Annotated in this window: 48 protein-coding genes; 19 read left to right on the top strand and 29 right to left on the bottom strand. The window is 72.0% G+C overall.

What is annotated here, in order from left to right:
- Together E1264_RS05995 and E1264_RS06000 are read left to right on the top strand one after the other, a co-directional pair.
- Window positions 1–915, top strand: a 915-nt coding sequence (locus E1264_RS05995; protein WP_165964030.1) for an ATP-binding domain-containing protein, incomplete at its 5' end; no start/stop codon positions are given.
- A gap of 59 nt (window positions 916–974) precedes the next feature.
- The gene (locus E1264_RS06000; RefSeq protein WP_132170400.1) at window positions 975–1,613 is read left to right on the top strand and encodes a TetR/AcrR family transcriptional regulator; all 639 of its coding nucleotides are present in this window, start codon (window positions 975–977) and stop codon (window positions 1,611–1,613) included.
- On the opposite strand, the gene E1264_RS06005 is transcribed toward E1264_RS06000, so the two are convergent.
- The 6 genes from E1264_RS06005 to E1264_RS46205 are packed head-to-tail and all read right to left on the bottom strand — an operon-like array spanning window position 1,610 to window position 6,496.
- Complete coding sequence (locus E1264_RS06005; RefSeq protein ID WP_132170486.1) at window positions 1,610–2,464, bottom strand: glycosyltransferase family 2 protein; 855 nt, start codon at window positions 2,462–2,464, stop codon at window positions 1,610–1,612. The two genes, E1264_RS06000 and E1264_RS06005, sit on opposite strands and share 4 nt — an antisense overlap.
- A gap of 23 nt (window positions 2,465–2,487) precedes the next feature.
- Window positions 2,488–3,390 (bottom strand): CDP-alcohol phosphatidyltransferase family protein, encoded by a 903-nt coding sequence (locus tag E1264_RS06010; RefSeq protein ID WP_165964031.1) that lies wholly within the window; start codon window positions 3,388–3,390, stop codon window positions 2,488–2,490.
- Entirely contained in the window at window positions 3,380–4,435 is a 1,056-nt protein-coding gene (locus tag E1264_RS06015; protein WP_165964034.1) for an iron-containing alcohol dehydrogenase family protein, read from the bottom strand. The genes E1264_RS06010 and E1264_RS06015 overlap by 11 nt, the downstream gene beginning before the upstream one ends.
- Window positions 4,436–4,482: 47 nt before the next feature.
- The gene (locus E1264_RS06020; RefSeq protein WP_132170406.1) at window positions 4,483–5,226 is read right to left on the bottom strand and encodes a phosphocholine cytidylyltransferase family protein; all 744 of its coding nucleotides are present in this window, start codon (window positions 5,224–5,226) and stop codon (window positions 4,483–4,485) included.
- A complete protein-coding gene (locus tag E1264_RS46200) occupies window positions 5,223–5,882 on the bottom strand; it encodes a DUF5941 domain-containing protein (RefSeq protein WP_207935743.1) in 660 nt (219 codons plus the stop codon). Before E1264_RS46200 ends, E1264_RS06020 begins: the two co-directional genes overlap by 4 nt.
- Entirely contained in the window at window positions 5,879–6,496 is a 618-nt protein-coding gene (locus E1264_RS46205) for a DUF5941 domain-containing protein (RefSeq protein WP_132170408.1), read from the bottom strand. The genes E1264_RS46200 and E1264_RS46205 overlap by 4 nt, the downstream gene beginning before the upstream one ends.
- Window positions 6,497–6,582: 86 nt before the next feature.
- On the opposite strand from E1264_RS46205, the gene ispD reads away from it, so the two are divergent.
- Window positions 6,583–7,287 (top strand): 2-C-methyl-D-erythritol 4-phosphate cytidylyltransferase, encoded by a 705-nt coding sequence (ispD, locus tag E1264_RS06035; RefSeq protein WP_132170410.1) that lies wholly within the window; start codon window positions 6,583–6,585, stop codon window positions 7,285–7,287.
- Window positions 7,284–8,033: a glycerophosphodiester phosphodiesterase gene (locus tag E1264_RS06040; protein ID WP_132170412.1), complete on the top strand. Its 750-nt coding sequence runs from the start codon at window positions 7,284–7,286 to the stop codon at window positions 8,031–8,033. Before ispD ends, E1264_RS06040 begins: the two co-directional genes overlap by 4 nt.
- Window positions 8,034–8,036: 3 nt before the next feature.
- Here the strand turns inward: E1264_RS06040 and E1264_RS06045 are convergent, their stop codons facing one another.
- A complete protein-coding gene (locus E1264_RS06045; RefSeq protein ID WP_132170414.1) occupies window positions 8,037–8,777 on the bottom strand; it encodes a hypothetical protein in 741 nt (246 codons plus the stop codon).
- 102 nt (window positions 8,778–8,879) lie between these two features.
- Complete coding sequence (locus E1264_RS06050; protein ID WP_279489919.1) at window positions 8,880–9,908, bottom strand: glycosyltransferase family 2 protein; 1,029 nt, start codon at window positions 9,906–9,908, stop codon at window positions 8,880–8,882.
- A gap of 211 nt (window positions 9,909–10,119) precedes the next feature.
- Between E1264_RS06050 and E1264_RS06055 the strand changes: the two genes are divergently transcribed.
- The 5 genes from E1264_RS06055 to E1264_RS06075 all read left to right on the top strand — a co-directional run bounded on the left by E1264_RS06055 (window position 10,120) and on the right by E1264_RS06075 (window position 15,426).
- On the top strand, window positions 10,120–11,802 hold the full coding sequence (locus tag E1264_RS06055; protein WP_132170418.1) for an LCP family protein: 1,683 nt from the start codon (window positions 10,120–10,122) through the stop codon (window positions 11,800–11,802).
- 40 nt (window positions 11,803–11,842) lie between these two features.
- Window positions 11,843–12,649 carry a thioesterase family protein gene (locus E1264_RS06060; protein ID WP_132170420.1) on the top strand — a complete coding sequence of 269 codons (807 nt, stop codon included), beginning with the start codon at window positions 11,843–11,845 and terminating at the stop codon, window positions 12,647–12,649.
- Between the two features lie 102 nt (window positions 12,650–12,751).
- Window positions 12,752–13,420: a hypothetical protein gene (locus E1264_RS06065; RefSeq protein ID WP_132170422.1), complete on the top strand. Its 669-nt coding sequence runs from the start codon at window positions 12,752–12,754 to the stop codon at window positions 13,418–13,420.
- A gap of 203 nt (window positions 13,421–13,623) precedes the next feature.
- Window positions 13,624–14,958 carry a UDP-glucose/GDP-mannose dehydrogenase family protein gene (locus tag E1264_RS06070; protein ID WP_132170424.1) on the top strand — a complete coding sequence of 445 codons (1,335 nt, stop codon included), beginning with the start codon at window positions 13,624–13,626 and terminating at the stop codon, window positions 14,956–14,958.
- Between the two features lie 48 nt (window positions 14,959–15,006).
- Entirely contained in the window at window positions 15,007–15,426 is a 420-nt protein-coding gene (locus E1264_RS06075) for a CoA-binding protein (protein WP_132170488.1), read from the top strand.
- A gap of 73 nt (window positions 15,427–15,499) precedes the next feature.
- Here the strand turns inward: E1264_RS06075 and purE are convergent, their stop codons facing one another.
- The gene (purE, locus tag E1264_RS06080) at window positions 15,500–16,000 is read right to left on the bottom strand and encodes a 5-(carboxyamino)imidazole ribonucleotide mutase (RefSeq protein WP_132170426.1); all 501 of its coding nucleotides are present in this window, start codon (window positions 15,998–16,000) and stop codon (window positions 15,500–15,502) included.
- The gene (locus E1264_RS06085) at window positions 15,997–17,196 is read right to left on the bottom strand and encodes a 5-(carboxyamino)imidazole ribonucleotide synthase (RefSeq protein ID WP_279489922.1); all 1,200 of its coding nucleotides are present in this window, start codon (window positions 17,194–17,196) and stop codon (window positions 15,997–15,999) included. The genes purE and E1264_RS06085 overlap by 4 nt, the downstream gene beginning before the upstream one ends.
- A 225-nt stretch (window positions 17,197–17,421) precedes the next feature.
- On the opposite strand from E1264_RS06085, the gene E1264_RS06090 reads away from it, so the two are divergent.
- A complete protein-coding gene (locus E1264_RS06090) occupies window positions 17,422–18,015 on the top strand; it encodes a GtrA family protein (RefSeq protein WP_243710777.1) in 594 nt (197 codons plus the stop codon).
- A gap of 26 nt (window positions 18,016–18,041) precedes the next feature.
- On the opposite strand, the gene E1264_RS06095 is transcribed toward E1264_RS06090, so the two are convergent.
- From E1264_RS06095 to glgX, 5 genes are all read right to left on the bottom strand, one after another.
- On the bottom strand, window positions 18,042–19,313 hold the full coding sequence (locus E1264_RS06095; RefSeq protein ID WP_132170430.1) for an ATP-binding protein: 1,272 nt from the start codon (window positions 19,311–19,313) through the stop codon (window positions 18,042–18,044).
- A gap of 101 nt (window positions 19,314–19,414) precedes the next feature.
- On the bottom strand, window positions 19,415–20,086 hold the full coding sequence (locus tag E1264_RS06100) for a response regulator transcription factor (protein WP_019629095.1): 672 nt from the start codon (window positions 20,084–20,086) through the stop codon (window positions 19,415–19,417).
- 86 nt (window positions 20,087–20,172) lie between these two features.
- Window positions 20,173–22,038, bottom strand: a complete 1,866-nt coding sequence (gene treZ, locus E1264_RS06105; protein ID WP_132170432.1) for a malto-oligosyltrehalose trehalohydrolase — start codon at window positions 22,036–22,038, stop codon at window positions 20,173–20,175.
- Complete coding sequence (treY, locus tag E1264_RS45170; protein ID WP_243710778.1) at window positions 22,035–24,416, bottom strand: malto-oligosyltrehalose synthase; 2,382 nt, start codon at window positions 24,414–24,416, stop codon at window positions 22,035–22,037. Before treY ends, treZ begins: the two co-directional genes overlap by 4 nt.
- A gap of 13 nt (window positions 24,417–24,429) precedes the next feature.
- On the bottom strand, window positions 24,430–26,607 hold the full coding sequence (gene glgX / locus E1264_RS06115; RefSeq protein ID WP_132170434.1) for a glycogen debranching protein GlgX: 2,178 nt from the start codon (window positions 26,605–26,607) through the stop codon (window positions 24,430–24,432).
- Between the two features lie 238 nt (window positions 26,608–26,845).
- Here glgX and E1264_RS06120 point away from each other — a divergent pair, with 238 nt between their 5' ends.
- Together E1264_RS06120 and bfr are read left to right on the top strand one after the other, a co-directional pair.
- Complete coding sequence (locus E1264_RS06120; protein ID WP_132170436.1) at window positions 26,846–27,142, top strand: (2Fe-2S)-binding protein; 297 nt, start codon at window positions 26,846–26,848, stop codon at window positions 27,140–27,142.
- Window positions 27,143–27,243: 101 nt separating this feature from the next.
- On the top strand, window positions 27,244–27,741 hold the full coding sequence (gene bfr / locus E1264_RS06125) for a bacterioferritin (protein ID WP_132170494.1): 498 nt from the start codon (window positions 27,244–27,246) through the stop codon (window positions 27,739–27,741).
- A 17-nt stretch (window positions 27,742–27,758) separates the two neighbouring features.
- Here the strand turns inward: bfr and E1264_RS06130 are convergent, their stop codons facing one another.
- Both E1264_RS06130 and E1264_RS06135 read right to left on the bottom strand, forming a co-directional pair.
- A complete protein-coding gene (locus E1264_RS06130) occupies window positions 27,759–28,772 on the bottom strand; it encodes an adenylate/guanylate cyclase domain-containing protein (protein WP_132170438.1) in 1,014 nt (337 codons plus the stop codon).
- A 135-nt stretch (window positions 28,773–28,907) separates the two neighbouring features.
- Window positions 28,908–29,783 (bottom strand): biotin--[acetyl-CoA-carboxylase] ligase, encoded by an 876-nt coding sequence (locus E1264_RS06135; protein WP_207935744.1) that lies wholly within the window; start codon window positions 29,781–29,783, stop codon window positions 28,908–28,910.
- A 47-nt stretch (window positions 29,784–29,830) separates the two neighbouring features.
- Here E1264_RS06135 and E1264_RS06140 point away from each other — a divergent pair, with 47 nt between their 5' ends.
- Window positions 29,831–30,604 (top strand): enoyl-CoA hydratase-related protein, encoded by a 774-nt coding sequence (locus tag E1264_RS06140; protein WP_132170442.1) that lies wholly within the window; start codon window positions 29,831–29,833, stop codon window positions 30,602–30,604.
- Here E1264_RS06140 and E1264_RS06145 read toward each other — a convergent pair.
- The 8 genes from E1264_RS06145 to E1264_RS06185 all read right to left on the bottom strand — a co-directional run bounded on the left by E1264_RS06145 (window position 30,601) and on the right by E1264_RS06185 (window position 36,409).
- Window positions 30,601–32,043, bottom strand: coding sequence for an MFS transporter (locus E1264_RS06145; RefSeq protein ID WP_132170444.1), 1,443 nt, complete (start codon window positions 32,041–32,043; stop codon window positions 30,601–30,603). The two genes, E1264_RS06140 and E1264_RS06145, sit on opposite strands and share 4 nt — an antisense overlap.
- Complete coding sequence (locus E1264_RS06150; protein WP_132170446.1) at window positions 32,040–32,780, bottom strand: DUF899 family protein; 741 nt, start codon at window positions 32,778–32,780, stop codon at window positions 32,040–32,042. The genes E1264_RS06145 and E1264_RS06150 overlap by 4 nt, the downstream gene beginning before the upstream one ends.
- Window positions 32,781–32,865: 85 nt before the next feature.
- Window positions 32,866–34,077: an RNA polymerase sigma factor gene (locus tag E1264_RS06155; protein ID WP_132170448.1), complete on the bottom strand. Its 1,212-nt coding sequence runs from the start codon at window positions 34,075–34,077 to the stop codon at window positions 32,866–32,868.
- Window positions 34,074–34,409, bottom strand: coding sequence for a YciI family protein (locus tag E1264_RS06160; protein WP_132170450.1), 336 nt, complete (start codon window positions 34,407–34,409; stop codon window positions 34,074–34,076). Before E1264_RS06160 ends, E1264_RS06155 begins: the two co-directional genes overlap by 4 nt.
- 260 nt (window positions 34,410–34,669) lie before the next feature.
- A complete protein-coding gene (locus tag E1264_RS06170) occupies window positions 34,670–34,987 on the bottom strand; it encodes a type II toxin-antitoxin system PemK/MazF family toxin (protein ID WP_132170452.1) in 318 nt (105 codons plus the stop codon).
- Window positions 34,977–35,207, bottom strand: coding sequence for a ribbon-helix-helix protein, CopG family (locus E1264_RS06175; RefSeq protein WP_132170454.1), 231 nt, complete (start codon window positions 35,205–35,207; stop codon window positions 34,977–34,979). The genes E1264_RS06170 and E1264_RS06175 overlap by 11 nt, the downstream gene beginning before the upstream one ends.
- Before the next feature lie 149 nt (window positions 35,208–35,356).
- Window positions 35,357–35,560 carry a DUF397 domain-containing protein gene (locus E1264_RS06180; RefSeq protein WP_132170456.1) on the bottom strand — a complete coding sequence of 68 codons (204 nt, stop codon included), beginning with the start codon at window positions 35,558–35,560 and terminating at the stop codon, window positions 35,357–35,359.
- 24 nt (window positions 35,561–35,584) lie between these two features.
- Window positions 35,585–36,409 (bottom strand): helix-turn-helix transcriptional regulator, encoded by an 825-nt coding sequence (locus E1264_RS06185; RefSeq protein WP_132170458.1) that lies wholly within the window; start codon window positions 36,407–36,409, stop codon window positions 35,585–35,587.
- A gap of 375 nt (window positions 36,410–36,784) precedes the next feature.
- Between E1264_RS06185 and E1264_RS06190 the strand changes: the two genes are divergently transcribed.
- On the top strand, window positions 36,785–37,237 hold the full coding sequence (locus tag E1264_RS06190; protein WP_165964033.1) for an ATP-binding protein: 453 nt from the start codon (window positions 36,785–36,787) through the stop codon (window positions 37,235–37,237).
- 39 nt (window positions 37,238–37,276) lie between these two features.
- The gene (locus E1264_RS06195; RefSeq protein WP_132170462.1) at window positions 37,277–37,654 is read left to right on the top strand and encodes a hypothetical protein; all 378 of its coding nucleotides are present in this window, start codon (window positions 37,277–37,279) and stop codon (window positions 37,652–37,654) included.
- 137 nt (window positions 37,655–37,791) lie between these two features.
- Here E1264_RS06195 and E1264_RS06200 read toward each other — a convergent pair whose 3' ends face one another.
- The 3 genes from E1264_RS06200 to E1264_RS06210 form a co-directional block, all read right to left on the bottom strand.
- Entirely contained in the window at window positions 37,792–38,619 is an 828-nt protein-coding gene (locus E1264_RS06200) for an alpha/beta hydrolase (protein ID WP_132170464.1), read from the bottom strand.
- Window positions 38,620–38,723: 104 nt separating this feature from the next.
- Window positions 38,724–39,161: a GNAT family N-acetyltransferase gene (locus tag E1264_RS06205; protein WP_132170466.1), complete on the bottom strand. Its 438-nt coding sequence runs from the start codon at window positions 39,159–39,161 to the stop codon at window positions 38,724–38,726.
- A gap of 2 nt (window positions 39,162–39,163) precedes the next feature.
- The gene (locus tag E1264_RS06210; RefSeq protein WP_243710781.1) at window positions 39,164–41,743 is read right to left on the bottom strand and encodes a phosphoenolpyruvate carboxylase; all 2,580 of its coding nucleotides are present in this window, start codon (window positions 41,741–41,743) and stop codon (window positions 39,164–39,166) included.
- 100 nt (window positions 41,744–41,843) lie between these two features.
- Here E1264_RS06210 and E1264_RS06215 point away from each other — a divergent pair, with 100 nt between their 5' ends.
- From E1264_RS06215 to E1264_RS06230, 4 genes are all read left to right on the top strand, one after another.
- The gene (locus E1264_RS06215) at window positions 41,844–43,436 is read left to right on the top strand and encodes an acyl-CoA carboxylase subunit beta (RefSeq protein ID WP_132170478.1); all 1,593 of its coding nucleotides are present in this window, start codon (window positions 41,844–41,846) and stop codon (window positions 43,434–43,436) included.
- An 85-nt stretch (window positions 43,437–43,521) separates the two neighbouring features.
- Entirely contained in the window at window positions 43,522–43,764 is a 243-nt protein-coding gene (locus E1264_RS06220) for an acyl-CoA carboxylase epsilon subunit (RefSeq protein WP_132170480.1), read from the top strand.
- A gap of 77 nt (window positions 43,765–43,841) precedes the next feature.
- Window positions 43,842–44,921, top strand: a complete 1,080-nt coding sequence (locus tag E1264_RS06225; RefSeq protein ID WP_132170482.1) for an NYN domain-containing protein — start codon at window positions 43,842–43,844, stop codon at window positions 44,919–44,921.
- A 104-nt stretch (window positions 44,922–45,025) separates the two neighbouring features.
- Window positions 45,026–46,246: a YncE family protein gene (locus E1264_RS06230; protein ID WP_132170484.1), complete on the top strand. Its 1,221-nt coding sequence runs from the start codon at window positions 45,026–45,028 to the stop codon at window positions 46,244–46,246.
- Window positions 46,247–46,271: 25 nt separating this feature from the next.
- Here the strand turns inward: E1264_RS06230 and E1264_RS06235 are convergent, their stop codons facing one another.
- Entirely contained in the window at window positions 46,272–48,200 is a 1,929-nt protein-coding gene (locus E1264_RS06235; RefSeq protein WP_243710779.1) for a bacterial transcriptional activator domain-containing protein, read from the bottom strand.
- Window positions 48,201–48,349 lie beyond the last annotated feature (149 nt).

Genomic DNA, 48,349 nt, shown 5'->3' on the forward strand with positions numbered 1-48,349 from the left:
GTCGACGGCGTCAACATCCTCACCGGCGAGGATGTCGTGGACGACACCTGGGAGCCGGAGATGCAGGAGCTGACGACGTCGATCGAGCGGCTGGAGCGGTCGCGGCGCGTGGACGACGGCGTGGTCGAGGAGCGTCCCGAGTACGCGCACATCGTCGTGGACGAGGCGCAGGACCTCTCCCCCATGCAGTGGCGGATGCTCGGCCGCCGGGGCCGCCAGGCCAGCTGGACCATCGTCGAGGACCCGGCCCAGAGCGCCTGGGAGGACCTCGACGCCGCCCGCCAGGCCATGGAGGTCGCGCTCGGCGGCGAGCGTCCCGCGTCGCGGTCCCGGAGCCGCCGCGGGCGCCGCACCCCCGCCCGCAAGCCCGCGCCCGCCCGCATGCGGCACGAGTACGAGCTCACCACCAACTACCGCAACTCGACCGAGATCGCCGCCGTGTCCGCGCGGGTGCTGGCCTACGCGCTGCCCGAGGCCCGCCCGGCCCGCGCCGTCCGCACGTCCGGCATCGAGCCGGTGGGGCGGGTCGTCCCGGAGCCCGGCCTGCCGGCCGCCGCGCGGGACGCGGCCGAGGAGCTGCTGGGCCAGGTCGAGGGCACGATCGGCGTGATCGTCCCGCAGTCCCGCGACGAGTCCGGCACGCAGGCGTCCCTGTTCGACGAGCCCGTCACCGCCTGGACCGCCGCCGACCGCGACCGGCTCGCCGCGGGACTGCCGGACCGCGTCCAGGTCCTGGACGTCCTGGAGGCCAAGGGCCTGGAGTTCGACGCGGCGGTGATCGTCGCGCCCGAGACCGTCGCGGCGCAGTCCCCGCGCGGCCTGCGCGTCCTGTACGTGGCCGTGTCCCGGGCGACGCAGCGGCTCACCGTGCTGACCGCCGACCCGCAATGGCGCGACCGCCTCTTCGCGGACTGAGCCCTCCCGCGCCCGGGTTAGGCTGACGCTGCCCCATTCGCACGGGTGGATGGAGATCGATGAGCGGTCGGAATCCCGCGCCCAGGCGGAGTTACGGTGGCCGTTCCGCCGAGGAGCGGCGGGCCGAACGGCGGGAGCGCCTGCTGGCGGCCGGCCTCGACCTGTTCGGCACGCGCGGGTACGCGGCCACGTCCATCGAGCGGCTGTGCGCGACCGCGAGCGTGTCGACCCGCAACTTCTACGAGGAGTTCTCCGGCCGCGAGGAACTGCTCACCGCGCTGCACCGCACCATCAACGAGCGCGCCTCGCGCGCGCTCGCCACCGCGTTCGCCGAGGCCGCCGGCGCCGATCTCGTGACCCGGGTGGAGCGGGCGGTCCGCGCGTTCCTCACCGTCACCGCCAGCGACCCGCGCTGGGCGCGGATCGCGTTCGTCGAGGTCATCGGCGTGAGCGCGGGCCTGGAGCGGCACCGGCTGAGCTGGCACGGCCAGTGGGAGGACGCGCTGCTCGCGATGACGAGCGAGGCCGTCGGCCAGGGCGAGGCCGTCGACCGCGACTACCGGCTCACCGTGATCGCGATCATCGGCGCCGTCAACAACCTCGTCCACCACTGGTCCGCCCGCGACCAGGCCATCCCCCTCGACGAGATCACCGCCGAGATGACCCGCCTGATCGTCGCCGCCGTCACGCGCCCCTAGATGATCGGGGGCCGTCCCGTGCGGGTCATGCGCCACGCGGTGCGGTACGAGATGGGGCGGCGCGGGCCCGCCGGTTTGCGCCAGCCCTCCGTGAAGCCCTTGAACCAGGGCTTGAGCGCGCTCGGCTTGCGCTCGCGGAGCAGGGTCATGCCGACCCACACCGCGAGGTAGGTGAGGGCGAGGGGCCACGGGAGGTTGCGGCGGGCCAGCCAGACGCGGTTGCGGGCGTTGTACCGGTAGAACATGTCGTGCCGGGTCGGCAGGACGGCGGGGTGGAACATGACCGCCGAGGCGTCGTAGACGATCCGGTACCCGGCGTTGAGGATCTGCCAGGCGAGATCGGTCTCCTCGTGCGCGTAGAAGAAGTCTTCGGGGAGGCCGCCGCCGGCGTCGAACGCGGTGCGGCGGATCGCGCAGGCGCCGCCGAGGAACGTCGTGACGGCGGAGGAACGTTCCGGGTCACCGGCCCGCAGCCGCGGCACGTGGCGGCGCTCGCCGCGCCCGCCCTCGGGGTCGCGGACGCGGAACGAGATCACGCCGAGGTCGGGTTCGGCGGAGAACCGGTCGCGCAGGTAGGTGCCGAGGCGGGTGGAGCGGTACCAGCCGTCGTCGTCCAGGAACAGGACGACGTCGCCGCAGGACGCCGCCACGCCCCGGTTCCGCCCGGCGGGGATGCCGACGTTCTTCGGGAGGGCGAGGGTCTTGATGCGCTCGTCGTCGAACGGCGCGACGTCCGCGCGGTCGCCGACGGGGTCGACGCCGTTGCCGACGAGGACGACCTCGACGTCCACGTGCTCCTGCTCCAGGGCGCTGCGGACGGCGCGGGCCAGCTCGTCCGGACGGTTCCCCATGGTCAGCACCACGACGGACAACTTCACTTCAGCCTCCGCGAGGCCAGGATGCTGACCAGGTGCAGCACGGTCTGCAGGACGGCGACCGCGGCGACGGCGACCATCAGCACGCGCACCACGACGGGCCCGTCGGTTCCGAAGAGGGTGTCGAGCACGGCGGCGGCGAGGATCAGCAGCGACAGCTCCACCGCGCCGATGATGCGGTGGAAGCGCAGCATGGACGCGGCCTGCCGGGCGAGGGCCATGCGGGTGGAGCGGGGGCGCAGCGCCCGGTCGCCGCCGGACGGGTCGGCGGGCAGCCCCGACTTGGCCCGCGCGACGACGACGTTGTCGGTCTCCGCCTTGATCAGCGCGGCGCCGAGCGCGGCGACGAGGCCGAGCTCGGCCCAGCCGCCGTTCTCCCAGCCGCCCTGCGCCATGAAGCCGAGTCCGATGAGCAGCGACACCTCGGACAGATAGTGGCCGATGCGGTCGAGGAACACCCCGGCCACGGACGTCTGCCGCAGGTAGCGGGCGACCTCGCCGTCCACGCAGTCGAGCAGCAGGTAGACCTGGATGAGGACGGCGCCGGCGAGGGCCGTCCACAGCGGGGAGACGGGCAGCGACACCACGACACCGGCGGCGACGCCGCTCAGCATCATCAGGTAGGTGAGCTGGTTCGGGCTGAACCCGAGGCGCAGCGAGACCCACGCGACGTACGGGGACAGGTCGCGCATGTAGAGGCGTCCGGCCCAGTGCTCCTCGTTGCGCCGGTCCTTCAGGCCGGGCGGCTGCCCGTACCGGCGGATGTCGGCGACCGAGGCGCCCTTGCGATCCGGGCGGCGGTCGTGGCCCGCCGGTCCGCCGCCGGAGGGCTCGCTGCCGGAGGGCCGGGGGTCGCCGGAGGGTTCCGGGGAGCGGTTCCGGCCGGGGAGCTCAGCCTCCATGGGCCTGGACATACTCTTCCACCGCCTTGAGGGTCGCGCCCTTGTCGAGGCCGAGATATTCCAAGATCGTATAGCGGCCGGGGCGGGTCTGCGGGGCGTGGCAGACGGCCTCGGCGAACTGCTCGACCGACAGCCCGATGTCGGCGGGGAACCGCGGCAGGCCGTGCCGGTCGAGGCAGGTGAGGATCTCGGCCAGCCGGTCCGCGCCGGAGCCGAGATGGGTGGCGCGCAGGTGGTAGCAGAACGCGGCGCCGATCCCGGCCAGCTCGCCGTGGTTGGCGGTGCCGGGGAAGAGCTGGTCGATGGCGTGCAGGATCTCGTGGTCGCCGCCGCTCGCCGGGCGGGAGTCGCCGGCGAACGCCATCGCCATCCCGGACAGGACGAGGCTCTCCGCGAGGACGGTCAGGAACCGGTCCGACTCGATCGACGCGGGCTGGTGCAGCAGCGCCTCCGCGGCGGTGCGGGCCACGGTCAGCGCCATCCGGTCGACGCGCTCGCCGCATTCGTCGGCGGCGAGCAGCCAGTCGTCCACGGCGGAGAAGTTGCTCACCACGTCGCCGATCCCCGCGCGGACGAGGCGGGGCGGCGCGGCGTGCACGTAGTCGAGGTCGACGATCATCGCCAGCGGCATCACGACGCCGAACGAGCCCTTGCCCTTGTCGTGGACGAGCGAGGCCACCGGGGAGCAGATCCCGTCATGGGACAGGTTCGTCGCGACCGACACCATCGGGATGCCGGACAGCGTCGCCGCGTACTTGGTGGCGTCGATCGTCCGGCCGCCGCCGATCCCGACGACGGCCTCGTACGACCCGGCGCGCAGCCTGGCGCCCAGGCCGACGGCGGCGTCGACGCTGCCGTCCGCGACCCGGTACACCTCGCAGGCCGACAGGGTCTCGCGGACGTGCTCGGCGATCTGGTCGCCCTGCCCGGGGCCGACCGCGATCGCGACCCGCCCCTCGGTGACGATCCGCTTGTCGGCGAGCAGTTCGCCGAGGCCCGCGACGGCACCGCGCCGCACATCGATGGACAGCGGCGCGTTCAGCATCCGCGTCAGCAGGGGCATGAGCCTCCTCGCTCGGGTCGCGCTTGCGGTCAGTAGCCCTTGGCGATCCGGCGGGCCTTCTCCAGGTCGTCGTGGTTGTCGACCTCGACCCACTCGACGTCGCCGATCGGGGCGACGCCGATGCGCCCGCCCCGGTTCACGTGCTCCTGGTAGCCGTCCTCGTAGTAGAGGTCGGGGTCGCGCTCCCAGGTGGCCTTGAGAGCATCGGCGAGCGGCTCGGCGGCGGCGGGCTCGATGAGGGTCGCGCCGATGTACTCGCCGTTGGCGGTGGACGGGTCCATCAGCTTGGTGATGGTCTTCAGGTGCCCCTCACCGTCGAGGATGACCTTCATCTCCTCGTCGGCCAGAGTTTTCACATCGTCCACCGCCAGGAGGATGTCAGGCCCGCGGTGCGCCAATAGTGTCTTCTCCACGCTCACCGGATGGACCGTGTCCCCGTTCACCATGAGGACGCCCTTGGAGAAGTGTTCCCGAGCCAGCCACATGGAGTAGGCGTTGTTCCACTCCTCGGCCTTGTCGTTGTGGACGAGCGTGATGGACACGCCGTACCGCTCCTCCAGCCCGGCCTTGCGCTCCTCGACCGCGCCCGCGCGGTAGCCGACGACGATGACGACGTCGGTCAGCCCGACCTCGGCGAAGTTGCGGAGCGCGATGTCGAGGACGGTCGTCGCGCCGTCCGCGTTCTCGACCACGGGAACGAGGGCCTTGGGGAGGGTGTCGGTGTACGGCCGCAGCCTCCGGCCCGCGCCCGCCGCCAGCACCATGCCGATCATGCTTTGCCTCTCTCTTCATTGTGGGGGCCGCCCCCCACACCCCCGGACAACCGCTCCCACGGGTCGACGATCACAGGGGTGTCGCGGCCATGCCGCGTCCACGTGAGGACGCACTCACTGCCGAACAACACGCCAAGGTAGGCTGCCAGGGCCGCGTACGCGAACGGGAGGAACCCGGACAGGCCCGCGAGGGCCACGAGCAGCGTCCGGCCCTCCCAGCCGAGCCCGGCCAGGACGACCCACTCCTGCGGCCGGGCCCCCCGGCGGACACGGCACATGGTGTCGTAGTGATGGAGCGCGAGCACCGCGATCAGCACGTAGACGAGCGGTGCCGACACGGAGTGCGCGAACCCCAACACGGCCAGGTAACCATACTCGATCCCGCGGAAGATGGGCGGTGCGAGCCAGTCCAGCCGCCCGCTGTGCGGATGCGCGGAGGACGGCCCGATCAGCAGCAGGACGACGAGCGGGGCGAACAGCGCCGGGACCGGTCCGCCGTCCGCGCGCAGGGCCAGCAGGAGGCCCGTCGCGGCGGCGGCCAGGACGGCGGCCGGCAGCGGCGGGAGCCGTCCGGCGGCCATCCGGCCGAGCGCGCGGGACGTGGGGCCGTCGTCCCGGAAGGCCCACAGCGTCCTGGTGGTCTGCGCGGCCCTCATCGCACGAGGGACCTTGCCGTGCGTCCGGCGAGCGCGACGGTGGCGGCGGCCGAACCCCACGCGAGGAGCACGGCGAACGTCGGGCGGGCACCGGCGACGGCGGCCGTGACCGAGACGAGCGCGAGCCGCTCGCCGGGCGGCAGCCCGAGCCCCTTCCCGACCCGCCGCAGCACGCCGCTTGCGTTGGGGGTGCGCCGGCGGGTCGCCGCGTACGAGGCGTCCATCATGTCCCTGACGGACACCAGCGCCACCACACCCGCCGCGGCCCACCACAGGTTCACGCCGGGGAGGGCGGCTCCGGTCGCGCCTGCCGCCAGGCCCGCGTACACCGTGAACTCCCCGGCCCGGTCGAGGACGCCGTCCGGCCGGAAGGTCCCGCAGGCGAGCGACGCGCACAGCAGCAGCGCCCCGGCGATCAGGCCGCCGCGGGTGCCGTCGGAGAACCACACGGCGGCGAGCACGGCGAAGGCCAGCGAGATCGCCGATACGGTGTCCGGCGTGGTGGCAGGGGCGCTGCCGTCGTGCACGGCTTCCACCGCCTCCCGCCGGTCGATCGCCGGATGGTCCAGTAGCGTTAGCGTGACCGGCCGACAGCGCAGCGGCGCGAGGAGCATCGGGCCTCCGGCCGGTCGGGACAGCTAAGGGCAGAGTGCACAGCGTAGTGTCCCGATGACCGGGTGTCGTGGAAAATCGAGGAGAGATGGCGACGCGGACGGTTGCGGTGGTGCTCGCCGGCGGGGTCGGCGCGCGGCTGGGCGCCGGGCGCCCCAAGCAGCTCGTGGAGGTCGGCGGGCGGCCGATCCTGGCGCACGCGGTCGGCGCGTTCGACGCGCATCCCGGCATCGGCGAGGTGGTGGTCGTGATGGCGGCCGGGCACCTGCGGGCGGCGGCCGCGATCGCCGCGCCGTTCCGGAAGGCGGCGGCCGTGATCGAGGGCGGCGACACCCGGACCGCGTCGACGGTCGCGGCGCTGCGCGTGCTGGACGGCCGTCCCGACGACACCCGGGTCCTGTTCCACGACGCGGCCCGCCCGTTCGTGGACGCCCCGGTCATCGACCGCGTCCTGGACGCGCTGGACGCCCACGACGCCGTCGCGGTGGGCGTGCCCTCGTCCGACACTATCGTCGTCGTCGAGGACGGGCTGGTCGTCTCCATGCCGCCGCGCGAGACGATGAGCCGGTTCCAGACGCCGCAGGGGTTCCGGCTCGGCACGATCCGCAAGGCGTACGAGCTGGCGCTCGCCGACCCGGAGCTGCGCGCGACCGACGACTGCGGGATCGTGCACCGCTACCTGCCGGACGTCCCGATCCGGGTCGTCGCGGGCAGCGAGCGCAACCTCAAGGTCACCCAGCCCCTCGACGCCGTCGTCGCCGAGCATCTCGCCACCACCGAGGACATCCCTTGATCTTCGAGCGCACGCCCACGGTCATCGGCCACCGCGGTTACGGGTCGGGCGACCTCACGCCGCCGGGCGCGGCGGCGCCCGTCGCGGAGAACACGCTCCCGTCGCTGCTCGCCGCCGTGGAGGCGGGGCTGAGCTGGGTCGAGATCGACGTGACGCGGACGGCCGACGACGATCTCGTCCTGCGGCACGACCCCACGACGTCCGAGGGCGACTACGTGGTCGAGCTGGCGGCCACGGCGAGCGGGCTGCCCCGCCTCGCGGACGTCTTCGACGCGCTGCCTCCGGGCGTCGCCGTGGACGTGGACGTCAAGACCGTCCTGGAGGACGCGGTGGACGCCCCGTCCCGCCGCACCGGCGCGCTGCTGCCGCCGGTGCTGAAGCGGGAGGCGGAGCGGCGCAGGCTGCTCGTCACGTCGTTCGACCCGTCGCTGCTGGCGTTCCTGCGCGACGAGCTGCCCGGCGTCCCGCTGGGGCTGCTGGCGTGGCTGCGGTTCCCGCTGTGGCACGCCGTCCCGGCCGCGGCGGGCCTCGGGCTGGACGCCGTCGGCGTGCACACCGGGTCCTGCGGCATCGAGCATCCGGACACGCGGCTGCGCCCGCTGGAGCACTGCGTGGACGTCGCGCACAAGGCGGGGCTGGAGACCGTCGTCTGGTGCCCCACCGCCGAGACCGCGCCGGGCTACGCGGCGGCCGGGTTCGACGCGATGGTCGTCAACGACGTCCCCGGCGTGCTCGCGGCGCTCTGAATCTCAGCGGTTGCCGCCGTACATGCGGGTCCAGTCGCCCGGCTCGTCGTCATCGTCCGACCCGCTCCTGGAGGAGGACGGCGTGGGGCTCTCAGACGCAGGTGACGCAGGCGGCGCGGCCGGTAGCGGCGGCGGGTTGGACGCGGCGGGCGCCTGGCCGTACTGGGGCGTCCCCTGCCAGGGCGGCGAACTCTGCCCCGGAGCCTGCGGGGCCTGCGGCGGGTGCGGCCCTCCGATGACCGGCGGAACGCCGTGCATGGGGGGCGGTCCCATCGGCGCGGGCGGCGGCGCCCCGTACCGGGGCGCGGTCCTCGCCCCGGCGCGCGCCTGCCAGCGCGACGGCGCGACGGACGCCACCACGAGCGCGACGCCGAGCATGAGGAAGATGCCGAAGGGCCCGAGCGTGATGTATCCGTACTCGAGTTCCCGGGGGAGGGTGTCGCGCCCGCTGTGCTGGATGGTCCAGCGCGGAGCCAGGATCCAGAGCAGGCCGATGACCCCGTAGGCCGCGCCGGGGATCAGCGAGGCCAGCGGCGACACCCGCGACCCCGCCACCAGCCCGATGAGCACGGCGGCGACGAGGATCACGCCCCCGCCGATCCACCGGTCCTCGCCGCCGTTGCCGTAGAAGGTCCGTATGAAGAAGCCGAGCCGCGTCGTCCCGTACATCAGGCAGGCGGCGATGATCGGCGTCACGACCAGGCCGATCAGCGCACCTAGGCCGTGGCGTGCTCCGTTGGACATGGCCACCCTCCAAACCGGGTCGGCGGCGAGATCCCGCCAAACCTAACCCTGAGACGGCCGGGAAGGCACGCCGGTTCGGAGGCGATTTGAGAATTCCGCCCGCTATTGAACGGATTCGCCCGGTTTGACCGGTGATGGCTGGCCCAGCCGCGGCGGGCTCGTCAGGAAGCCGACGCCCCAGGTCACGTGCATGGTCGCGAACACCAGCGGCAGCCGCACCCAGGCGGACAGCGGCAGTCCGCGCCCCTCCACGACGGCCCCGCCGATCATCGCGGCGGCGTACCCGCCGGGCACGATCCAGCCGGGCCAGAAGCCGAACGCGCCCGCGACCGCGCCCGCGGCCATCGCGACCACGGCGATGGGCGGCGCCAGGTAGCGGAAGTTCAGCGTGCCCTGGTGCTCGCGCCCGACGACGCGCCGCCAGCGGCCCGTGTGGAAGTACTGCTTGGCGAGGGCCCGCAGGTTGGGGCGCGGGCGGTAGGTGACCCGCATCCGCGGCGTGAAGAACACCCGGCCGCCGGTCTGCCGGATGCGGTGGTTCATCTCCCAGTCCTGCGCGCGGGTGAACGTCTCGTCGTAGCCGCCGACCCGGTCGAGGGCGCTGCGGCGGAACGTCCCGAGGTAGACGGTCTCGACGTCGCCCGCCTCGCCGCCGGTGTGGAAGCGGGCGTTGCCGACGCCCAGCTTGGACGTCATCGCCCGCGCGACGGCCTTCTCGAACGCGGTGATGCCCTCGGCCGCCATGATCCCGCCGACGTTGTCGGCGCCGGTCTCCTCCATCGTCTCGACCCCGGCGCGGACGTAGTCGGCCGGGAGCAGCGAGTGCCCGTCCACCCGGACGATGATCGAGTACTGCGAGGCCTTGATCGCGATGTTGAGGCCCTGCGGGGTGCGGCCGGTCGGGTTCGCGACGACCAGCACCCGGGGGTCTTCGGCGGCGAGCTTGCGGGCGATCTCCTCGGTCCGGTCGCGGGACGGCCCGACCGCGAGGACGAGTTCGAGCTCGCCCGGGTAGTCCTGGGTCAGGATGCCGCGGACGGCGTCGGCAAGATGCCGCTGCTCGTTGAGGACCGGCATCACCACCGACACCGCCGGCCAGGTCCGTTCACCGGAATCGCTGCGGGGCTTCACTGCGTGCTGTGTTTCCTGCTTCGTTTCCTGCTGCGTGGCGCTCTGGGCATGGGGAGACGGGTTCATATCGGCTCGCGGGGCGCGGTGTGGGCAAGACGGCGCCACGTTACTGCACGGACACGAGGTCCAGGTAGCGAACGGACGGGTGTCCCCCACTTTAGAGTGGTGGGGATTCGCGGCAGAACGACGTCTTCGGGAGGCGGCGGGCGGCATGGCAGACGGGTACGACTCGGGTCGCGGCGCGGGCGACCCGCCGGACGCCGACCCGCTGGAGCGCTATTTCCGGCCGCGCCCCGGCGGGGCGGGGGCGGGGCCGGCACCTTCGGCGGACGGCGACATCGAGGGCGTGACCATCGAGGGGATGCCCGCACCCCGCGTCTCGGTGGAGGGCCCGCGCGGCCCGCGCCGGCCGGGACGCGGGCTGAGCCCGCGGGCGGCGATGAGCGCGCGGCGGCAGAAGCGGTTCCTGACACTGACCGGGGCGATGTCGGCGGTCGTCCTGCTCACCTCGGGCGGCGCGTGGGCGTTCCAGAACTACGTCACCGGCCTGATCGACGAGGTGTCGGTCGGCGGGCTCGGCCGCGGCAAGGACGCGCCGAAGGGCGCGATGACGATCCTGGTCGCCGGGGTCGACCGGCGCGACGGGCTGACGAAGGCGCAGCAGAAGGCGGCCAAGCTCGGGCACCAGCCCGGCGAGCGGTCCGACACGATGATGCTGGTCCACATCTCCCGCGACCACGACAGCGTGTCGGTGGTGAACCTGCCGCGCGACTCCTACGTCACGATCCCGGCGCACAGGTCGAACGGGTCGGAGGGGCCGAAGGGGGCGCGGATCCCGTCCCGTCCGGGCAAGCTGACCTGGGCGTACCAGTTCGGCGGGCCCGATCTCACGGTCAGCACCGTCAAGCGCGCGACGGGCGTGTCCATCGACCACTACGTCGAGGTGAACTTCTACGGGTTCGTGCGCATGGTGGACGCGCTCGGCGGCGTGGACGTGTGCACCGAGAAGCCGATCAACGACCCGAAGAGCGGGCTCCGGCTCCCCGCCGGGAAGTCGCACGTGGACGGGCTGCAGGCGCTCTCGTTCACCCGCGCCCGCTACACGCTGTCGGACGGCAGCGACCTCGGCCGCATCGACCGGCAGCAGCAGTTCATGGCCTCGATGATGAAGCAGGCGCTGTCGACGAAGACGCTCAGCGACCCGGTGAAGTCGACGCGGTTCCTGAAGGCGTCGCTGAAGTCGCTGCGCGTCGACTCGGAGCTGGCCGACAACCTGCCGAAGCTCGCCGAGCAGATGAAGGATCTGAAGACCGACGACCTGACGTTCGCGAAGATCCCGCTCGCCAATCCCGGGTACAACGCCGTCCTGTGGAACACGCCGGCGCCGCAGTCGGTCGTCCAGTGGGACCAGGGCAAGGCGCGCGACCTGTTCACCAGGATCCGGCGGGACCAGCCGCTCGACGAGCACACGAAGAAGCCGAGCGCGACGCCGACGCAGAAGCCCGAGGACCGGCTGACCGTGCCGCCGGACGACATCTCCGTCCGCGTCCTGAACGCGATCGGCACGCGGGGCCTGGCGACGAAGGCGGGCGGGCAACTGCGGGAGCTGGGCTTCCGCACCACGGTCGTGCCCGGCGTGGCGCGCCGCGGGCTGCAGACGACGCAGATCCAGTACGGCCCGGAGGGCGCGGAGGCCGCGAAGACCCTGGCCGCCGCCATCCCGAACGCCAAGCTGAAGCGGATCGACGCGCTCGGGTCGAGGCTGCAGGTCATGGTCGGCGCGAACTGGTCCGGGGTGGAGAAGGTCGAGGCGGGCGGCGCCGGTGCGTCGCCGAGCGCCGCTCCCACCGGCGGCATCGACACCGACACCGCCACCCAGAAACTCTGCGGCTGACCCTGATCTAGAATGGGTTTCTAGATCCGAAGGGAGCCCTATGACCGACGACGTGCCCGCCGAGTCGTTCTACGAGCCGCTCGGCGGCGGGCGGTTCGCCGGCACCCCGGCGACGGCCGGCCCCTGGTCCCCCGAACTCCAGCACGGCGGACCGGTGGCGGGCCTGATGGGGCGGGCCTTCGAGCGGCACGAGCCCGTCCCCGGGACGCGGGTCGCGCGGGTGACGGTCGAGATCCTCAGCCCCGTGCCGGTGGCGGCGCTGGACGTCGCGGTCCGCGTCGTCCGGCCCGGCAGGCGCATCGCCTACCTCGAAGGGGAGATGAGCCACGAGGGCCGTACGGTCGTGCGGGCGAGCGCCTGGCGGATCATGGAGGCGCCGTACCGTCTGGAGCCCGTCGTCCACGCGCCCGCGCCGCCGCCCCTCCCGGACCTCACTCCCCCGTTCGAGCAGTGGCACGACCTGCACGTCCACGGCTATCTCTCGGCGATGGAATGGCGTCCGGTCGCGGGCTCCTTCGGCGAGCCGGGCCCCGGCACGGCGTGGGCGCGGTCCCGGATCCCGCTGGTGGCGGGCGAGGCGGACACGCCGCTGGTGCGCGCGCTGACGCTGTCCGACAGCGCGTCCGGCGTCGGCAGCCAACTCGACCTCGGCAAATGGCTCATCATTAACACGGACCTGACGGTGGCGCTGCACCGCGACCCCGCGGGCGAGTGGCTGTGCCTGGACGCGTCGCTGGACGCGAGCCCCGGCGGAAGCGCGCTGTGCGTCGCGACGATGGCCGATTCGTCCGGGGAATTCGGGCGCGTCCTGCAAACACTTCTTGTCGACGAACGGCCGTTTGCGTAGAAAACCCGCGGCGACACGCCGCATCGCTCCGTGTTCTGGATCGAACACTGTGGGTAACAATCGATGGTGACAGAGAGTAGTCACTCGTCAGGAGCTCACAGAATGTCGACAAGCAAATTCGGCCTGCTCACGACGACCGCCGCGCTGGCGCTCACCGCCTCCATAGGCACCGCAAGCGCCGCCCTCGCCGCACCGCCGCCGTCCCCGCCGGACGCCGGCAACGCGTCCAACTCCGAGCCCGCGCCGGATGCGGAAGCGGCAGCACCAGGCGTCCAGACACAACCGAACGACCAAAGTCCGCCGGCGGCGCAGACACCGCCGGACGCACAGAACCAACCCGAAGCGCAAAACCAGCCGAACGCCCAGGCGCCGGACCTGGAGGAAGCCGCTGCGCCTGGCAGGCCGGCCGTCCAGCCCGTCAAGCCCCGCACGAAGCCGGCCGCCAAGCCCGCGGCGAAGCCCGCCGCCAAGCCGGCCGCCGAGCCCGTCGCCAAGGACGGCACCAATCTCGAGGCGTGTGCGGACGCGCGGTGCGAGGTCCAGGTCAAGGACGGCCAGGAGATCGCGTTCGACCGGAAGTTCGGCGTCGGGCCGATCCGCGTCGACGTCCAGGGAAGCCAGGTGACCTTCACCACGAGGAGGGGTGGCTCGTACTCGAGGTCGTCCACCGACGCGTCCACACCGGGCTCGATGACCTCCTACAACGGCCTGACCCTGAGCCCGCGCATGGCGAAGGACGGCAGCATCATCCTCAAGATCTCCCACGCCTGACCGGGGAGACGGGGAAGCAACACCACAGGGTGGTGGCCGCGGGCCACCACCCTGTCGGCTGTCGCCGTACCATTCGGGCAGGTGCACCGCTCCCGTTTACCGGCCAGTACACTGCCGCGGTCGATGCACTGACCCGCCCGCAGCGGGCACCTGTTCAAAGAGGCCGCTAGTCGGCGACAGCGAAATGCGAGAGGAGCAGGCCCTTGTCCTACCGGCTGACGGTCATCGGAATCGGGTACCTCGGCGCCACCCACGCGGCCTGCATGGCCGACCTCGGCTTCGAGGTGCTGGGGCTCGACGTGGACGAGGAGCGCATCGCCCGCCTCGCGGCCGGTGACCTGCCGTTCTACGAGCCCGGGCTGGAGCCGGTGCTGCGCCGGGGGCTGGAGAGCGGGCGGCTGCGGTTCACCTCGTCGTACGCGGAGGCGGCGGAGTTCGGCGACGTCCACTTCCTGTGCGTCGGCACCCCGCAGAAGGCCGGGGAGTACGCGGCCGACCTCTCCTACGTGGACGCCGCCATCTCGTCGCTGGCGCCGCTGCTGCACCGGCCGTGCCTGATCGTCGGCAAGTCGACCGTGCCGGTCGGGACGGCCGCGCGGCTCGCCGAGACGCTCGCGAAGACGGCCCCGGCCGGGGGCGACGCCGTCCTGGCGTGGAATCCCGAGTTCCTGCGGGAGGGCTTCGCCGTCCACGACACCCTGCACCCGGACCGGATCGTCGCCGGGCTGCCCGCCGACCAGGGCGCCGCCGAGCACGCCGAGAAGGCGCTCCGCGAGGTCTACCGGGCGATGCTCGCCGCCGGCACCCCGTTCATCACCAGCGACTACGCGACCGCGGAGCTGGTGAAGGTGTCGGCCAACGCGTTCCTCGCCACCAAGATCTCCTTCATCAACGCGATGGCGGAGGTGTGCGAGGCCGCGCACGCCGACGTGACGAAGCTGTCGGAGGCGCTGTCCTACGACGACCGCATCGGCGGCAAGTTCCTCGGCCCGGGCCTCGGGTTCGGCGGCGGCTGCCTGCCGAAGGACATCCGCGCGTTCATGGCGCGCGCGGGCGAGCTCGGCGCCGACCAGGCGCTCACGTTCCTGCGCGAGGTCGACGAGATCAACATCCGGCGCCGGATCCGGATGGTGGACCTCGCCCGCCGGCTGCTCGGCGGCTCGTTCGCCGGGCGGACGGTCGGCGTGCTCGGCGCCGCGTTCAAGCCGAACTCCGACGACGTCCGCGACTCGCCCGCGCTGGACGTGGCGGCCTCGATCCGCGCCCAAGGCGCGCGGGTGACGGTGTACGACCCGCAGGCGATGCGGAACGCGCGCCGGGCCCAGCCGAGCCTGGAGTACGGCGACTCGGCCCTGTCCGCGGCGCGCGACGCCCATGTCGTGCTGCTGCTGACCGAGTGGGCGGAGTTCCGGGACATGGACCCGACCGCGCTCGCCGAGGTCGTCGCCGAACGCAACATCGTGGACGGGCGCAACGCGCTCGACCCCGAGCGGTGGCGCGCCGCCGGCTGGAACTACCGGGCCCTGGGACGTCCCTGAAAACCCCTGGTAGGGAAGTAAAGGCGCAGGAAGGCCGTTGTCGTGGACATGGTTGATCCCTTCGCCGACCAGGACGTGATCCGGCGGCTGCTGAACGAGTCGAAGACGTGGGCGTTCGTCGGGCTCGGCGACAACCCCGAACGCGAGGTCTACACCCAGGCGCGGCTGCTGCAGGAGCGCGGCAAGCGGATCATTCCCGTCCACCCGGCGGCGCAGGAGGTGCACGGCGAGCGGGGGTACGCGTCGCTGGCCGAGATCCCGGACGCCTCGGAGGTGGACGTCGTCGGCGTCTACCGGCGCACCGAGCACGCCGGGCAGGCGGTGGACGAGGCGATCGCGGCGGGCGCGAAGGCGGTGTGGCTGCCGCTCCAGGTGATCGACGAGGCGGCGGCGCGGCGCGCGAGGGACGCCGGGCTGGACGTCGTCATGAACCGGTGCCCGGCCGTCGAGTGGGCCCTGCGCCGCTGACCTGCGACCCTGCGGCCTTGCAGCCTGCGCCGCTGGCCTGCGCACCTGTGACGCGGGCGGCGCTCCGGGACGCTCAGATCCCTTCTCTGAGCCGTACGCCCTTCGCCTTGGCCTGCCCGTAGAGATCCCGCTGGAAGACCGTCATCTTGGCGCGCAGATCCTCGTCGGACGCGGCCAGGATCCGGACGGCGAGGAGCCCGGCGTTGCGGGCGCCGCCGACCGAGACGGTCGCGACCGGCACCCCGGCGGGCATCTGGACGATCGACAGCAGCGAGTCCATCCCGTCGAGGTACTTCAGCGGGACGGGCACGCCGATCACCGGCAGCGGTGTCACCGAGGCGAGCATGCCCGGCAGGTGCGCCGCGCCGCCCGCGCCCGCGATGATCACGCGTAGGCCGCGGCCCGCCGCGTCCTCGCCGTAGGCGATCATGTCGTGCGGCATCCGGTGCGCGGACACGACGTCCGCCTCGTACGGGACGCCGAACTCGGCGAGCGCCTCGGCCGCGTCCCGCATCACCGGCCAGTCCGAGTCGCTGCCCATCACCACGCCGACCAGCGGCCGCGGCTCCGTCATCGCCGTTCCTCCCGCTCCTTCATCTCGGTGCCCCACCGCAGGTAGGCGGCGGCGTGGCGGGCGCGCTCGCGGACGTCCGCGAGATCGTCGCCGAGCGCGGTCACATGGCCGATCTTGCGGCCGGGACGCGACTGCTTGCCGTACATGTGCACCTTGACGGCCGGGTCGTGCGCCATCACGTGGATGTAGCGGGAATAGACGTCCGGGTCGTCGCCGCCGAGAACGTTGGCCATGACCGTGTACGGGGCGGTGGGCTCGGTGGACCCGAGCGGCAGGTCGAGGACGGCGCGCAGATGCTGCTCGAACTGCGAGGTCCGGGCGCCCTCGATCGTCCAGTGCCCGGAGTTGTGCGGGCGCATCGCCAGCTCGTTGACGAGCAGGCCCTCCGGGGTCTCGAACAGCTCGACGGCGAGGAGGCCGACGACGTCCAGCTCGGCGGCGACGGCCAGCGCGAGGCGCTGCGCCTCGGCGGCCACGCCGGCGGCGAGGCCGGGCGCGGGCGAGATCACCTCGACGCAGATCCCGCCCTCCTGGACGGTCTCCACGATCGGGTACGCGGCGCCCTGCCCGTACGGGGAGCGCGCGACGAGCGCGGCCAGCTCCCGCGTGAACGGCACGTGCTCCTCGACCATCAGGTCGACGCCCTGGGACACCAGCTCGCCGATCAGCTCGGCGCCCGCGCCGTCGAGGGCGTCCAGCACCCAGACGCCCTTGCCGTCGTAGCCGCCGCGGGTGGCTTTGATCACAAGGGGGAGGCCGTGATCGCGGGCGAAGCGCTCCAGCGTCTCCAGCGGCGCGGACCCCGGCACGTGCGCGTACGCCGGGCACGGGACGTCCATGGCGGTGAGCCGCTCGCGCATGACGAGCTTGTCCTGCGCGTGGGCGAGCGCGGCCGACCCGGGGCGGCACGGGACCCCGGAGGACTCCACCTTCTGGATGTGCGGTCCCGGGACGTGCTCGTGGTCGAAGGTCACGACGTCGCAGCCCTGGGCGAACGATAGAAGATCGTCGAGGGACCGGTCGTCGCCGATCCGGGCGTCGGAGACGACCTTGGCCGCCGAATCGTCGGCCGACCCGGCGAGCACGCGCAGCGACACGCCGAGGGCGATCGCGGCCTGCTGGGTCATCCGGGCCAGCTGGCCCCCGCCCGCCATGCCCACCACGGGCCCCACCACGGGTTTCGCTGGATTCGTCACGTCAGAAAGGCTATCGGCCGGACGATGCGAACGAACCGCCCAGCCCCCGCGTCGAAAGCGGTGTGTGTGGAGGTCGGGGTTATGGGCATGGAACGCTCGGACGGCGTGAAACGTTCATGTTCCGACGTCCCACGGGCCGCATGCGTCTATCCTCGTGATGCTCCCGCAGTAGCCGCCGCGCAGGCCGCGGCGTACAGACGAAGTCCGGAAGGACGGTTCCCCTTCGTGAGCCTGGTCGCCAAGATCCATCGGCAGTTCGCGCACCTCGTGCGGGAGCTCGCCAAGTTCGGCAGCGTGGGCGCGATCGCGTTCGTCATCACCGTCGTGATCGGAAACGCCCTGAACACCGGGCTCGGGGTGGGGCCGCTGACGTCCAACGGCGTGGCGACGATCGTCGCGACGACGTTCTCCTACCTGGCCAACCGCTACTGGACGTTCCGGCACCGCGACCGCACCGGGCTCGGCCGCGAGTACGCCCTGTTCTTCGGCCTGAACGGCGTCGGGCTGGTCATCACGGAGCTGTTCATCGGGTTCACGCACTACGTCCTGAAGCTGGACGGCCCGATCTCCTACAACGCCTCCCTCGTCGTCGGGACGGGCGTGGCGACGCTGTTCCGCTTCTGGTCCTACAAGAAGTGGGTGTTCCTCCCGGCGACCGCGCCGCAGATCGACCCGGCGTCCGGGCTCCCGGAGGCACCGCCCGCCGACCCGGCCCCGGAGGGCCCGGGCGCGCACCGCGCGAACGGCGACCGCCCGGCGCCGTCCCCGCGGCTCGGCCACCCCCTCGACCGGGCCGCCGAGGACTACGCCGAGATATAGGCGGGCCGGCCGGGCGAGCCCCGCGATCACGCGGGCCCCATCACCACCCGCTCCGCAGCGAGGCGGGCCTCCGCGGCCTGGCGGAGGAAGACCCCGAACACGGCCGGACGCGACTGGATCAGTTCGAGCCGCCCGCCGTCCACGATCGCGAGGGAACGGGCCAGGTAGAGCCCGAGCCCGGTGCCCCGGCCGCCGCTGACGCTCCGCTCGAAGATCCGCGGCTCCAGCTCGGGCGGGATGCCGTTGCCCTCGTCGCCGACCTCGACGACCACACCGCTGGCGCCCGGCTTGGTGTGGATGGTCACCGTCCCGGCGCCGTGCATCAGCGAGTTGTCCAGGAGCGTCGCGACGATCTGGGAGAGGCCCTCGGGGTTGGTCATCCCGACGAGGCCCTGCTCGCCGACGATCCGCACGTCGCGCCCGTCCCGCCGGAAGATCGGCCGCCACTCCTCGACCTGCTGCGCGATGATCTCGTCGATCGGCGCGGCGACCGCGCCGCCGGTGCGGTCGTGCCGGGCGCGGGCGAGCAGCTGCTCGACCACCGCGACGAGCCGTTCGGCCTGCGTGACCGCGGCGGCGCCCTCCTCACGGACGACGTCGGGGTAGTCGGCCGCCTCGATCATCTCCTCCAGCCGCATGGACAGCGCGGTCAGCGGCGTGCGGAGCTGGTGGCTGGCGTCGGAGGCGAACTCGCGGCTGGAGGCGACCAGGTCGGCGATGCGGACCGCGCTGCGGTCTAACACCTCCGCGACCCGGTCGACCTCGGGGATGCCGTAGCGGCGGCGGCGCGGCCGGGCGTTGCCGGTGCCGAGCCGGTCGGCGGTCTCGGCGAGGTCGATCAGCGGCAGCGTCAGCTTGCGGGCCTGGACCATCGCCAGGCCGACGGTGACGGCGACGCCGAGCAGCGCGAGGCTGGCGATGAGCAGCATCAGCCGCAGCGCGTCGGCGCGGACCTCCGCCTCGGGCCGCGACACCCGGACGCGCACCGCGCCGTCCGTCTGCGTGCCGGTGAGGACGGGCCCGCGCCGCGGTGGTCCCGCGGTGAGCGTCCGGCCGTCCGGCAGCGTGATCGAGATGTGCCGGCCCGGGTACTCCCGCGCGATCATCTCGCCGGTGACCGGCCGGCGCGTCTCCAGGCTGAAGCCGACGCCGCCGGCGATGGAGGACGCCTCGCGGTACAGCGACCGGCCGGCCTCCTCGTAGACGAGCTTGTGTGCGGCGTAGGCGAGGGGTATGCCGAGCGACAGGATCGCGACCACCGCCACCGCGAGCGTCGACAGGAGGAGTCGGCGCCTCATCAGGGGCTCCTTCGAGGGTGGGGCCGCGGACCGTGCGGCACGTCACCCCGGGGGCCTCTCGGGAAGGCCCCCGGCGTGCCGCACGCCCGCGGCGGCCGGTGCTAGTCGCCGCGCTCGAACCGGAAGCCGACGCCCCGCACCGTCGTGATGTAGCGGGGGCTGCCGGCGTCGTCGCCGAGCTTGCGGCGCAGCCAGGAAATGTGCATGTCGAGCGTCTTGGTGGAACCCCACCAGTTGGTGTCCCACACTTCGCGCATGATCTGTTCGCGGGTCACGACCTTGCCCGCGTCGCGGACGAGGACGCGCAGCAGGTCGAACTCCTTCGTGGTGAGCTGCAGCTCCTGGTCGCCCATCCAGGCGCGGCGCGACTCGGCGTCGATCCGCACCCCCTGGACGATCGGCGTCTCGGTGCTGCCCCGGCGCAGCAGCGCCCGCACCCGCGCGAGCAGCTCGGCCAGCCGGAACGGCTTGGTCACATAGTCGTCGGCGCCCGCGTCAAGACCGACGACGGTGTCGACCTCGTCGGCACGGGCGGTCAGGATCAGGATGGGCACGCCGTGCCCCTCGGCCCGCACCCTGCGGGCCACCTCAAGGCCGTCCAGCTCGGGAAGGCCGAGATCAAGGACGATCAGGTCAACCCCGCCGCCGAGCGCCCGCTCCAGCGCCTGCGGGCCGTCCGGGCTGACTTCGACGGTGTACCCCTCGCGACGCAGCGCGCGGGCGAGAGGCTCGGAGATGGACGTGTCGTCCTCGGCGAGCAGTACTGAGGTCATGAACCGATCGTATGACCATTCTTGAACATTGCCCCGCCGCCGCCGCGCTCTTGACCTGCGGTTTGCCACTCATAGTACATCCCCGATCACCACATATCCGGCGCAATCCGGATGCTCCCGGCATTCGGCCGCCCGGGCGTGGCGCGGGTCGCGGCGAGGACGGCGGCGGACGCGGCGGGCAGTTCGACGAACGCCGATTCGGAATCGCCGAATTCGTCGGCGTCCAGGCGAATAGCCGGATCCGAGGCGAGCAGCAGCCGGGGGCGCGGCGCCCCGGGCGGGGCGGCGGGGAGCACGACGGGCAGCCCGCCGAGGTTCGCCGCGACGCACACCCGGCCGCGCCGCATCAGCAGCCAGCGGGCGGTGTCGTCGTCCACCTCGACGGTCGTCTCGGTGAGCCGGGGCTCGTTCAGCTCGGGCCAGGCCCGGCGCAGAGCGAGGAGCGCACGATGCCATTCGAGGAGGTCGCGATGGGGCGGGCGGTCGGGTTCGCTCCAGTCGAGGACGGAGCGCCGGAAGGTTTCCACAGCCTGTGGATCGGGGACCGGGCCCGCCCAGCCGTGCCGGGCGAATTCGCGGCGGCGCCCCTCGCTGACGGCGCGCGCAAGGTCCGCGTCCTGGTGGTCGGTGAAATAGCACCACGGGGTGGACGCACCCCATTCCTCGCCCATGAACAGCATCGGCGTGAACGGCGCGAGCAGGACGAGCGCCGCGCCCACCTTGAGCATCGACGGGGATATCCCGGACGACTCCAGGACGGTTCCGATCCGGTCGCCCGCCGCCCGATTCCCCACCTGGTCGTGGTTCTGCAGGAAGCCCAGAAACCGGTGCGCGGGCGTCTTCTGGACGTCGACCGGGCGCCCATGGCGCCGCCCCCGGTACGCCGACCAGTTCCCGTCGTGGACGAAGACGTTCGTCAGTGCTTTCTTGAGCGTCTCTAAGGGCCCGAAGTCGCAGTAGTAGCCCTGGCGTTCGCCGGTCAGCGCGGCGTGCAGCGCGTGGTGGAAATCGTCGCTCCACTGGGCGTCAAGGCCGTATCCGCCCGCCTCCCTGGACGTCACCAGGCGCGGGTCGTTCAGGTCGGATTCGGCGATGAGGAACAGTTCCCGCCCGAGGTGCGCCGACAGGCACGCCACGGCGCACGACAGGTCTTCCAGGACGTGGACGGCGCTGTGGTCGGTGATGGCATGGACGGCGTCCAGGCGGAGCCCGTCGAAGTGGTAGTCGCGCAGCCACATCAGCGCGTTCTGCACGACGAAGTCGCGGACCCCGTCCGAGCCCTCCTGGTCGAAATTCACCGCGGCACCCCAGGGGGTCGGGTGGACGTCGGTGAAATACGGGCCGTAGGAGGCGAGGCGGTTACCGTCCGGGCCGAGGTGGTTGTAGACGACGTCCAGGACGACGGCGAGACCGCGCGCATGGGCGGCGTCCACGAAACGCTTCAACCCGTCGGGCCCGCCATACGGCTCGTGCGGCGCCCACAGGTGAACACCGTCGTAACCCCATCCGTGATGGCCCGGGAATGCGGCGACGGGCAGCAGCTCTACGGCATCTATGCCGAGCGCGACGAGATGGTCGAGTTGCTCGGCCGCCGCGTCGAACGTCCCTTCCGGGGTGAACGTGCCCACGTGCATTTCGTAGAGGACGCTTCCCGGGAGCGGCCGTCCGTGCCAGTGCTGATCCGTCCAAGCGAACCGTTCGTGGTCGTAGACGCGGCTCGGCCCATGGACGCCGTCCGGTTGCCAGGGAGAACGCGGGTCGGGGAGCACGTCGTCGGCGCCGTCCAGAGCGAAGCCGTAGTCCGTGCCGTGGGCGGCGTCCGGGATCTCGGTGCGCCACCAGCCGGAATCGGAGCCGTCCATGGGGTGGCGCCGGGTGCCGCCGGTCGCCGCGCCGGTCACGACGTCCACGCGGCGGGCGCGCGGCGCCCACACCTCGAACCGGGTGCTCACCGGTTCATCTCCCTGGGGACGAGCAGCGCGACGGGCAGGTGCTCGAAGACCTTGGCGGCGTCCAGGAACGGGCCCATGTGCGTGCAGCCGGTGAGGACGTCGCGCCAGCCCTGGCGGCGGACGTCCACCCGCGTCCTGTGGTCCCAGCCGCCGCGCCGTTCCAGGCCGACGGGCAGGCGGGTGGCGAGCGCGACGGCGTCGCCGCGGGCGAACCCGACGACATGCTCGGCGGCGGGCCCGCGGGAGGCGATCGGCTCGTGCCCGGCACCGCGGCCGAACCATTCGGGGTGCGCGCGGCGCAGCCGCAGCGTCCGCGACGTCACCAGCAGCTTCTCGTCGTCGACCTCCTTCGGCAGCCGCCCGGTGTCGAGGCGGAAGAGGTGTTCGCGGCGGCGCCCGAAGTCGACCGGCCGCCGGTTGTCGGGGTCGACCAGCGACAGCCCCGTCAGCTCGCAGCCCTGGTACACGTCCGGGACGCCCGGCATCGCCAGCTGGACGAGCTTCTGCCCGAGCGTGTTCACGCGCGCGTAGGGGGCGAGCTTCCTGACGAACGAGGTCATGTCGGTGACCAGGTCGGGATCGGCGAGGACGCCCCGCGCGTACTCCAGGACGGCCTCCTCGTAGGCGAGGTCCGCGTCGAGCCAGGAGGTGCGTGTCTTGGCCTCGCGCATCGCCTTGATGAGGAACTCCTCCAGCCGCCCTGGGGTGAGGGGCCAGGCGCCGACGAGCGTCTGCCAGAGGAGGTATTCGAGGTCCGGCTCCAGCGGGGACGGGGCGGAACCCCAGTTCCGCCAGCGTTCCACTGCCTCCGTCCACTCGCCGGGCAGTTCCGACAGCACGGACAGCCAGGCCCGCACGTCCTCCTCCCGCTTCGTGTCGTGCGTGGACAGCGTCGTCATCGTGGACGGCCAGTCGCGAGCCAGCCTCATGCAGTGCGCGTGGAAATCCTCGGGGCTGACGGAGAACCGGTCCGGGGCGCCGCCGACCTCGTTCAGCGCGGCCATCCGGTTCCACCGGTAGAACGCCGTGTCCTCGACGCCCTTGGCGGCGAGCGGGGCCGACGTCTGCTGGAACCGCACGATGAACTCGGCGTCGGTGCGCTCACCGCGCCCTAGGGCCAGCTCTACGACGGTCTCCAGGTCTGGGTGCAGTTCTTCTGGCAGATGCGCCCGTGCACGGCGAGCGGCCTCGGCGAGGACGTCCACGGCCTGCTGAGGAGCGTCCTCCCCAGGGACGACGTACGCGCGGTAGACGGGCATGGCGATGAGCAGCTCGACCAGGGCCCGCTCCAGACCGGGCCTCCGCTCGCCGCCCACGATCCGCCGCAGGACGCGCACCAGCCGGTCGATGTCCGGCTTCAGCCCGTGCGACGCGACATGGAGGCGGGCGTCGCGTTCGACCTCGCCGAAGTCGCGCGGGCCGCCCGTCAGCGCCACGTAGTACTCGGTGAGCGGCTTCTCGCCCGCCGGGTCGACGAACAGGCCGCCGACCATGCCGAGCGAGTCGTAGCCGGTGGTGCCCGCGCACGGCCAGTCCGGCGGCAGCCGCTCCTCCCCTTCGGTGATCTTCTCGACCAGCAGCCAGGCGCCCGGGGCCGCGTCCGCCAGCCGCCGCAGGTAGCCGCGCGGGTCGGCGAGGCCGTCCGGATGGTCGACGCGCAGCCCGTCCACCAGGCCCTCCTCGACCAGGCTCAGCAGCAGCGCGTGCGTGCGCTCGAACACCTCCGGGTCCTCCTGGCGGAGCCCGATGAGCCCGTCGATGTCGAAGAACCGCCGGTAGTTCGGCTCGCCTTCGCCGCCGAGGACGATCCTCCCGCCGCCTGACGCCCAGTCGATGTCGAACCACTTGGCGAACGGCGAGCCGGCCCCGTCCGCCCCCTCGGCGAGGACGGCGGCGAGCGGCAGGTTCAGGTCGGGCGGCGCGGGGATCGCCATGTGGTTCGGGACGATGTCCACCAGCACCTTCAGCCCGTGCGCCCGGAACCGGGCCGCCATCGCGCCGAACGCCTCGGGCCCGCCCAGCTCGTCCGAGAGCCGGGAATGGTCGATCACGTCGTAGCCGTGCGCGGACCCGGGCGCGGCTTGCAGGATCGGCGACAGGTACACGTGCGACACGCCGAGGGACGACAGGTAGGGGGCCAGGGCGGCGGCCTCGGCGAATCCGAACCGCCCTTCCGGCGTCCCGCGGAGCTGGAGCCGGTACGTCCCGGTCGGCGGCGCGGCGATCCCGTCCGGCCCGGGGACGGCTCTGCTGTCTTCGGTCAGGGTCTGTTCGTCCAGGTGGTCCTCGGACACGGTCTCCTCATCGGGGGGTTCGTCGCCGGGGAGCGGTTCCTCGGGAGCGGGTTCGGCGGGGATGGCGTCGATGGGCATGGGCATGGCGGGCATGGGTTCAGCCGCGGCGCAGGACCTGGATCGAGCGGGCACCGACCAGGACGGTCTCCCGGGCCTTCGCGGCGGGCGAGTCCGCCTCGGTGAGCAGGGGGTCGGCGGTGTCGAGGGCCTTCGTCCACAGCTCCCCGTAGGCGGCGGGCGGGAGCGTGAACGTCAGGTCCCCGTCGTGGGCGTTGAACAGGAGCAGGAACGAGTCGTCGCGGACCCTCCTGCCCCGCCGGTCGGGCTCGGAGATCGCGTCGCCGTTCAGGAACACGGCCAGGGACTTGTTGAACCCGGCCGACCAGTCCGTGCCCGCCATCTCCGCGCCTCCGGGGGTGAACCAGACGAGGTCGGGCAGGTCCTCCGATCGCGCCGCGGCGCGGGTCTTCGCCGTCCGCTGGTCGCCGCGGAAGAAGCGCCGCCGCCGGAACACCGGATGCTCGGTGCGCAGCCTGGACAGCCGCCGGACGAAGCCGAGGAGCGTGCCGTGCTCGTCGAGCGCGCGGTCCGTCCAGTCGATCCATGAGAGTTCGTTGTCCTGGCAGTAGGCGTTGTTGTTGCCGCGCTGCGTCCGGCCGATCTCGTCGCCGTGCAGCAGCATCGGGACGCCCTGCGACAGGAACAGCGTGGTCAGGAGGTTGCGTTTCTGCCGTTCGCGCAGCGCGACGATCTCCCGGTCGCCGGTCGGGCCCTCGTGGCCGCAGTTCCACGACCGGTTGTCGTCGGTCCCGTCCCGGCCGCCCTCGCCGTTGGCGTCGTTGTGCTTGCGGTCGTAGGAGACGAGGTCGTGCAGCGTGAAACCGTCGTGGCACGTCACGAAGTTGATCGACGCGTTCGGGCGGCGGCCGTCGTCGGCGTACAGGTCGGACGAGCCCGTCAGCCGGGACGCGAACTCCGGCATCGCGCCCGGCTCGCCGCGCCAGTAGTCGCGCATCGTGTCGCGGTACTTGCCGTTCCACTCCGTCCACAGCGGCGGGAAGTTGCCGACCTGGTAGCCGCCCTCCCCCACGTCCCACGGCTCGGCGATCAGCTTCACCTGCGAGACCACCGGGTCCTGCTGGACGAGGTCGAAGAACGCCGACAGCCGGTCCACCTCGTGCAGGTCGCGGGCCAGCGTCGCGGCGAGGTCGAAGCGGAACCCGTCGACGTGCATGTCCGTCACCCAGTACCGCAGCGAGTCCATGATCAGCTGCAGGACGTGCGGGCTGCGCATCAGCAGGCTGTTCCCGGTGCCCGTCGTGTCGGTGTAGAAGCGGGGGTCGTCGTCGGCGAGCCGGTAGTAGGCGGGGTTGTCGATGCCGCGGAACGACAGCGTCGGGCCGCGATGGTCGCCCTCGGCGGTGTGGTTGTAGACGACGTCCAGGATCACCTCGATCCCGGCCGCGTGCAGCGCCTTCACCATCGCCTTGAACTCCAGCACCTGCTCGCCCCGCCGCCCGGACGAGGCGTACCCGTCGTGCGGCGCGAAGAAGCCGATCGTGTTGTAGCCCCAGTAGTTGCGCAGGCCACGGTCCACAAGCGCGTGATCGTGGACGAACTGGTGCACCGGCATCAGCTCCACCGCCGTCACCCCGATCGACCGCAGATGATCGACGATCACCGGATGGGCGAGGCCCGCGTACGTGCCGCGCAGCTCGGGCGGGACGTCCGGATGCCGGGCGGTGAGGCCCTTCACATGCGCCTCGTAGATCACCGTCTCGTGGTACGGGATGCGCGGCGGCCGGTCGTCGCCCCAGTCGAAGTAGGGGCTGACCACCACCGACCGCATCGTGTGGGCCGCCGAGTCGGCGTCGTTACGGGACGACGGATCGCCCAGGTCGTAGCCGAAGCAGGACTCGTCCCAGTCGACGGCCCCCTCGACGGCCAGCGCGTACGGGTCGAGGAGCAGTTTCGCGGGGTTGCAGCGCAGCCCCCGGCGCGGCTCGTACGGGCCGTGCACCCGGAACCCGTAGCGGTGCCCCGGCATGACGCCGGGCAGGTACCCGTGCCAGACGAAGCCGTCCACCTCCGGGAGCGTGAGCCTGGTCTCCCGGCCCTCGCCGCCGGGCGCGGGCCGGTCGCCGCCGTCCGACGGGTCGCCGAACAGGCACAGCTCCACCCGCTCGGCGGCCTCGGAGTAGACGGCGAAGTTCGTGCCCGCCCCGTCGAACCGGGCGCCGAGGGGGTAGGCGTCGCCCGGCCAAACCTGAGCCACTGTCCCGCCCTCCGTCCCTGCGGCCCGCGAGTCTCGTGCGACGCGAGCCCGCACCGCGGCGCGCGCGTGGGAAGCCCTTCCCCGTGAGGGGTGGATCACACCGATCGGACGAGCTCTGGCCAGAACGGACTAACCTGAGCTACTTTAGGGGAGCCTAACCTTAATGAGGGTGCCCTAAGCTCGCCTGGTCAGGAGGGAGACGGGGGGCACGAACCGCACGAAGGGGTCCATCGGCCGAATGTACGTCTGCATCTGCAACGCCGTCACGGAGGACGACGTTCACGGCTGCATGGCGAGCGGATGCCGTACGGCCAAGGAGGTCAAGGCCGCCTGCGGCTTCAAGCCGGCGTGCGGGACGTGCACCAAGCGCATCCACACCATGGTCAGCGAGTACCGGACCGCCAGCGAGCTCGCGGACGCCCTGACCGGCGGCCCGGCCGACCTGGCGGCCGTCCCCGACCGGGGCCCCGAACCGATCATCGCCGAGACCGCCGAGACCCTCGAAGGGGGCGCCGCTTCGCAGACCGCGGCCTGAGCCTTCCGGGCCCCCGCACGGCCCGCCCGCGACGGGCGGACACGCGCCTTGCGGGGGGTTAGTGCTGTCCTGAAACCACCCACCATGGAAGCATGGGGGTCATGGAAGGCGACAGGGAAATCATCGCGCTGCTGAACGAGCAGCTCACCGCGGAACTGACGGCGATCAACCAGTACTTCCTGCATTCCAAGATGCAGGCGAACTGGGGCTACACCCGCATCGCCGAGCACACCCGCGACGAGTCCTTCGACGAGATGAAGCACGCGGAGCGGCTGACCGACCGGATCCTGTTCCTGGAGGGCCTGCCGAACTACCAGAAGCTCGGCACCCTGCGGATCGGGCAGACCGTCTTCGAGCAGCTGGAGGCGGACCTCGCCGTCGAGCTGGAGGCCGTGGCCCGGCTGCGGCCCGGCATCGAGCTGATGCGCTCGCGCGGCGACGTGACGTCCGCGCGGATCTTCGAGGACATCCTCGCCGACGAGGAAGAGCACATCGACTACCTGGAGACCGAGCTGAGCCTCGTCCAGGCGCTCGGCGAGCAGAACTACCTGCAGCGCCTCACCGACGCCCCCGGCGAGGACTCGATCAAGCCCGTCTGACCCCCCGCCAGGCCCGGCTAGGGTGCGTCGGGCGCCGCGGGCCCGGTGCCGGCGGCGCGGCGCAGCACGTACGGCTGGATGATGCCGAGCCCCTGGACCGGACGGCGCACCAGCCGCGTCACCTCGTACGCCCGGCTCGACTCCAGCCGCGCGGCCAGCTCGCCGTCGATCACGACGGAGCCGGGCCGGGCCATGGACGTGAGCCGGGCCGCGAGGTTCACCGTGGTGCCGAACAGATCGCCCATCAGCGGCACGACGGGCCCGTGCGCGACACCGACCCGCACGTCCGGGACCTCGGTCTCGTCCTGGATGGCCGCCGCGACCGTCAGCGCGATCTCCGCGCCGACCTCCGGTGTCTCCGCGCTGAACAGCACCTCGTCGCCGAGCGTCTTCACCAGGCGGCCGCCGCAGGAGGCGATGATGTCGGCGGCGGTCTCCTCGAACCACTCCACGATCCGGGCCAGCTCGATCTCCTCCAGCTCCCGGCTGACCTGCGTGAACGACACCATGTCCGCGAACCCGACGGTGGCCGGGGTGCGGCCCGCCGGGTCGCCGTTCTCGCGGGTCGCGGCGGCGGCGAGGGCGCGCGTCCCGGCCGCGGCGAGCTGCCGCCGCCAGGCGTGCACGACCAGCGGCTCGAACTCCCCGATGTGCTTCTCGGCCACGTCCACGATCGTCTGGACGGCCTCGGCGGACGGCGTGTCGTGCGGATCCTGCGTCAGCATGCTGTGCAGCAGGCTGACCTGCCACTCCGCGAGCCGGGTCATGGTCTGCCCGAACGCCCGGACGAGCCGGATCACGCCCTCCTCGTCGAGGACGCCGTCGTCCATCAGGCGGCGGATGCGGTCCAGGGCGGCGATGTCGCCCTCGGTGTAGGCGACGGTCTCGTCCGGCATCGACGGGTAGCCGAACGCGCGCCACACCCGTCCGGAGAACTCCCGGGAGACCCCGGCCAGGCGCACGGCGTCGACGCGGTTGTACCGCAGCTCGCCCCCGAGCAGGAGCTCTTCGATCTCCTTCGGATCGGGCATTCCGGCCGCCATCTTCCGCCCCTCAGCCGACCGCCGCCATGGGCCGCGGCGACGGCGTCGTGAATCGGTATCCGGACATATCGTCGCAGATCAGCAACCGCTTCATTGCGGGGACCGCCGATGCTCTTCGCCTGTTCACCGGACGTGCACCACGTCACCGGCGCTGATCGCGCGCTCCCCGCCAGGTCCGGCGACGACGAGCCGTCCCGCGCCGTCAACGTCGCGTGCCGTGCCGGTCAGGGACTCGTCACCGGGCAGCTCCACCCGCACCTCGCGGCCGAGGGTGGCGCACAGGTCCTTGTAGGCGGTGCGGAGCCCGCTGGTCTCCGGGTCGCCGTCGAGCGCCGTCCACTCCCGGTACCAGGTCGCGAACTCGCGCAGGATCGCCCGCAGCAGCGGCGCCCGATCACTCAGCGGCGCGCCCTCGATCGCGAGAGACGTGGCCGTCTCCACGGGCAATTCGTCTTCCCGAAGCCCCACATTCAGCCCCACACCGACAACGACGCCGTCCCCGGCCTTCTCCACCAGGATCCCGGCCAGCTTCCGGCCACCGGCGAGCAGGTCGTTGGGCCACTTGAGCCGGACGTCCACGGCCACGTCGCCGCCCCGCCCGTCCGCGCCCTCGCCGAGGAAACGCTCCCCGGTCTCCGACCAGGCCGTCATCCGGCGGACGGCGGTCGCGACGGCGACGCCGGTCAGCAGCGGCGCCCAGCCGAGCATCGGCACCGGCACCCGCGGGCGCAGCAGCATCGAGAACGTCAGCCCCGACCGCGCCGGGGCCGTCCAGGCCCGGCCGAGGCGCCCGCGGCCCGCCGTCTGCAGCTCGGTGACCAGGACGCTGCCCTCCGGCGCCCCCTCCGCGGCCCGCGCCGCGAGGTCGGCGTTGGTGGAGCCCGTCTCGGCCACGACCCGCACGTCCCGCCACAGCCCGCCGTCCCGGACGAGCGCGCGCCGCAGCGCCGCCTCGTGCAGCGGCGGCCGGTCGAGATCCCCATAAGGTGAGTCGCTCACCCGCCCCATCCAACCCCACGGCCACGACGATCGTTAGGGTGCCCGTCATGGATGGTGTGACGCTGCGGCGCGACGGGCATGTCGCGGAGATCGTGCTGGACCGGCCGGAGGCGCTCAACGCCCTCTCCACGGCGATGGCGCGGCGGCTCGCCGCGGTCTGCGCGGAGGTGGCGGCGGACGCGTCCGTCCGGGCGGTCGTGCTGAGCGCGGCCGGGGAGAAGGCGTTCTGCGTCGGCGCCGACCTCAAGGAGCGCAACGGGATGACCGACGCCGAATTCCTGGCGCAGCGGCCGGTGACGCGGGCGGCGTACAACGGCGTCCTGAACCTGCCGCAGCCGGTCGTCGCGGCCGTGCACGGGTACGCGCTCGGCGGCGGCTGCGAGTTCGCGCTGTCCGCCGACCTGATCGTCGCGGACGAGACGGCCGTGTTCGGGCTGCCGGAGGTGAGCGTCGGGCTCGTCCCCGCCGGCGGCGGGACGCAGCTCGCGCTGCGCCGCCTCGGCCCCGGCAAGGCCGCCGACCTGGTGTTCACCGGCCGCCGCCTCGGGGTCGACGAGGCCGTGGAGTACGGCCTCGCCGACCGGAAGGTGCCCGCCGGAACGGCCCGTGAGGAGGCCCTCGCGATCGCCGGCGCGATCGCGCAGAACTCCCCGGTGGCCGTCCGTGCCGCCAAGCGGGCCATGCGCCTCGGCGGCGGCGTGGGCCTGGAGGCGGGCCTCGACCTGGAGGAGAACGCCTGGCGGACCGTCGTGTTCTCCGCCGACCGCCGCGAGGGCATCGCGGCGTTCAACGAGAAGCGCAAGCCCGTCTGGCCGTCCTAGGCGGTGCTCCCGAGGCCGTCGCGCGGCCGCAGCCCGAACCAGACCAGCGCGACGGTCACGAGCGTCAGGGCCACGATCACGCCGAGCGCGAGGTGGATGCCGGCCAATCCCGTCCCCTGCGTCGCGGCGACCGCGCCCATGATGGGGATGCCGACGGTCAGCGCCACCTGCTGGGTCATCGAGGTCAGGCCCGTCGCCAGGCCCTGCTGCTCGTCCGGCAGGCCCGACGTCGCGGTCACCGTGAACGCGACGATGGCGCTGACATGCCCGAAGAACCCGATGAACAGGGCCGGGATCAGGACGGCCAGCGCCAGCCGGTCGGCCCCGAGGAAGATCAGCGGGACGGTCGCCAGCCCCTGCACGGCCAGGCCCGCGACGAGGACCCCGCGGCTGCCGAGGCGCCCGACGACCCGTCCGGCGATCACCCCGGCGGCCACGGACGCCAGCCCAGGGACACCGAAGACCAGCCCGGTGACCAGCGGCGAGAAGTCGAGGTGCCGCTGCAGGTAGAGGGTCATCAGGAAGATCATCGCGGGTTCCAAAGCGAAGATCATGAACCCGGCGTAGTTGCCCCATTTCACGGTGGCCCGCTTGAGGATGTGCACCGGGGCGAGCGGCGCGGGCGAGCGAAGCTCGATCACCCAGAACGCGGCCAGGAGCAGCACCCCGGCCCCGGCGGCCGGGACGCTCCGCTCGATCACCGCGTAGATCACGGCCAGCAGCCCACCGGACACGGTGACGGCCCCGGGCAGGTCGAGCCGCGTTCGTCCCGGGGCTCTGCTCTCATGGATCAGGACGGGCGTCGCCGCCAGGATGACCACGGCGACGGGGACGTTCACGAAGAACGCCGCTCGCCAGCTCAGCAGGCCGACGAGGGTCCCGCCGACCAGCGCGCCGACGGTGAAGCCGCCGGACAGCAGCGCCCCGTTCAGGCCGAGGACGCGCTCGCGCAGCGCGCCCTCGGTGAACGTGGTGGTGAGCAGCGACAGCGTCGCCGGGATCGACATCGCGGTGGCGAACCCCTGCAGCGCCCGCGCCGTCAGGAGCATCTCCGGATTGACGGCGAAGCCGCCGAGCAGCGAGGACCCGACCAGCAGGGCCATCCCGGCGACGAACAGCCTGCGGCGGCCGAACAGGTCCGCCAGGCGGCCGAACACGAGCGCGAAGCCCGCGGCGGGCAGCGCGTACGCCGAGGTGATCCAGGGCAGGCCGGTCAGCCCCAGCCCGACGCCCGCGCCGACCTCCGGCAGCGCGACGTTCAGGATCGAGAAGTCGACGGCCATCGTGAACCCCGCGCCCAGCAGGACGAGCAGCACCATCCGCTGCCTGCCCGTGAACCGCGGCGGCGCGAGCCTCGTACCGGCCGCTCCGCCCGTGAGGGCGGCGCCGCCCGTGGGGGCGCCGCCCGCCGGCGCGGCGCTCGTGTCGGCGGCGGTCATGTGCCGGAGCCGAGGTCGTCGGAGTACCCGGCCGCCAGCCGGGGCCACTGGGACGCGGGACGTCCGCCGATGCGGAAGAACCCGCCGTCGATCGAGCCGTCGTGCGGCCAGCCCTCGGGAGAGTCCTCCCACTCCTCCTGGCGCCCGTAGACGGTCATGTCCATGAGCGGGTAGCTGTTGTCGAGGGCCTCGACACCGCGGCCGTTCGTCCAGTAGGTCTCGAAGACGCGGTCGCCGTCGCGGAGGTAGGCGACCAGGTGGAACATGCCGACCTGGCGTCCGACCAGCAGGGTCTCGGCGGAGTCCTGGGCGGAGTACCAGGGCATGGTCCAGCCCATGAAGTCCCGGTACCGGACGCTCTCCTCGTACGGCCCCTGGCAGAGCGTCGCGTAGGTGATGCCCGCGGCGTGCAGGTAGGACAGCTCGCGGACCTTGCCGTTGTAGTACGTGCAGCCCTCGCACTGCTCGGCGGCGGGACGGCCCTCGTACCACATCATGTAGTAGGCGATCAGCATCCGGCGCCCCTCGAACGCGTCCAGGAGCGTGACCGGCCCGTCCGGTCCGACCAGCGGCGTGGTGGCGTCCACCTCCACCATGGGCAGGCGGCGCCGGGCGGCCGCGATGGCGTCGCCCGCGCGCGTGTGCGCCTTCTCCCGCACCCGCAGCTCGTCCAGCCGGGCCTGGAAGGTGGCACGGTCGGTGATCTCGGGCATCGGCGGTGTCTTCTCGGTGCTCATCGGGGTTTCCTCCCTCTCAGTTGGACTTTCGCCCCACCGACGAAGGACACCCGCCCGGGATCGACATCCCCGGCAAAAATTTCGTTCAGAGTTCGCGAAGGCGCCCCGCGAGGAAGCGGCGGTCGGCCTCGGTAGGCGCGAGCTTCAGCGCCTCCTCATACGCACCCTTGGCCTCCGCGACGCGCCCGTCCCGGCGCAGCAGGTCGGCGCGGGTGGCGGGCAGCAGGTGATAGCCCTCCAGCCGCCCGGACGCCGCCACCTCGTCGACCAACTTCAACCCAGCCGGTATGCCGTCCGCCATGGCAACGGCCACGGCACGGTTCAGCTCCACAACAGGAGACGGCGCCACCCGCCCCAGTTCCTTGTACAGGTTCGCGATCTGCGTCCAGTCCGTGCTCGCCGCATCCGGCGCGGTCGCGTGACAGGCCGCAATGGTGGCCTGCAACTGATAGTTCCCAGCCCGCCGCATGGCCAGCGCCCGGTCGAGCACCGCGACTCCCTCAGCGATCAGCTCCCGGTCCCACCGTGACCGGTCCTGGTGCTCCAGCGTGACCAGCACGCCACCGTCCTTGCGCGTCGCGCGCCGGGCCTCGTGCAGCAGCATCAGCGCGAGCAGCCCGCCCGGCTCCGGCTCCCCCGGCATCAGCCGGACGAGAACGCGGGTGAGCCTGATGGCCTCGGCCGTCAGCGCCCGCCGCTCGTCCTCCTCGTCGTAGCCCTCATTGAAGATCAGGTAGAGCACCGCGAGAACGGCCGCGAGCCGCTGCGGCAGCAGATGGGCGGGCGGGACCCGGTACGGAATCCCCGCCTCCTTGATCTTGCGTTTGGCCCGGACGAGCCGCTGCGCCATCGCAGGCTCCGCGGTCAGGAATGCCTTGGCGATCTCAGCGGTGCTCAGCCCGGCCAGCGTGCGCAGCGTGAGCGCGACCCGGGCCGGGAACGGCAGCGCCGGATGGCAGCAGGTGAAGATCAGCCGGAGCCGCTCGTCCGGGATGTCGTCCTCGGGCCCCTGGTCCGGCTCGCGGGCGAGCACGGCGAGCTGCCGAAGCTTCGCCGCGCCCGCCGCGTCCCGCCGCAGCCGATCGATCGCCCGGTTGCGGGCCGCCGTCGTCAGCCAGGCCCCCGGCCTGCGCGGCACACCGTCACGCGGCCAGCTCGCCAGAGCGAGGGCGAACGCGTCCTGCGCGCAGTCCTCGGCGAGGTCCCAGTCGCCCGTCATGCCGATGAGCGTCGCGACGACCTGGCCCCACTCGTCCCGGTACGCGGCGTCGACCGCGTCCCGGACCGGGTCGTTCATTCCCAGACGGGACGGATCTCGACCCCGCCCCGGCGCGCGTAGGGATGGCCGGCCGCGATCTCGATGGCCTCGTCCAGGTTCGCGCAGTCCACGATCACGACGCCGCCGACGAAGTCCTTGGTCTCGGCGAACGGCCCGTCCGACACGAGGGTCTCCCCCTGGCGGACGGTGACGGTGGTCGCGTCCACCACCGGCCGCAGCCGCACCCCGACGATCTCGGCCCCGCGCCGCCGCAGGTCGGCCTCCCAGGCCCGGTGCACCGGATCGGCCGCGAGCTCCTCGTTGCTCGGCGCGTCCTTCTCGTCATCGCAGATCAGCAGCACATACCTCATGCCTCCGATTCTCCACGACCCCACGCCGCGGGTCCCGGCCTTCGGGCGTCGCGTGCGCGCTCCGCACCCCGCTCGCCGCGATCCGCGGCTACCTCCAACTGTCGGGCAAGGGCATGCTGGACGGCCCGCAGCGCGACCGGGCGATGGCGCGCATGGCCGCCGAGACCGACCGGATGGCCCGCCTAGGGGACACCTGCTCGCTCTCGCCCGCCTAGACCAGACCCCCGAAATGCACGCCACCCCCGCACCCGGACGAACGATCAGGCGTTCAGCCCCAGCACGGTTAGCAACGCGGCGTCCACCGCACGCAGTTCGTCGAAGGACAGAGTGCCGACAGGCTTACCAAGCCGCTGCGGGTCGACGGCCGCTGTCTGCTCGGCCAGAACCCGTGCGGTCTTGCCCGCCACCTCCACCTCGGGGCGGAAGGATGCCGGGCGTGCGCTGGTGGATGTGGGCGCGACGAGCCAGGTGGACAGCGGCAGCAAGTCCGACTGCACCACGACCGCGTACCGGCGGCCTTGCTGCTCATGCCCCTTGGCCCCACGAGGGCTCTGGAATTCGTAGACGTCACCACGCACGCAGGCTCTCCATGTCCGTGAGGACGGCTGCGGCTTCGGCACGGTCATCCGGATCGGCCGCCAGGGCCTCGGCCTCAGCCCGGAGTTTGTGAGCACGGCGCCGCTGGGCCGCCTCCTGGATGGCTTCGCGAATGGCGGCGGACCGGTCGACACCATCCTCGGTGAGCTCATTCAGGGCCCGTTCGGTCTCCTCATCAGCCCTGATCGTGATAGTCGACATGAGGAAAGCGTAACACACTACGTAATACAGACCGTACTACGTCGCGTGAACCAGCGCTGGAAGCCGACAGCCGCGCTCGTCGCTCATCGCCCTACTGTCCCCAGGCATGTCAAAGCCCCGGCCACTTGGCCGGGGCATACTCATGGGGGTCAGATGTCCAGTTCGTCCCGCTTCACGCGGGCGACCAGGCGGGCGAAGCTCTCGGCGGAGAGCGTCAGGTGCCCGCTGGGAGGGGCCTTGCTGTCGCGCACGGCGACACCTTGGCCCAGATCGGCGACCTCCACGCAGTCGCCGCCGTTGCCGCTCCGGCGGCTCTTCCGCCAGACGGCGCGGGAGAGATCCACATTGGTCATGTCCCGCATCTCCTCAGTTCTGACTCACGCTAGGTCATCGGCCGCGCGAGTGATCATGGACAGCGACTCGTCGGGATCGAGCGCTTTGGCTATGAGGTAGTTGAACATCAGTGTATAGCGCTCGATTTCCGGCGCCTCCTCCAGATAGAGGCTGCCGGTCTGGTTCTCCAGGTAGACCACATCGGGGTCGCTGGCCTCCGGAAAGTTCAGAATCCTGAACGATCCCTCCATGGCGGGGTGCGCTCCTGCCTTGAACGGAAGGACTTGCACGCTCACGTGAGGCTGACGTGCGAGTTCCACAACGTGTCGTAGCTGGTCGCGCATCACTTCCTCAGACCCGACGACTCGCCGGATGACGGCTTCGTTCACTACCGCCCAGAAGCTCAGCGGGCTCTCTCCAGTCAGTCGCTCCTGACGGGTCAAGCGCACCTCGATCTTGTGCTCGATCTCATCCTCGTTGCCCGCCGCGGGTGCGGCGTGCAGGAACGCCCGGTAGTAGTCCGGGGTCTGCAGCAGACCAGGCATGAGCTCTGACTCATACGCCTGGCTCGAAGCCGCCTCGGCCTCCAGGCCCACGAAGAACTGGAACCAGCTGGGGATCGCTGAGCCGTAGGAGTGCCACCAACCGCGCTGCCGGGCCTCGCGAGCGAAGGCGAGCAACACCTCGCGCTTCTCGGCGTCCACACCGTAGAGGTCCAGCAACGCGCGCAGGTCAGTCGGGCGGATACGTCGCTCACCTGTCTCCCATCGGCTGATCGCCGACGAGCTGAAGTCGCCTTCGGACCGACTCACAACCTGCTCGATCGTCAGACCGCGTTCCTCACGCAGACGGCGCAGCTCGTAGCGCAACCGGCGACCGCGGACCGTCGGACTCGGACGTATCGGCACGAAGCCACCTCCGTTTTGGGGAATTGCCAATTGGGACTTGCCAAGAGCGTAGCCCAGGAGCCACGCTTGACGAAGTCATAGCTTGCCAGCATCACAGACCGCATGTATGCGGTTCTGGTGAGTTACGAACGTCATCGGACTGGCGGTGACGTGGCGGAAGGAGGCGGCCCTGGGCCGGTGCTTACCCCACCGCGCCCAGGGCCTTGCCCGACTGGAAGGAGTCGGACCAGTGAACGATGGTACGGGCACGCCGCTGGAGCGGTTGGCGGCGCAGCTGACGCGACGAGGCGTCCGTGTGGACGTGCCCGAGGGGACGCTCGTGGCGAGGTGGTCGTGATGGACTGCGAACGCGCCACCGTCAGGCTCGGCACCGGGCTCGACGTGAGGATCCCGGCGGCGCAGACGGCTCCGGGGGAAGTCCGGACGCTGGTGGAGTCGCGACTCGTCTCGTGGGGGCTGGTGGTCCTGCGCGACGACGTCACGCTGATCGCCAGCGAGCTGGTCACGAACGCGATCCGGCACACGTCCGGGCCGGAGATCCGCGTCCGGTTCACACGCGAGGCGCGCGGGGTGCTCCTGGAGGTGTGGGATTCCTCGGGCGTCCTGCCGATCCCGAAGCGGACGGCGGAGAACCTCGCCGGTGACCTGGCCCCGGACGCCGAGGCGCTGGAATGCGAGGACGGGCCGGGCGGCAGAGGTCTGCCGATCGTGGGCCTGTTGTCCTCGGAGTACGGGGTGAAGGCGACCGAACCGGCCGGCAAATGGGTCTGGTCGCGCGTGAGCGCGTGAGGGATCGAGCGGCGAGAACTCATGGGAAGGTGCCCGGAGATGGGTGTGCGTCAGGCGGTTGGACGCTGGCAGGCCGTGCTTCGGTGGCGGACGCTCCTGGGGGACGAGGCGGCCGTCCAAAACCTGGAACTGCTCGCGGTCGCGCTGAAGCCCAAGGGCTGGCGGTGCGTGGAACTGTACGAGAAGGAGGAATTCGGGTTCCCGGTTCCGCTGCTGTGGGCGTACGCGAGCGGCGCGGCGGAGGACGTCGGTGCCGTGGTGACCGTCCGAGCAACGCCGGGCGGCACCTGGAGCTACTTCGAGGCCGGGAAGGGGCGCGGCGGCTACCTGTCCCCGTGCGGCGACGCGACAATGGCGGCCGACCGCATCGACCGCCTCCTGAAGTACCGAATGTTCCCCAACGAAGAATGGACCTGATCCCCGCTGAGCCCCGTCCACCTACGCGGAGAACCGGCGGTAGCCCTTCGTCGCGCTGTCTGCGTGGCTGCTGGTGTCGGCTCCGTTCGGGCGATCGGCCGGGGCCCGGTGGCCGCCGCCGGGTTCCCGGACGTTGGTCAGGTCGCCAGGAATTCGAGCAGGTCGGTGTTGAAGCGGTCCTTGAAGCCGGGGACCATGGCGATCCCGTGCGACCCGCCCTCGTAGACCTTCAGCTTCGCGTTGGGGATGATCTCGGCGGACTTGCGGGCGGTGGCGTCGATCGGGACGATCTGGTCGTCGTCGCCGTGAACAATCAGCGTCGGGATGTCGAACCGGTGCAGGTCCTGATGGAAGTCGGTCTCGGCGAAGGCGGTTACGCAGTCCACCCCGGCCTTGATGCTCTCCTGCATGGCCATGAACCAGAACGCGTCCTTGTTGCCCTGGGTGGCCGGGGTGTTCGGGCGGTTGGCGCTGAAGAAGCCGTCGGCGGTGTCCTTCCAGAACTGCGACCGCTCGTTGAGGATGCCTTTCTTGATGTCCTCGAACACCTCCGCGGGCACGCCCTCGGGGTTGGTGTCCGTCTTCAGCATCAGCGGCGGGATCGCCGACAGCAGGACGGCCTTGGACACCCGGTTGGTGCCGTGCCGGCCGATGTAGCGGGCCAGTTCCCCGCCGCCCATCGAGTGCGCCACCAAGGCGACGTCCCACAGGCCGAGCGCCTCGATGAGGTCGTCGAGGTCGTCGGCGAAGGTGTCGAAGTCGTAGCCGTCCCAGGGCTGGCTGGACCGGCCGTGGCCGCGCCGGTCATGCGCGATCGCGCGGTACCCGTTCTCGGCGACCGCCTTCATCTGGTCTTCCCAGGCGTCGGCGTTCAGCGGCCAGCCGTGGATGAACAGCACCGGCCGCCCGCGGCCCCAGTCCTTGTAGTAGATCTCGACGCCGTCACGCGTCTTGACGAAACCCATCGATCCCCCCAGCGAACACGATGGAACTTCGGTGGCCTCCCCCGGGCCACCAAGGGATTCGCTACCCCTTCGTCCCGCATGAAACGTCTGTCCAAGGTCCGGGGTCAGGTGAGGGGTTTGGCCATGTGGACGATGTAGCGGCCGTTGATTTCCTCGCGGGTTGTTTCTTGGTAGCCGAGGGACTTGTACAGCTCGATGTTCCTCGTCATTAGTTCGTTGGTGTAGAGGCGCAGGCTCGGCAGGGTCAGCGCGCGGGCGTGGTCTTCGGCGAAGGCCAGGAGGGCGCGGCCTATGCCCTTGCCGTGGTGGACGGGGGCCACGGCGACGTTCTCGATGAGGAGCGCGTCGGTCTCGGGGATCAGAACTATGAGGCCGTCTGGACCTTCGCCGGTGACGAATACGTGGGCTGAGCTGATTAGCGCGGCGTAGTCGGCGTCCATGGGGATGGGACGGGCGCCGATCAGTTCCGCCCACGGGGTGTAGGCGGCTTCGACTATCTCTTCTATACGTGGCTGGTCGGACGGGGTGGCTGGTCTGATCATGGTCAGCCCGTGTTCTGGAGACCGGCGGCTACGCCGTTGACGGAGAGGAGGAGCAGGGCCTCTAGGTGGGTGCGTTCTTCGTCATTTGTTACGCCCTTGCGGAGGGCCTTCAGGGCTCTTAGTTGGAGGTGGGAGAGGGCGTCCACGTAGGGGTTGCGTAGTTCTACGGCTCTGGAGAGGACGCGGCGGTTCTCTAGGAGGCGTTCGTGGCCTGTGACCGCTAGGACAAGGCGGCGTGTGCGGTCGTATTCGGCGAGGACGGTTTCGGTGAGTTCGGGGCGGTCGCCTAGGGCCAGGTAGCGCTCGGCTATCGCGCGGTCTGACTTGGCCAGGCTCATCTCGGCGTTGTCTAGGAGGGTGTTGAAGAGCGGCCAGGTTTCGTAGGCGTCGCGGAGTTCGGTGAGGTCGGCTCCGTCGGCGGACACGGCGGCCAGGCCGCTGCCCAGGCCGTACCAGCCGGGGAGGTTGACGCGGGTCTGCGTCCAGGCGAACACCCAGGGGATGGCGCGCAGGTCCTCCAAGCCCCGGGCGGCCTTGCGGCGGGCCGGGCGGGAGCCGATACGGAGCTCCGCGATCTCCTCCAGGGGGCTGACCTGGGCGAACCAGATGGCGAAGTCGGGGGTTTCGATGAGGGAGCGGAAAGCCGTTCGGGCGGCTTCGCTGATCTTGTTGGCCAGGGGGCGGAAGCGGGTTGCCGCTTCGCGGGCTCGGTCTTGGACGGCGGTGGTGGAAGCTAGGAGGATCGCGCTTGTCACCTGTTCCACGTGGCGCTTGGCGATCTCGCCCTGGCCGTAGCGGGCGAAGATGACCTCGCCCTGCTCGGTGACCTTGAAGCGGCCCGCGACGGAGCCGGGGGCCTGGGCGAGGATGGCGCGGTTGGCGGGGCCGCCGCCGCGGCCGAGCGAGCCGCCTCGGCCGTGGAAGAGCGTGAGCTTGATGTCGTTGCGGGCCGCCCACGCGGCCAGGGCTTCCTGGGTGTCGTAGAGGCGGAGGGTGGCGCTGGTGGGGCCCAACTGTTTCGCCGAGTCGGAGTAGCCGAGCATTACCTCTAGGCGTCGGTCTGTGTCGGCTAGGCGGTTTTGGACGGCGGGGATGCGCAGCATGCCGTCCAGGACCGAGGGGGCTCGTTCCAGGTCTTCGCCTGTCTCGAAGAGGGGGATGACGTCGAGGGTGGGCGCTGACTCGCCTAGTGAGGCCGCTAGAGCGTGGACGTTCGCGATGTCGTCGGCGGAGCGGGTGAACGAGACGATGTAGCGGTGGCAGGCGCGGACGCCGAAGCGCTGCTGGATCCAGGCCACGACGCGGAGCGTCTCCAAGATTTCTTCTGTCATCTCGGAGAGCGGGCCGCCCGCCGTCAGCTCTTGCAGGGCTTGCTGGTGGAGTTCGGAGTGCTGGCGGATCTCCAGTTCGGCCAGGTGGAAGCCGAATGTCTCCACCTGCCAGATCAGGTTCTGGACGCGTCCGTACGCCTGGCGGGGCGCGCCTGCGCCTGCCAGGGACTCCTGGACGAGGCGGAGGTCGGTCAGGAGGTCGTCGGCCGTGGCGTAGGCCAGGTCGGCGTCGCGGTCGCGGGTCGCGGCGATGCGGGACGCGGCGTGGAGGAGGAACTGGCGGTGCGGCTCGCCCGGCGAACGCTTGGCGATCTCGCCGATCAGGTCCGGGTGCGCGGTGCGGGCGGCGGCCAGGGCGGTGCGGAGGTCCGCCGACGCGGGCGTGGTGTCCTCGTGGACGGTCAGCTCGCGGCCTATCCGCGCGCAGGCGTTCTCCAGGGCGCGCAGGACGTGATCGGCCTGGATCATGATCGCGTCTCGGGTGACCTGCGCGGTCACGTAGGGGTTGCCGTCGCGGTCGCCGCCTATCCAGCTACCGAAGCGCAGGTACGGGCGGGCCTTCGGGGGGTGCGTGCCGGAGTTCCCGAGGGCGCGGTCCAGGGCTCGGTAGACGTGCGGGACGGCGCGGAAGATCGTCTCGTCGAACGCGGCCATCGCGGTGCGGACCTCGTCCAGGGGGTCCATCTGGGCGGCGCGGCGCAGGGCCGTCCGCCAGAGGAGGTCGATCTCCTCGCGGAGGCACCGCTCGATCTCCCCGCGCTCGGTCGCGCCCGGCGCGCCGTTCAGGCGGGTCATCAGGTCGCTGATCCGCTGGATGGCGGTGACGACGGCGCGGCGGCGGGCCTCGGTGGGGTGGGCGGTGAAGACGGGGCGGAACTCCAGGCCGCCGACCAGGTCGTCCACGCGGCCGTCGCTCGCCTGGATCTGCTGGACGGCCGCCGCCACCGAACCCGGGACCGTGTCGCCGGTGTCGCGGTCGCGGAGGGTGCGGATGCGGTGATGTTCCTCCGCCAGGTTCGTCAGGTGGAAGTAGACCGTGAACGCGCGGGCCACTTGTTCGGCACGTTCCAGCGTCCAGCCGTCGACCAGGGCCGCGACGTCGTTGATGGGAGTCTCGCCGCGGCGGGCCGCGATCACCGCGTGCCGGAGGCGTTCGACGTCGTCCAGCAGGCCGGGGCCGCCGTACTCCACCAGGCTGTCGCCGAGCATCGCGCCCAGCAGGCGGACGTCGCGGCGGAGCAGTTCGGGCATGTCCTGCCGGAACGTGTCGCGTGTCTTCGTGGCCACGCGCCCAGCGTAACGACTCCCCCGGTACCGGCCCGCGCGGTGGCGGGCGGTTACCCTGGCGCGCATGGCCACGGAAGCCCCTGAACCCCCGGTGGGGTACGACGTCCACACCACGGCCGGGAAGATCGCCGACCTGGAGCGCCGCCGGTACGAGGCGGTGCACGCCGGATCGGCGCGCGCGGTCGAGAAGCAGCACGCCAAGGGCAAGATGACGGCCCGGGAGCGGATCGACGCGCTGCTCGACCCCGGGTCGTTCGTCGAGTTCGACGAGCTGGCGCGGCACCGGTCCACGAACTTCGGGATGGAGAAGAACCGGCCCTACGGGGACGGCGTCGTCACCGGGTACGGGACGGTCGACGGGCGTCCGGTCGCCGTGTTCAGCCAGGACTTCACCGTCTCCGGCGGTTCGCTGGGCGAGGTGTTCGGCGAGAAGATCTGCAAGGTCATGGACCATGCGATCACGACGGGCTGCCCGGTCATCGGGATCAACGACTCCGGCGGCGCGCGGATCCAGGAGGGCGTCGTCGCGCTCGGCCTGTACGCGGAGATCTTCAAGCGGAACGTGCACGCGTCCGGGGTGATCCCGCAGATATCGCTGGTCATGGGGCCGTGCGCGGGCGGCGCCGTGTACTCCCCGGCGATCACCGACTTCATCGTCATGGTCGACCAGACCTCCCACATGTTCATCACCGGGCCCGACGTGATCAAGACGGTCACCGGCGAAGAGGTGACGATGGAGGAGCTGGGCGGGGCGCACTCGCACAACTCCAAGTCGGGCGTGGCGCACTACCAGGGGTCGGACGAGGACGACGCGATCGAGTACGTCAAGGCGCTGCTGTCCTACCTTCCGTCCAACAACCTGTCGGACGCGCCCGCCTTCCCGGCGGAGGTCGACCCGGCGGAGCTGGACGAGGAGCTCGACAGCCTCATCCCCGACTCGCCGAACCAGCCGTACGACATGCACACCGCCATCGAGCACGTGGTGGACGACGGCGAGTTCCTCGAAGTGCAGGAGCAGTACGCGCCGAACATCATCGTCGGGTTCGGACGGGTCGAGGGCCGTTCGGTCGGCATCGTCGCGAACCAGCCGATGCAGTTCGCCGGGACGCTCGACATCGGCGCGTCGGAGAAGGCGGCCCGGTTCGTCCGGACGTGCGACGCGTTCAACATCCCCGTGCTGACGTTCGTGGACGTCCCCGGCTTCCTGCCCGGCACCGACCAGGAGTGGAACGGGATCATCCGGCGGGGCGCGAAGCTGCTGTACGCGTACGCGGAGGCGACGGTCCCGCTGGTCACGGTGATCACGCGGAAGGCGTACGGCGGCGCGTACGACGTCATGGGGTCCAAGCACCTCGGCGCGGACATCAATCTGGCGTGGCCGACGGCGCAGATCGCGGTGATGGGCGCGCAGGGCGCGGTGAACATCCTGTACCGGCGTGAGCTGGCCGCCGCGGACGACCCGGACGCCCGCCGCGCCGAGCTGATCACCGAGTACGAGGACACGCTCGCCAACCCCTACATCGCGGCGGAGCGCGGCTATGTCGACAACGTGATCAAGCCGTCCGAGACGCGGGGGCAGGTCGTGCGGGCGCTGCGCGCGCTGCGGGAGAAGCGCAAGACGCTTCCGCCCAAGAAGCACGGGAACATCCCGCTTTGATCGCTCTTTGGGCGAAGCCTGGGGGGTCTGGAAGTCCGCCCCCGGATGGGAACATTGGTCCGACCCTCCCAGTAGGTGAGGAGATGTGGTGACCGCTGAGGACAAGCCTTTCCTCCAGGTCGTCCGCGGCGATGCCGGGCCGGAGGAGATCGCGGCGCTCGTGGCCGTGCTCGCCGCGCGTGCGCGGGCCGCCGCCGCGGCGGACGCGCCCGAAGCGGCGCGGCCGTCCCGGTGGGCCGACAGGTCGCGGCTCGTGCGCAACACTTTCGCGGGGGAACCGCGGCCGCGCGGGCCCGGAGCATGGCGGGCGAGCGCCCTTCCCCGGTGACGGACCGGTGATGACGCGGTGACGGACAACTGTGGTTCGCACCCAGCGACGGCCCGTCACGAATAAGGTGGAAGGCCATGGCCACCTCGGAGTTCGTCCCACAGCCCGCGCGCTACGCGATTTTCGTCGACGCGGGGTACCTTTACGCGGCCTCCGGGGCGCTGCTGCTGAGTTGCGGTTCCCGGCGCGAGTACCGCGTCGCGGCCGAAAAGTTGATCAAGGCGTTGACCGATCATGCCGACGAGCAGCGCCGCGGCGAGCTGCTGCGGGTGTACTGGTTCGACGCCGCGCCGAAGCGGCAGCCGACGGTCGACCAGCGCGTCATCGCGAACCTGCCGCTGGTGAAGCTGCGGCTCGGGAACCTGAACGCGCAGGGCCAGCAGAAGGGCGTGGACGCCCAGCTCCGCGCCGACCTTGAGGCCCTCGCCCGGCACCGCGCCATCACCGATGCCGTGCTTCTGGCGGGCGACGAGGACATGCTGCCCGCGGTCGAGGCGGCGCAGCGGTATGGCGTCCGGGTCCATTTGTGGGGTGTCGAGCCGACGCACGGGTCCAACCAGGCCGAGTGGCTGGTGTGGGAGTCCGACACCGTCGAGGTGCTGCCGGCTGATTTCCTGCGTCCTTACTTCACTAAGGCCAAGTTGCTTCCCGCTCCTGCGCCCGGCACGGCCGCGGCCGTCCGGGACGCGGCTGACGCGGCCGCCGCGGCGAAGGGGACGAGCCCTGTGCCGTCGCCGTCGCAGGTGTTCGCGGGACGGCCCCCGGCGATCAAGCCGACGCCCGCCACCGTCCGCGCCAGCGTCCCCGTCCCGGCCGGTGCCGGGGCCGGTGCGACGCCCGCGACGGTCGCCGCGTCGATGAACTCCGCCGCCGCGGCCGCGCAGGACGGCAAGCTCGGGCCCGAGCGCGACCACATGCTGGAGATCGGCGAGCATGTCGCGCAGAAGTGGATCTTCGAGCGGGGGCGGGACAACATCCGCGACCTGCTCCCCGGCCCGATCCTGCCGCCCGTCATCGACAAGGAACTGCTGATCGAGGCCGAGAAGGAATTGGGCTCGTCGCTGCGCCCGTACCAGGAAGCCCGCACCTGGCTGCGGGACGGCTTCTGGGAGCGCGTCTACCGCGAGTTCGGCATCGGTATCGGCAAGTCCGACTGACGTTCCTCTCGCGCGGGCAGCGAACGCGAACACGTTTGGCAATTGGTCGGACACTCGCTGTCGTCCCCCGGTATGGTCCCCGCGGTGATGGGGGGAGACCGCGCATGGGAGCTCACGCTCATGAGGGACGATCACGGGCCGCCGCCGTCCCGCTCGCCGCGGCCCTGGCGCTGACCGGCGGCGGGCTCGCCGGGTGCGAGTCGCCCGTCCCGTTCTACCGGCCCGGGGAGGGATCCCCGGGCGGTCCGGTGGTCGGACTCGGTGGGCCCGCGCCGTATTCGAGCGTCCGTCCGGGTACCGGGCCGTCCGCTCCCGAGGCGGCCGTCCGGTTGGACGCCCGCCCCGCGGCCGGACGCGTCTACGCCGCCACCGGCGCGGGCATGATCGCACCGAACGCGCAAGGGATGCCCGAGCGGCTGTACGTCGCGAACGGGCAGGCCGTGGACGTCCTCGATCCGCACACGCTTCGCTCCGCCGGGCGCCTCCACACGGGGGCGGCGGCGTCGCGGGTGGTGCCGTCGTGGGATCTGCGGCGGCTGTGGGCTGCGGGCCGTGTCAACGGGGTCCTCGTCTCGGTCGGCGTGCGCAGCGGAAGGCTGGGCCTGCCGGTGAGCGTGCCGGGCGCGACCGGGCTCTACTTCACGCCGGACGGGCGGGACGCGCTGGTCCTGGCCCGGCGGCCGCGCCGCATCGACGTCCGCGACCCGCAGACGATGCTGCTGAAGGCGTCAGTGCCGATGCCGTGCGCCCCCGGCCACGCCGATTTCACGCTGGACGGGGCGTCGCTCGTCACGACCTGCGCGTCCGCGAGCGGGATCGGGCGCGTGCACCTCGCCGGGCGCGGCATCACCGGGACGATCAGGCTGCCGCACGGGGCGCGTCCCGGCGACCTGCGGCTGTCCCCGGACGGCGCCGTGTTCTACGTGACCGACTCCGTCAACGGCGGGGTGTGGCTCGTGGACGCCCGCCGGTTCCTCCTGACCGGGTTCGTCCCGACCGCGCCGGGCGCGCGCGGCCTCGCGGTCAGCCGGGACGCGCGGCGGCTGTTCGTCGTGGGCGGCGGCGTCCTCGCCGTCATCGACTTCGCGACCCGGCAGGTCACGTCCCGGTGGACGCTGCCGGGCGGCGGCTCCCCAGCGGTCGGCGGGGTGTCCTCGGACGGGACGGCACTGTGGCTCGCCGACCCCACCGGCCTCGTCTACGCCGTGGACACCCAGACCGGACGCGTCCTGCGGAAGGTCATGGTCGAAGGACATCCGGTGGGGCTGTCCGTCCACCCGCAGCCCGGCCGGTTCTCGCTGGGCGGCACCGGCCTTTACCGGTGAGCGCTGGTGCGGGCGTGCGCGCTGCTCAGCGGGAGCTGACGCCGTGCCACTCGGGGAGCAGTTCCTCCATGAGCGCCTCCGTCTGGGGCTGGAGCCTGTCGTAGAGCGGGTCGCGGGCGATGCGTCCGCGCAGCTCGTTCACGACGACCTGCACCTGCGCGACGTCGCCGGTGGCGTGGGTCGCGCGAAGCAGGTCGCGCCACAGGCCCTCGTCCTCGGGCGCGAGCCGCAGCCCGGCCCGCGCCGCGGTGACCGCGCCGCGCGCGTCGCCCTCGTCCAGCCGGAGCACGACGAGCCGGTGCGCGACGTCGATGACCCGCGCGGACGCCTCGTACTCCAGGGCGTGGTCGGCGAGCCACGCGTACCGGCCGCGCGGGCGCCCGGCGAGCAGCGGGCCGCGGACGAGGTCCAGCGCGTACGCCATGTAGGCGGCCTCGGACGCGGGCTCCGCCGCCGACCGCCACACCAGCCAGCGGAACACGTCGAGGTCGACGCGGACCTCCGAGCCGAGCCTGATCCGGCCGCGGTCGTCGTAGTACAGGTTGGGGCGGCCGCGCGCGTCGCGGCCGAGCCAGTCCGACACCCGGGCCACGGACGCGTCGCGGACGGCCGCGCTCACCCCGCGCGGCCAGATCGCCCCGGACAGCACCGTCGGGTGGACGCCCTCCGGGTGCGCGGCCAGGTAGACGAGCAGCTCGGTGCAGAGTTCGCGGCGGCTCTCGTCCATCGGGCCCGGCGCCTCGACCTCGATCGGGCCGAGCAGCCGCAGGTCGACCGACGACTGCTGCGCGGTCGGCGGCTCCGGGCCGCCGGCCAGGCCGGGCAGCTCGACGGAGTCGAGCCGGTTCGCGGTCCGGAACAGTTGGAACACGCGGCGGCAGGCGTCGTCGGGGACGAGCTGCGCGTCGACGTCGAAGCCGAGCACGCCCGCCTGGAGGCGCCCGGTGGCGTCGACGTCCCAGGTCCAGGTGGCGCCCTGCACGTCGCCGGCGACGAGGTACCCGGCGGCCATGCGGGTGCCGGTGCGGGCGAGCGCGACGAGCCGGTCGGCGTCCCGTTCGGACGGCTGGTCCGCCATGATCAGGTAGTGCGGCATCCACGCCTCGCCGAACACGCCGCGGCAGCGCCCGGTGAGCACCGAGTCGACGCCGGACGCGGCGAGCGCCTGCCGGACCTCCTCGCTGCGCCCCTCCAGCTCGGGCAGCGCGTCCGCGAGCGTCGCGACGGACCGCACCCGGTCCGGCGCGATCTCCGCCAGGCCCTCGCCCAGCTCGGCACCGAACCCGACGAGCGTGATCCGCATGTGGTCGGACCAGCGGTTGGTGGCCAGCTCGATCGCGATCGCCGACAGCGCCGCCCGCCGGACGTCCTCGGGGCCGCGGAGCGCGATCAGCCCGTGCGCGGCCTCCAGGTCGACGAGGATGCGGCCGCTCTCGTTCGTGCCGATGGACACCAGGCCGGGGTACGGGGCGAGGACGTCGCCGAGGTCGGACGCCTCCAGCCCGGCGAGCGCGTCGCCGTGCAGCCGCCAGACCTGGCCGTCGTCGTACGCCTGCCAGGGTGCGGGCGGGTTCCGGTCGGCGGGCGCGATCCACAGGTCGAGGCTCTGGGACCCGCCGATGTGGACGCCGTACACGGTCGGCAGCGCCCGGCCGCCCGCCGCCATCGACTTCGACAGGAACCGCAGCCCGAGGTCGAGGAGCCGGGTGGCGTCGTCGTCGGCGCCGAGCCGCAGCGCCCGCTCCGCCTCCGCCGCCTCGCCCTCCGGGCGGACGATCATGTTCCCGGCCGCGCGGTCCCACATCTGGGCGCGGCGGCGGCGTGCGAGCACGACCAGCAGCCCGGCGGCGATCAGCGAACCGGCCGCGAGGCTGTGCGGCCAGCCGATGCCGAGCCGCCCGCCGGAGTCGTCCTTCTCTTCCTGTTGCCGCTGCTCGGAGCCCTGCAAGTCCATCTCGCCTGATGGCCCCGACTGCTCGGGCGCGGGTGCTTGCGAGGCCGGCGGCGCCTGCGAAGCGGGAGGCTGCGAGGCCGGGGGTTGTGATGCCGGCGGCTGCGTGGTCGGCGCTTCGGTCGTTGGCGGGGGCGGGGCCGGTGCGGGCG

It is taken from the genome of Actinomadura sp. KC216, from assembly GCF_004348535.1.
Lineage (GTDB): Bacteria > Actinomycetota > Actinomycetes > Streptosporangiales > Streptosporangiaceae > Spirillospora.

Bases quoted from the DNA above. Each gene is read 5' to 3' on its own strand.
- E1264_RS06000 (WP_132170400.1), top strand. From the start codon at position 975: ATGAGCGGTCGGAATCCCGCGCCCAGGCGGAGTTACGGTGGCCGTTCC.
- E1264_RS06005 (WP_132170486.1), bottom strand. From the start codon at position 2,464: ATGGGGAACCGTCCGGACGAGCTGGCCCGCGCCGTCCGCAGCGCCCTG.
- E1264_RS06010 (WP_165964031.1), bottom strand. From the start codon at position 3,390: ATGGAGGCTGAGCTCCCCGGCCGGAACCGCTCCCCGGAACCCTCCGGC.
- E1264_RS06015 (WP_165964034.1), bottom strand. From the start codon at position 4,435: ATGCTGAACGCGCCGCTGTCCATCGATGTGCGGCGCGGTGCCGTCGCG.
- E1264_RS06020 (WP_132170406.1), bottom strand. From the start codon at position 5,226: ATGATCGGCATGGTGCTGGCGGCGGGCGCGGGCCGGAGGCTGCGGCCG.
- E1264_RS46200 (WP_207935743.1), bottom strand. From the start codon at position 5,882: ATGAGGGCCGCGCAGACCACCAGGACGCTGTGGGCCTTCCGGGACGAC.
- E1264_RS46205 (WP_132170408.1), bottom strand. From the start codon at position 6,496: ATGCTCCTCGCGCCGCTGCGCTGTCGGCCGGTCACGCTAACGCTACTG.
- ispD (WP_132170410.1), top strand. From the start codon at position 6,583: ATGGCGACGCGGACGGTTGCGGTGGTGCTCGCCGGCGGGGTCGGCGCG.
- E1264_RS06045 (WP_132170414.1), bottom strand. From the start codon at position 8,777: ATGTCCAACGGAGCACGCCACGGCCTAGGTGCGCTGATCGGCCTGGTC.
- E1264_RS06055 (WP_132170418.1), top strand. From the start codon at position 10,120: ATGGCAGACGGGTACGACTCGGGTCGCGGCGCGGGCGACCCGCCGGAC.
- E1264_RS06060 (WP_132170420.1), top strand. From the start codon at position 11,843: ATGACCGACGACGTGCCCGCCGAGTCGTTCTACGAGCCGCTCGGCGGC.
- E1264_RS06065 (WP_132170422.1), top strand. From the start codon at position 12,752: ATGTCGACAAGCAAATTCGGCCTGCTCACGACGACCGCCGCGCTGGCG.
- E1264_RS06075 (WP_132170488.1), top strand. From the start codon at position 15,007: ATGGTTGATCCCTTCGCCGACCAGGACGTGATCCGGCGGCTGCTGAAC.
- purE (WP_132170426.1), bottom strand. From the start codon at position 16,000: ATGACGGAGCCGCGGCCGCTGGTCGGCGTGGTGATGGGCAGCGACTCG.
- E1264_RS06095 (WP_132170430.1), bottom strand. From the start codon at position 19,313: ATGAGGCGCCGACTCCTCCTGTCGACGCTCGCGGTGGCGGTGGTCGCG.
- E1264_RS06100 (WP_019629095.1), bottom strand. From the start codon at position 20,086: ATGACCTCAGTACTGCTCGCCGAGGACGACACGTCCATCTCCGAGCCT.
- treY (WP_243710778.1), bottom strand. From the start codon at position 24,416: ATGCCCATGCCCATCGACGCCATCCCCGCCGAACCCGCTCCCGAGGAA.
- E1264_RS06120 (WP_132170436.1), top strand. From the start codon at position 26,846: ATGTACGTCTGCATCTGCAACGCCGTCACGGAGGACGACGTTCACGGC.
- bfr (WP_132170494.1), top strand. From the start codon at position 27,244: ATGGAAGGCGACAGGGAAATCATCGCGCTGCTGAACGAGCAGCTCACC.
- E1264_RS06130 (WP_132170438.1), bottom strand. From the start codon at position 28,772: ATGCCCGATCCGAAGGAGATCGAAGAGCTCCTGCTCGGGGGCGAGCTG.
- E1264_RS06140 (WP_132170442.1), top strand. From the start codon at position 29,831: ATGGATGGTGTGACGCTGCGGCGCGACGGGCATGTCGCGGAGATCGTG.
- E1264_RS06145 (WP_132170444.1), bottom strand. From the start codon at position 32,043: ATGACCGCCGCCGACACGAGCGCCGCGCCGGCGGGCGGCGCCCCCACG.
- E1264_RS06150 (WP_132170446.1), bottom strand. From the start codon at position 32,780: ATGAGCACCGAGAAGACACCGCCGATGCCCGAGATCACCGACCGTGCC.
- E1264_RS06155 (WP_132170448.1), bottom strand. From the start codon at position 34,077: ATGAACGACCCGGTCCGGGACGCGGTCGACGCCGCGTACCGGGACGAG.
- E1264_RS06160 (WP_132170450.1), bottom strand. From the start codon at position 34,409: ATGAGGTATGTGCTGCTGATCTGCGATGACGAGAAGGACGCGCCGAGC.
- E1264_RS06175 (WP_132170454.1), bottom strand. From the start codon at position 35,207: ATGTCGACTATCACGATCAGGGCTGATGAGGAGACCGAACGGGCCCTG.
- E1264_RS06180 (WP_132170456.1), bottom strand. From the start codon at position 35,560: ATGACCAATGTGGATCTCTCCCGCGCCGTCTGGCGGAAGAGCCGCCGG.
- E1264_RS06190 (WP_165964033.1), top strand. From the start codon at position 36,785: ATGGACTGCGAACGCGCCACCGTCAGGCTCGGCACCGGGCTCGACGTG.
- E1264_RS06195 (WP_132170462.1), top strand. From the start codon at position 37,277: ATGGGTGTGCGTCAGGCGGTTGGACGCTGGCAGGCCGTGCTTCGGTGG.
- E1264_RS06200 (WP_132170464.1), bottom strand. From the start codon at position 38,619: ATGGGTTTCGTCAAGACGCGTGACGGCGTCGAGATCTACTACAAGGAC.
- E1264_RS06205 (WP_132170466.1), bottom strand. From the start codon at position 39,161: ATGATCAGACCAGCCACCCCGTCCGACCAGCCACGTATAGAAGAGATA.
- E1264_RS06210 (WP_243710781.1), bottom strand. From the start codon at position 41,743: ATGCCCGAACTGCTCCGCCGCGACGTCCGCCTGCTGGGCGCGATGCTC.
- E1264_RS06215 (WP_132170478.1), top strand. From the start codon at position 41,844: ATGGCCACGGAAGCCCCTGAACCCCCGGTGGGGTACGACGTCCACACC.
- E1264_RS06225 (WP_132170482.1), top strand. From the start codon at position 43,842: ATGGCCACCTCGGAGTTCGTCCCACAGCCCGCGCGCTACGCGATTTTC.
- E1264_RS06230 (WP_132170484.1), top strand. From the start codon at position 45,026: ATGGGAGCTCACGCTCATGAGGGACGATCACGGGCCGCCGCCGTCCCG.
- E1264_RS06235 (WP_243710779.1), bottom strand. From the start codon at position 48,200: ATGGACTTGCAGGGCTCCGAGCAGCGGCAACAGGAAGAGAAGGACGAC.